Annotated in this window: 54 protein-coding genes, 5 tRNA genes, 1 other RNA gene and 5 pseudogenes (1 of these 65 cut by a window edge); 36 read left to right on the top strand and 29 right to left on the bottom strand. The window is 69.9% G+C overall.

The window, feature by feature from the left end:
- From purM to purS, 7 genes are all read right to left on the bottom strand, one after another.
- A protein-coding gene (gene purM / locus M2271_RS38040) for a phosphoribosylformylglycinamidine cyclo-ligase (RefSeq protein ID WP_280892028.1) crosses the window boundary here: on the bottom strand, positions 1 to 595 show its 5' portion. Its footprint begins 488 nt before the window's first position; only the first 595 of its 1,083 coding nucleotides appear in the window; the start codon lies at positions 593 to 595; its stop codon lies off the left edge, out of view.
- A 49-nt stretch (positions 596 to 644) separates the two neighbouring features.
- A complete protein-coding gene (gene purF / locus M2271_RS38035; RefSeq protein WP_280892027.1) occupies positions 645 to 2,174 on the bottom strand; it encodes an amidophosphoribosyltransferase in 1,530 nt (509 codons plus the stop codon).
- Between the two features lie 62 nt (positions 2,175 to 2,236).
- Entirely contained in the window at positions 2,237 to 2,779 is a 543-nt protein-coding gene (locus M2271_RS38030) for an META domain-containing protein (RefSeq protein ID WP_280892042.1), read from the bottom strand.
- A gap of 123 nt (positions 2,780 to 2,902) precedes the next feature.
- Positions 2,903 to 3,700, bottom strand: a complete 798-nt coding sequence (locus tag M2271_RS38025) for a maleylpyruvate isomerase family mycothiol-dependent enzyme (protein WP_280892041.1) — start codon at positions 3,698 to 3,700, stop codon at positions 2,903 to 2,905.
- Between the two features lie 311 nt (positions 3,701 to 4,011).
- Positions 4,012 to 6,270: a phosphoribosylformylglycinamidine synthase subunit PurL gene (purL, locus tag M2271_RS38020; protein ID WP_280892026.1), complete on the bottom strand. Its 2,259-nt coding sequence runs from the start codon at positions 6,268 to 6,270 to the stop codon at positions 4,012 to 4,014.
- A complete protein-coding gene (gene purQ, locus M2271_RS38015) occupies positions 6,267 to 7,031 on the bottom strand; it encodes a phosphoribosylformylglycinamidine synthase subunit PurQ (protein WP_280892025.1) in 765 nt (254 codons plus the stop codon). Before purQ ends, purL begins: the two co-directional genes overlap by 4 nt.
- Positions 7,028 to 7,291 carry a phosphoribosylformylglycinamidine synthase subunit PurS gene (gene purS, locus M2271_RS38010; RefSeq protein ID WP_015659417.1) on the bottom strand — a complete coding sequence of 88 codons (264 nt, stop codon included), beginning with the start codon at positions 7,289 to 7,291 and terminating at the stop codon, positions 7,028 to 7,030. The genes purQ and purS overlap by 4 nt, the downstream gene beginning before the upstream one ends.
- Before the next feature lie 351 nt (positions 7,292 to 7,642).
- On the opposite strand from purS, the gene M2271_RS38005 reads away from it, so the two are divergent.
- The 8 genes from M2271_RS38005 (at position 7,643) to M2271_RS37970 (ending at position 12,485) form a co-directional block, all read left to right on the top strand.
- Positions 7,643 to 7,960, top strand: a complete 318-nt coding sequence (locus M2271_RS38005) for an Lsr2 family protein (RefSeq protein WP_280892024.1) — start codon at positions 7,643 to 7,645, stop codon at positions 7,958 to 7,960.
- A gap of 127 nt (positions 7,961 to 8,087) precedes the next feature.
- Positions 8,088 to 8,159: transfer RNA gene (locus M2271_RS38000), tRNA-Gly, on the top strand.
- An 80-nt stretch (positions 8,160 to 8,239) separates the two neighbouring features.
- A tRNA-Gly gene (locus tag M2271_RS37995) sits at positions 8,240 to 8,312 on the top strand.
- A 210-nt stretch (positions 8,313 to 8,522) separates the two neighbouring features.
- Complete coding sequence (locus M2271_RS37990) at positions 8,523 to 9,524, top strand: ABC transporter ATP-binding protein (protein ID WP_280892023.1); 1,002 nt, start codon at positions 8,523 to 8,525, stop codon at positions 9,522 to 9,524.
- Positions 9,521 to 10,297, top strand: a complete 777-nt coding sequence (locus M2271_RS37985) for an ABC transporter permease (protein ID WP_280892022.1) — start codon at positions 9,521 to 9,523, stop codon at positions 10,295 to 10,297. The genes M2271_RS37990 and M2271_RS37985 overlap by 4 nt, the downstream gene beginning before the upstream one ends.
- Positions 10,297 to 11,778: a histidine kinase gene (locus tag M2271_RS37980; RefSeq protein WP_280892021.1), complete on the top strand. Its 1,482-nt coding sequence runs from the start codon at positions 10,297 to 10,299 to the stop codon at positions 11,776 to 11,778. The genes M2271_RS37985 and M2271_RS37980 overlap by 1 nt, the downstream gene beginning before the upstream one ends.
- Positions 11,775 to 12,389 (top strand): response regulator transcription factor, encoded by a 615-nt coding sequence (locus tag M2271_RS37975; protein WP_280892020.1) that lies wholly within the window; start codon positions 11,775 to 11,777, stop codon positions 12,387 to 12,389. The genes M2271_RS37980 and M2271_RS37975 overlap by 4 nt, the downstream gene beginning before the upstream one ends.
- 23 nt (positions 12,390 to 12,412) lie before the next feature.
- A tRNA-Gly gene (locus tag M2271_RS37970) sits at positions 12,413 to 12,485 on the top strand.
- A 332-nt stretch (positions 12,486 to 12,817) separates the two neighbouring features.
- Here the strand turns inward: M2271_RS37970 and M2271_RS37965 are convergent.
- The 6 genes from M2271_RS37965 to ffs all read right to left on the bottom strand — a co-directional run bounded on the left by M2271_RS37965 (position 12,818) and on the right by ffs (position 22,251).
- On the bottom strand, positions 12,818 to 13,717 hold the full coding sequence (locus tag M2271_RS37965; RefSeq protein ID WP_280892019.1) for a phosphoribosylaminoimidazolesuccinocarboxamide synthase: 900 nt from the start codon (positions 13,715 to 13,717) through the stop codon (positions 12,818 to 12,820).
- Between the two features lie 85 nt (positions 13,718 to 13,802).
- On the bottom strand, positions 13,803 to 15,320 hold the full coding sequence (locus M2271_RS37960) for a N,N-dimethylformamidase beta subunit family domain-containing protein (RefSeq protein WP_280892018.1): 1,518 nt from the start codon (positions 15,318 to 15,320) through the stop codon (positions 13,803 to 13,805).
- 282 nt (positions 15,321 to 15,602) lie between these two features.
- Positions 15,603 to 17,627, bottom strand: coding sequence for a hypothetical protein (locus M2271_RS37955; RefSeq protein WP_280892040.1), 2,025 nt, complete (start codon positions 17,625 to 17,627; stop codon positions 15,603 to 15,605).
- Positions 17,628 to 18,045: 418 nt separating this feature from the next.
- Entirely contained in the window at positions 18,046 to 19,323 is a 1,278-nt protein-coding gene (gene purD, locus M2271_RS37950; protein ID WP_280892017.1) for a phosphoribosylamine--glycine ligase, read from the bottom strand.
- 214 nt (positions 19,324 to 19,537) lie between these two features.
- Positions 19,538 to 22,084, bottom strand: coding sequence for a DNA polymerase III subunit gamma and tau (locus M2271_RS37945; RefSeq protein WP_280892016.1), 2,547 nt, complete (start codon positions 22,082 to 22,084; stop codon positions 19,538 to 19,540).
- Positions 22,085 to 22,154: 70 nt separating this feature from the next.
- An RNA gene (ffs, locus tag M2271_RS37940) (signal recognition particle sRNA small type) lies at positions 22,155 to 22,251 on the bottom strand.
- Positions 22,252 to 22,322: 71 nt separating this feature from the next.
- On the opposite strand from ffs, the gene M2271_RS37935 reads away from it, so the two are divergent.
- The 6 genes from M2271_RS37935 to M2271_RS37910 all read left to right on the top strand — a co-directional run bounded on the left by M2271_RS37935 (position 22,323) and on the right by M2271_RS37910 (position 26,283).
- Positions 22,323 to 22,410, top strand: a tRNA-Ser gene (locus M2271_RS37935).
- A gap of 210 nt (positions 22,411 to 22,620) precedes the next feature.
- Positions 22,621 to 23,094, top strand: coding sequence for a hypothetical protein (locus M2271_RS37930; RefSeq protein WP_280892015.1), 474 nt, complete (start codon positions 22,621 to 22,623; stop codon positions 23,092 to 23,094).
- Positions 23,091 to 23,753 carry a hypothetical protein gene (locus M2271_RS37925; RefSeq protein ID WP_280892014.1) on the top strand — a complete coding sequence of 221 codons (663 nt, stop codon included), beginning with the start codon at positions 23,091 to 23,093 and terminating at the stop codon, positions 23,751 to 23,753. Before M2271_RS37930 ends, M2271_RS37925 begins: the two co-directional genes overlap by 4 nt.
- A gap of 248 nt (positions 23,754 to 24,001) precedes the next feature.
- Complete coding sequence (locus M2271_RS37920; protein ID WP_280892013.1) at positions 24,002 to 25,555, top strand: helicase-associated domain-containing protein; 1,554 nt, start codon at positions 24,002 to 24,004, stop codon at positions 25,553 to 25,555.
- Positions 25,556 to 25,648: 93 nt separating this feature from the next.
- Entirely contained in the window at positions 25,649 to 25,864 is a 216-nt protein-coding gene (locus tag M2271_RS37915) for a type II toxin-antitoxin system VapB family antitoxin (RefSeq protein WP_280892012.1), read from the top strand.
- Entirely contained in the window at positions 25,861 to 26,283 is a 423-nt protein-coding gene (locus tag M2271_RS37910; RefSeq protein ID WP_053752750.1) for a PIN domain nuclease, read from the top strand. The genes M2271_RS37915 and M2271_RS37910 overlap by 4 nt, the downstream gene beginning before the upstream one ends.
- Positions 26,284 to 26,321: 38 nt before the next feature.
- Here M2271_RS37910 and M2271_RS37905 read toward each other — a convergent pair whose 3' ends face one another.
- From M2271_RS37905 to M2271_RS37890, 4 genes are all read right to left on the bottom strand, one after another.
- Positions 26,322 to 27,044, bottom strand: coding sequence for a hypothetical protein (locus tag M2271_RS37905; protein ID WP_280892043.1), 723 nt, complete (start codon positions 27,042 to 27,044; stop codon positions 26,322 to 26,324).
- Positions 27,045 to 27,241: 197 nt separating this feature from the next.
- Positions 27,242 to 27,655: a DNA-binding protein gene (locus M2271_RS37900; RefSeq protein ID WP_280892011.1), complete on the bottom strand. Its 414-nt coding sequence runs from the start codon at positions 27,653 to 27,655 to the stop codon at positions 27,242 to 27,244.
- Positions 27,637 to 27,921 carry a hypothetical protein gene (locus M2271_RS37895; RefSeq protein WP_280892010.1) on the bottom strand — a complete coding sequence of 95 codons (285 nt, stop codon included), beginning with the start codon at positions 27,919 to 27,921 and terminating at the stop codon, positions 27,637 to 27,639. Before M2271_RS37895 ends, M2271_RS37900 begins: the two co-directional genes overlap by 19 nt.
- 466 nt (positions 27,922 to 28,387) lie before the next feature.
- A complete protein-coding gene (locus M2271_RS37890; RefSeq protein WP_280892009.1) occupies positions 28,388 to 28,795 on the bottom strand; it encodes an arsenate reductase ArsC in 408 nt (135 codons plus the stop codon).
- A 91-nt stretch (positions 28,796 to 28,886) separates the two neighbouring features.
- Here M2271_RS37890 and M2271_RS37885 point away from each other — a divergent pair, with 91 nt between their 5' ends.
- Together M2271_RS37885 and M2271_RS37880 are read left to right on the top strand one after the other, a co-directional pair.
- Entirely contained in the window at positions 28,887 to 29,195 is a 309-nt protein-coding gene (locus M2271_RS37885; RefSeq protein WP_280892008.1) for a metalloregulator ArsR/SmtB family transcription factor, read from the top strand.
- Positions 29,192 to 29,971: an MIP/aquaporin family protein gene (locus M2271_RS37880; RefSeq protein ID WP_280892007.1), complete on the top strand. Its 780-nt coding sequence runs from the start codon at positions 29,192 to 29,194 to the stop codon at positions 29,969 to 29,971. Before M2271_RS37885 ends, M2271_RS37880 begins: the two co-directional genes overlap by 4 nt.
- Positions 29,972 to 30,074: 103 nt before the next feature.
- Here the strand turns inward: M2271_RS37880 and M2271_RS37875 are convergent, their stop codons facing one another.
- Positions 30,075 to 30,443, bottom strand: a complete 369-nt coding sequence (locus M2271_RS37875; RefSeq protein WP_280892006.1) for a metalloregulator ArsR/SmtB family transcription factor — start codon at positions 30,441 to 30,443, stop codon at positions 30,075 to 30,077.
- A 263-nt stretch (positions 30,444 to 30,706) separates the two neighbouring features.
- Between M2271_RS37875 and M2271_RS37870 the strand changes: the two are divergent.
- From M2271_RS37870 to M2271_RS37860, 3 genes and pseudogenes are all read left to right on the top strand, one after another.
- Positions 30,707 to 31,009, top strand: a pseudogene (locus tag M2271_RS37870) (flavoprotein); the annotation flags it as partial.
- A gap of 28 nt (positions 31,010 to 31,037) precedes the next feature.
- Positions 31,038 to 31,502 carry an ArsI/CadI family heavy metal resistance metalloenzyme gene (locus M2271_RS37865; protein WP_280892005.1) on the top strand — a complete coding sequence of 155 codons (465 nt, stop codon included), beginning with the start codon at positions 31,038 to 31,040 and terminating at the stop codon, positions 31,500 to 31,502.
- A 7-nt stretch (positions 31,503 to 31,509) separates the two neighbouring features.
- A pseudogene (locus M2271_RS37860) lies at positions 31,510 to 31,729 on the top strand (MFS transporter); the annotation flags it as partial.
- Between the two features lie 132 nt (positions 31,730 to 31,861).
- Here the strand turns inward: M2271_RS37860 and M2271_RS37855 are convergent.
- The 3 genes from M2271_RS37855 to M2271_RS37845 all read right to left on the bottom strand — a co-directional run bounded on the left by M2271_RS37855 (position 31,862) and on the right by M2271_RS37845 (position 34,551).
- On the bottom strand, positions 31,862 to 32,584 hold the full coding sequence (locus tag M2271_RS37855) for a hypothetical protein (RefSeq protein WP_280892004.1): 723 nt from the start codon (positions 32,582 to 32,584) through the stop codon (positions 31,862 to 31,864).
- 137 nt (positions 32,585 to 32,721) lie between these two features.
- Positions 32,722 to 32,853, bottom strand: coding sequence for a hypothetical protein (locus M2271_RS37850; RefSeq protein ID WP_280892003.1), 132 nt, complete (start codon positions 32,851 to 32,853; stop codon positions 32,722 to 32,724).
- 186 nt (positions 32,854 to 33,039) lie between these two features.
- Complete coding sequence (locus M2271_RS37845; protein WP_280892002.1) at positions 33,040 to 34,551, bottom strand: FAD-binding oxidoreductase; 1,512 nt, start codon at positions 34,549 to 34,551, stop codon at positions 33,040 to 33,042.
- A 574-nt stretch (positions 34,552 to 35,125) separates the two neighbouring features.
- Between M2271_RS37845 and M2271_RS37840 the strand changes: the two genes are divergently transcribed.
- Both M2271_RS37840 and M2271_RS37835 read left to right on the top strand, forming a co-directional pair.
- Entirely contained in the window at positions 35,126 to 35,428 is a 303-nt protein-coding gene (locus tag M2271_RS37840; protein WP_280892001.1) for a zinc-ribbon domain-containing protein, read from the top strand.
- A gap of 150 nt (positions 35,429 to 35,578) precedes the next feature.
- Positions 35,579 to 35,785, top strand: a pseudogene (locus M2271_RS37835) (DUF72 domain-containing protein); the annotation flags it as partial.
- A 24-nt stretch (positions 35,786 to 35,809) separates the two neighbouring features.
- On the opposite strand, the gene M2271_RS37830 reads toward M2271_RS37835, so the two are convergent.
- The 3 genes and pseudogenes from M2271_RS37830 to M2271_RS37820 form a co-directional block, all read right to left on the bottom strand.
- Positions 35,810 to 37,792 (bottom strand): copper resistance protein CopC, encoded by a 1,983-nt coding sequence (locus M2271_RS37830; RefSeq protein ID WP_280892039.1) that lies wholly within the window; start codon positions 37,790 to 37,792, stop codon positions 35,810 to 35,812.
- A 149-nt stretch (positions 37,793 to 37,941) separates the two neighbouring features.
- A complete protein-coding gene (locus tag M2271_RS37825; RefSeq protein ID WP_280892000.1) occupies positions 37,942 to 38,421 on the bottom strand; it encodes a cupin domain-containing protein in 480 nt (159 codons plus the stop codon).
- Positions 38,411 to 38,538: pseudogene (locus M2271_RS37820) on the bottom strand (siderophore biosynthesis protein); the annotation flags it as partial. The pseudogene M2271_RS37820 and the gene M2271_RS37825, both read right to left, overlap by 11 nt.
- Before the next feature lie 167 nt (positions 38,539 to 38,705).
- On the opposite strand from M2271_RS37820, the gene M2271_RS37815 reads away from it, so the two are divergent.
- The 4 genes and pseudogenes from M2271_RS37815 (at position 38,706) to M2271_RS37800 (ending at position 41,397) form a co-directional block, all read left to right on the top strand.
- Complete coding sequence (locus M2271_RS37815; protein ID WP_280891999.1) at positions 38,706 to 39,299, top strand: HhH-GPD-type base excision DNA repair protein; 594 nt, start codon at positions 38,706 to 38,708, stop codon at positions 39,297 to 39,299.
- Positions 39,300 to 39,430: 131 nt separating this feature from the next.
- Positions 39,431 to 39,550 (top strand): annotated as a pseudogene (locus M2271_RS37810) (HdeD family acid-resistance protein); the annotation flags it as partial.
- Positions 39,551 to 40,350: 800 nt separating this feature from the next.
- Positions 40,351 to 40,647 carry a type II toxin-antitoxin system VapB family antitoxin gene (locus M2271_RS37805; protein ID WP_003999914.1) on the top strand — a complete coding sequence of 99 codons (297 nt, stop codon included), beginning with the start codon at positions 40,351 to 40,353 and terminating at the stop codon, positions 40,645 to 40,647.
- 99 nt (positions 40,648 to 40,746) lie between these two features.
- Complete coding sequence (locus M2271_RS37800; RefSeq protein ID WP_280891998.1) at positions 40,747 to 41,397, top strand: LytR C-terminal domain-containing protein; 651 nt, start codon at positions 40,747 to 40,749, stop codon at positions 41,395 to 41,397.
- 67 nt (positions 41,398 to 41,464) lie between these two features.
- Here the strand turns inward: M2271_RS37800 and upp are convergent, their stop codons facing one another.
- The gene (gene upp / locus M2271_RS37795) at positions 41,465 to 42,100 is read right to left on the bottom strand and encodes a uracil phosphoribosyltransferase (RefSeq protein ID WP_280891997.1); all 636 of its coding nucleotides are present in this window, start codon (positions 42,098 to 42,100) and stop codon (positions 41,465 to 41,467) included.
- A gap of 1,122 nt (positions 42,101 to 43,222) precedes the next feature.
- Between upp and M2271_RS37790 the strand changes: the two genes are divergently transcribed.
- The 7 genes from M2271_RS37790 (at position 43,223) to M2271_RS37760 (ending at position 47,235) form a co-directional block, all read left to right on the top strand.
- Positions 43,223 to 43,744: a hypothetical protein gene (locus tag M2271_RS37790; protein ID WP_280892038.1), complete on the top strand. Its 522-nt coding sequence runs from the start codon at positions 43,223 to 43,225 to the stop codon at positions 43,742 to 43,744.
- Positions 43,745 to 43,800: 56 nt separating this feature from the next.
- Positions 43,801 to 44,283 (top strand): tRNA adenosine(34) deaminase TadA, encoded by a 483-nt coding sequence (gene tadA, locus M2271_RS37785; protein WP_280891996.1) that lies wholly within the window; start codon positions 43,801 to 43,803, stop codon positions 44,281 to 44,283.
- 63 nt (positions 44,284 to 44,346) lie between these two features.
- Positions 44,347 to 44,431 (top strand) — tRNA-Ser (locus tag M2271_RS37780).
- A 106-nt stretch (positions 44,432 to 44,537) separates the two neighbouring features.
- Positions 44,538 to 44,717: a hypothetical protein gene (locus tag M2271_RS37775; RefSeq protein ID WP_280891995.1), complete on the top strand. Its 180-nt coding sequence runs from the start codon at positions 44,538 to 44,540 to the stop codon at positions 44,715 to 44,717.
- Positions 44,714 to 45,007, top strand: a complete 294-nt coding sequence (locus M2271_RS37770) for a Dabb family protein (protein ID WP_280891994.1) — start codon at positions 44,714 to 44,716, stop codon at positions 45,005 to 45,007. The genes M2271_RS37775 and M2271_RS37770 overlap by 4 nt, the downstream gene beginning before the upstream one ends.
- A 205-nt stretch (positions 45,008 to 45,212) precedes the next feature.
- Entirely contained in the window at positions 45,213 to 46,082 is an 870-nt protein-coding gene (locus M2271_RS37765) for an RNA polymerase sigma factor SigF (RefSeq protein ID WP_280891993.1), read from the top strand.
- Positions 46,083 to 46,350: 268 nt separating this feature from the next.
- A complete protein-coding gene (locus tag M2271_RS37760) occupies positions 46,351 to 47,235 on the top strand; it encodes an RNA polymerase sigma factor SigF (RefSeq protein ID WP_280891992.1) in 885 nt (294 codons plus the stop codon).
- 607 nt (positions 47,236 to 47,842) lie between these two features.
- On the opposite strand, the gene M2271_RS37750 is transcribed toward M2271_RS37760, so the two are convergent.
- Positions 47,843 to 48,040 carry a hypothetical protein gene (locus tag M2271_RS37750; RefSeq protein ID WP_280891991.1) on the bottom strand — a complete coding sequence of 66 codons (198 nt, stop codon included), beginning with the start codon at positions 48,038 to 48,040 and terminating at the stop codon, positions 47,843 to 47,845.
- Between the two features lie 195 nt (positions 48,041 to 48,235).
- Here M2271_RS37750 and M2271_RS37745 point away from each other — a divergent pair, with 195 nt between their 5' ends.
- The 3 genes from M2271_RS37745 (at position 48,236) to M2271_RS37735 (ending at position 52,271) form a co-directional block, all read left to right on the top strand.
- Positions 48,236 to 48,754: a MarR family transcriptional regulator gene (locus M2271_RS37745; RefSeq protein WP_280891990.1), complete on the top strand. Its 519-nt coding sequence runs from the start codon at positions 48,236 to 48,238 to the stop codon at positions 48,752 to 48,754.
- Positions 48,755 to 48,767: 13 nt separating this feature from the next.
- Positions 48,768 to 51,347 carry an MFS transporter gene (locus tag M2271_RS37740; RefSeq protein WP_280891989.1) on the top strand — a complete coding sequence of 860 codons (2,580 nt, stop codon included), beginning with the start codon at positions 48,768 to 48,770 and terminating at the stop codon, positions 51,345 to 51,347.
- A 102-nt stretch (positions 51,348 to 51,449) separates the two neighbouring features.
- On the top strand, positions 51,450 to 52,271 hold the full coding sequence (locus tag M2271_RS37735; RefSeq protein WP_280891988.1) for a YceI family protein: 822 nt from the start codon (positions 51,450 to 51,452) through the stop codon (positions 52,269 to 52,271).
- Between the two features lie 91 nt (positions 52,272 to 52,362).
- On the opposite strand, the gene M2271_RS37730 is transcribed toward M2271_RS37735, so the two are convergent.
- From M2271_RS37730 to M2271_RS37720, 3 genes are all read right to left on the bottom strand, one after another.
- A complete protein-coding gene (locus M2271_RS37730) occupies positions 52,363 to 52,752 on the bottom strand; it encodes a hypothetical protein (RefSeq protein WP_280891987.1) in 390 nt (129 codons plus the stop codon).
- A 126-nt stretch (positions 52,753 to 52,878) separates the two neighbouring features.
- Positions 52,879 to 53,589 carry a GAF and ANTAR domain-containing protein gene (locus M2271_RS37725; protein ID WP_280891986.1) on the bottom strand — a complete coding sequence of 237 codons (711 nt, stop codon included), beginning with the start codon at positions 53,587 to 53,589 and terminating at the stop codon, positions 52,879 to 52,881.
- Positions 53,590 to 53,642: 53 nt separating this feature from the next.
- The gene (locus tag M2271_RS37720; RefSeq protein ID WP_280891985.1) at positions 53,643 to 54,386 is read right to left on the bottom strand and encodes an ANTAR domain-containing protein; all 744 of its coding nucleotides are present in this window, start codon (positions 54,384 to 54,386) and stop codon (positions 53,643 to 53,645) included.
- Between the two features lie 263 nt (positions 54,387 to 54,649).
- Between M2271_RS37720 and M2271_RS37715 the strand changes: the two genes are divergently transcribed.
- Complete coding sequence (locus tag M2271_RS37715) at positions 54,650 to 55,039, top strand: STAS domain-containing protein (RefSeq protein ID WP_280891984.1); 390 nt, start codon at positions 54,650 to 54,652, stop codon at positions 55,037 to 55,039.
- The last annotated feature ends 90 nt before the right edge of the window (positions 55,040 to 55,129 follow it).

Here is a 55,129-nt window from a genome sequence, read left to right as displayed (position 1 = left end):
TCGAGTGAAGACCGGAGGCCGCCATGGCGATCACCGCGTCACCCGTACGGATGCGATCCGGGCCGAGCAGCCGGTCGGCCTCCACCACGCCCGTACCGGCGCCGGCCACGTCGAAGTCGTCCGGGCCCAGCAGGCCGGGGTGTTCGGCCGTCTCGCCGCCGATCAGGGCGCAGCCGGCCAGGACACAGCCCTCGGCGATGCCCTTGACGATGGCGGCGACCCGCTCGGGGTGGACCTTGCCGACGCAGATGTAGTCGGTCATGAACAGCGGCTCGGCGCCGCACACCACGATGTCGTCCATGACCATCGCGACCAGGTCGTGGCCGATCGTGTCGTAGACGCCGAGCTGGCGGGCGATGTCGACCTTGGTGCCGACGCCGTCCGTGGCGGAGGCGAGCAGGGGACGCTCGTAGTTCTTGAGGGCGGAGGCGTCGAAGAGGCCGGCGAAACCGCCGAGGCCGCCGAGGACCTCGGGGCGCTGCGTCTTCTTCACCCACTCCTTCATGAGCTCGACGGCGCGGTCGCCCGCTTCGATGTCGACACCCGCTGTTTTGTAGGACGCCGCTGCGTAGCCGGCACCAGTTGTCTCAGACATGGCCAGGAGAACCTTCGTGTCGTACGGCAGGTGGGGCGGACCGGACCGGCTACGGACGGCGGATCGCGTCGGCGGCGGCCGTCGCGGCCGGGCCGGCGGCCAGCTCGGTCTCCAGGAGCTGCTTGCCGAGCAGCTCGGGGTCCGGGAGATCCATGGGGTACTCGCCGTCGAAGCAGGCGCGGCAGAGGTTCGGCTTGGCGATGGTGGTCGCCTCGATCATGCCGTCGATGGAGATGTACGACAGGGAGTCGGCGCCCAGCGAGGTGCCGATCTCGTCGATGCTCATGCCGTTGGCGATGAGCTCGGCGCGGGTGGCGAAATCTATGCCGAAGAAGCAGGGCCACTTCACGGGCGGCGACGAGATCCGGATGTGGACCTCGGCGGCACCCGCCTCGCGGAGCATCCGCACCAGGGCCCGCTGCGTGTTGCCGCGCACGATCGAGTCGTCGACGACGACCAGCCGCTTGCCCTTGATGACTTCCTTCAGCGGGTTCAGCTTCAGCCGGATGCCGAGCTGACGGATCGTCTGGGAGGGCTGGATGAACGTACGCCCGACGTAGGCGTTCTTCACCAGGCCCGCGCCGAAGGGGATGCCGGAGGCCTCCGCGTAGCCGATGGCGGCCGGGGTGCCGGACTCCGGGGTGGCTATGACCAGGTCGGCCTCGGCCGGGGCTTCCTTGGCGAGCTTGCGGCCCATCTCCACGCGGGAGAGGTACACGTTCCGACCGGCGATGTCGGTGTCCGGGCGGGCGAGGTAGACGTACTCGAAGATGCAGCCCTTGGGCTTCGCTTCCGCGAATCGGGAGGTGCGCAGGCCGTTCTCGTCGATGGCGACGAACTCGCCCGGCTCGATCTCGCGCACGTAGGCCGCGCCGCAGATGTCGAGGGCGGCGGACTCGGAGGCGACGACCCAGCCGCGCTCCAGGCGGCCGAGGACCAGCGGGCGGATGCCCTGCGGGTCACGGGCGGCGTAGAGGGTGTGCTCGTCCATGAAGACGAGCGAGAAGGCGCCCTTGACCTGGGAGAGGACCACGGGGGCAGCCTCTTCCACGGTCAGCGGCTTGCCGTCCTCGTCGACCTGGGCCGCGAGGAGCGCGGTGAGCAGGTCGGTGTCGTTGGTGGCCGCGACGCGGGTCGAGCGGCCGTTGGTGTCCTTCGGAAGGTCGGCGACCATCTCGGCGAGCTGCGCCGTGTTGACGAGGTTGCCGTTGTGGCCGAGCGCGATGGAGCCGTGCGCGGTGGCACGGAACGTCGGCTGGGCGTTCTCCCACACGGAGGCACCGGTGGTCGAGTAGCGGGCGTGTCCGACCGCGATATGACCCGTGAGCGAACCGAGCGAGGTCTCGTCGAAGACCTGGGAAACGAGCCCCATGTCCTTGAAGACGAGGATCTGGGAGCCGTTGCTGACCGCGATTCCCGCGGATTCCTGGCCTCGATGCTGGAGGGCGTAGAGCCCGAAGTAACTGAGCTTGGCGACCTCTTCGCCCGGAGCCCAGACACCGAAGACGCCGCATGCGTCCTGGGGGCCTTTCTCACCGGGGAGCAGATCATGACTGAGTCGACCGTCACCACGTGGCACGCAACCGAGTGTAGGCGAGATCGTGCACTGGTCCGAATTGGGGATTCGCCGGCGCTCATGGATCACTTTTCGGCGACGGCCCGCAGGGTGTTCCCGTTTTCGCTGGTCAGGGTGAGGGTGTCGGCGTCCACTCGATAGCTGAGCGTGCTGTTGAAGAGGCTCAGCAGGGTCTTTTCGGTGTCCATGAGTGAGGCGTCGCACATCATTCGGGTGGTGGACGGGGCGCCCAGAGTGATATGCCCGTCGCGGACGGTCGCCTTGGGATCGACGGTGGCCTGGGGGTCGACGGTGGCCTCGGGGTCGACGGTGGCCTTGGCGTTGACGTGGTTGCAGCCGAGCCTGCCGCCGGCCTTGCCGGTCTTCTTGTCGAAGGTGAGGTGGGTGTCCCCGTGGGCGCGGTGGGTCCTGCCGTCCACGGTGACGCTGTCGACGTTCCAGCGGACGCCGGTGACGGGCCGCTCGGTGCCGACCGAGCCGCTGCCGGCCTGTTCGCCGCCGCCCGCCTTCTCGTTTCCGCAGGCCGCCGCGAGCGGGAGGAGGGCCACGACGGCCGTCGTGACCAGGGGCGTGATCAGTCGCTGCTTCTGCCGGTACGTGCGCTGCATCTGCGGGTACGTGCGCTGCATCTGCGGGTACGTGCGCTGCCTCTGCCGGTTCGTGCGCTGCTTCTGCCGGTACATGTCGGTTCGACGGGACGTACGGGGTGATCGGTTCCACTCGGGTGCGGTTCAGCGCAGCAACGGCAGCAACCCGCCGAGGTCGGCGCGCTCCCCGCTCGCTCTGACGTTCGCCTCCTCGACCGCGTCCTTCCAGCTCACCCGCCCGCTCGCGAGCCGGATCCAGGTCAGCGGGTCGGTCTCGACGACGTTGGGCGGGGTGCCACGGGTGTGCCGGGGCCCTTCGACGCACTGCACCACGGCGTACGGCGGGATCCGCACCTCGGTGGAACCGCCGGGCGCCTTCGCGGCGAGGGCGTCGGCGAGGAGGCGGGTGGCCGCGGCGAGGGCCTGACGGTCGTACGGGACGTCGAGGCCGGGGACGGCGGCGTTCAGGTCGTCGGTGTGGACGACGAGTTCGACGGTCCGGGTGACCAGGTAGTCGTCGAGGGTCATGGCCCCGGTGCGGGCGGCGAGGAGTCGGGCGCCGGGGGCGGTGGCGAGGCTCTCGGTGAGACGCGCGGCGGTACCGGCGAACAGCGCGTCCAGGTCGGGATGGGCCGCGGCGAGCTGCCGGGTGCCGTCGGCGATGTCGTCGGCACGGACCGCGGTGGCGAACGGCCAGTCCAGGAGTGTGAGCTCCGGGCGCGGGGGCTCGTCGCGGTCGATGGTGCGGCTGACCGTCTCCACGCCCATGGCCACGTGCGCGGCCAGGTCCCGCACGGTCCAGCCCGGGAGCCGGGTGGGGAGCGCGAACTGCTCGGGGGTGAGAGTGCGGACCGCCTCCCTCACGTGCCCGAGCTGGGTGAGGATCGCGGTGCGGATCCTGCCGGGGTCGTAGGTGCGCGCGCGCTTCTTGGCCGGGGGCATGGAGAGCAGCCTAGGCCGACTGGGCGAGGTCGCGGGGGCGTCGAAGATCTCGCGGTTCCGCGGGACGCCGAGGCCGTGCCGACGGAAGGGGAGGCCGCAGGCGGTGTCCGGGTCGGGGCCCTCCATCAGCGGGAAGTGCGGGTGCGGTTCCGTGGAGTTGCCGGAGTTCCCGCAGCCGGCGAGCCGCCGGCCCGCGTGGACGCCCGGACCCGTGAAGCCCCGCACCGGAACCTCTCCGGGCGGGGCTTCACCGTCGTACGACGACTACGACTACAGCTTCGGACTACGACTACGACTACGACTACGACTGCTTACGCGAGCAGCGCCGGGATCGTCTCCTCGTGGGCCTTGCGCAGCTCCTCCAGGGACAGCTCGAACTCGCCCTGGAGCTCGACCGTGTCGCCGTCGACGACACCGATGCGGGTGACGGGGAGGCCCCGGGCGCCGCACATGTCGTTGAAGCGGAGCTCCTCCGAGCGCGGGACGGCGACGACCGCGCGGCCCGCCGACTCCGAGAAGAGGAAGGTGAACGCGTCCAGGCCGTCCGGGACGATCAGACGCGCGCCCTTGCCGCCGAGCAGCGCCGACTCGACGACCGCCTGGATCAGACCGCCGTCGGACAGGTCGTGCGCGGAGTCGATCATGCCGTCGCGGGAGGCGGAGATCAGGATCTCGGCGAGCAGGCGCTCGCGTTCCAGGTCCACCTTCGGGGGCAGGCCGCCGAGGTGGTCGTGGATCACCTGGGACCAGGCCGAGCCGCCGAACTCCTCACGGGTGTCGCCGAGGAGGTAGAGCAGCTGGCCCTCCTCCTGGAAGGCGACGGGCGTGCGCCGGGCCACGTCGTCGATGACGCCGAGGACCGCGACGACCGGGGTCGGGTGGATGGCCGCGTCGCCCGTCTGGTTGTAGAGGGAGACGTTGCCGCCGGTCACCGGGGTGCCGAGCTGCTGGCAGGCGTCCGCGAGACCGCGGATGGCCTCCGCGAACTGCCACATCACCGCCGGGTCCTCGGGCGAGCCGAAGTTCAGGCAGTCGGAGACGGCCAGCGGCGTGGCGCCGGTCGTGGCGACGTTGCGGTAGGCCTCGGCGAGCGCCAACTGGGCGCCGTGGTACGGGTCCAGCTTCGCGTACCGGCCGTTGCCGTCCGTCGCGATGGCGACCCCGAGGCCGGTCTCCTCGTCGATGCGGATCATGCCCGAGTCCTCGGGCTGCGCCAGCACCGTGTTGCCCTGCACGAAGTGGTCGTACTGCGAGGTGATCCACTTCTTGGAGGCCTGGTTCGGGGACGACACCAGCGCCAGCACCTGGGACTTGAGTTCCTCCGAAGTCCCGGGCCGGGCAAGCTTGTTGGCGTCGTCCGCCTGGAGTGCGTCCTGCCAGGACGGGCGGGCGTACGGGCGCTCGTAGACCGGGCCGTCGTGGGCCACGGTCCGCGGGTCCACGTCCACGATCTTGCCGCCGTGCCAGAAGATCTCCAGGCGGTCGCCGTCCGTCACCTCACCGATGACCGTGGCGATGACGTCCCACTTCTCGCAGATCTCCAGGAAGCGGTCGACCTTCGACGGCTCCACGACCGCGCACATCCGCTCCTGCGACTCGCTCATGAGGATTTCCTCGGGAGAGAGGGTCGAGTCGCGGAGGGGGACGTCGTCCAGGGTGACCGTCATGCCGCCGGAGCCGTTCGACGCCAACTCGCTTGTGGCGCAGGAGAGTCCGGCCGCGCCCAGGTCCTGGATGCCGACTACCAGCTTCTCGGCGAAGGCCTCCAGGGTGCACTCGATGAGGAGCTTCTCCTGGAAGGGGTCGCCCACCTGGACGGCGGGGCGCTTCGACGGCTTGGCGTCGTCGAAGGTCTCGCTCGCCAGGATCGACGCGCCGCCGATGCCGTCGCCGCCCGTGCGGGCGCCGTAGAGGATGACCTTGTTGCCCGCGCCGGAGGCCTTCGCGAGGTGGATGTCCTCGTGCCGCATGACACCGATGGCACCGGCGTTGACCAGCGGGTTGCCCTGGTAGCAGGCGTCGAAGACGACCTCACCGCCGATGTTGGGCAGGCCGAGGCAGTTGCCGTAGCCGCCGATGCCGGCGACGACACCGGGGAGGACGCGCTTGGTGTCGGGGTGGTCCGCCGCACCGAAACGGAGGGGGTCCACGACGGCCACCGGCCGCGCGCCCATCGCGATGATGTCGCGCACGATGCCGCCGACGCCCGTGGCCGCGCCCTGGTACGGCTCGACGTAGGAGGGGTGGTTGTGCGACTCGACCTTGAAGGTGACCGCGTAACCCTGGCCGACGTCCACCACGCCCGCGTTCTCGCCGATGCCGACGAGCAGCGCGTCGCTCTGGGGGGCCTTCTCGCCGAACTGGCGGAGGTGGACCTTGGAGGACTTGTAGCTGCAGTGCTCGGACCACATGACCGAGTACATGGCGAGCTCGGCGCCGGTCGGGCGGCGGCCGAGGATCTCCACGACCCGCTCGTACTCGTCCTTCTTCAGGCCGAGTTCGGCCCAGGGCAGCTCGACGTCGGGGGTCGCGGCCGCGTGCTCGACCGTGTCCAGAGGCGTCCGGCTCATACGTTGACCAGCTTCTTGAGGATCGAGGTGAAGAAGGGGAGGCCGTCGGTGCGGCCGGTGCCGATGAGCGGCTCCACGGCGTGCTCCGGGTGCGGCATCAGGCCCACCACGTTGCCGGCCTCGTTGGTGATGCCGGCGATGTCCCGGAGCGAGCCGTTGGGGTTGCCGTATCCGTCAGCGGATCGGTCAGCGGATCCATCGGCGGATCCATCGGCGGATCCATCGGCGGATCCGTCAGCGGCTTCGCCGCGGACCAGGTACCGGAACGCGACCCGACCCTCGGCCTCCAGCTTGTCCAGGGTGTACTCGTCGGCGACGTACCGGCCGTCCATGTTCTTCAGCGGAATGTTGATCTCCTGGCCGGCCGAGTAGTCGGTCGTCCAGGCGGTGTCCGCGTTCTCCACCCGCAGCTTCTGGTCGCGGCAGATGAAGTGGAGGTGGTCGTTGCCGAGCATTGCGCCCGGGAGGAGGTGGGCCTCGGTGAGGATCTGGAAGCCGTTGCAGATGCCGAGGACCGGGAGGCCGGCCTTCGCCTGCTCGATCAGGGGCTCCATCACCGGCGAGAAGCGCGCGATGGCCCCGGCCCGCAGATAGTCGCCATACGAGAAACCGCCGCACAGCACCACGGCGTCGACCTGATGGAGGTCCTTGTCCTTGTGCCACAGGGCGACCGGTTCGGCGCCCGCGAGGCGGATCGCGCGCTGCGTGTCCCGGTCGTCGAGGCTGCCCGGGAAAGTGACGACGCCAATACGAGCGGTCACTTCGCGGCCTCCGCGACTTCCTCCACCTTGACGGTGAAGTCCTCGATCACGGTGTTGGCGAGGAAGGATTCCGCGAGATCGTGGATGCGGGCGAGCGCGGCCTCGTCGACCGGGCCGTCAACTTCCAGTTCGAATCGCTTTCCCTGACGTACGTCGGAGATCCCTTCGAAACCCAGCCGCGGCAGTGCGCGCTGCACCGCCTGGCCCTGGGGGTCGAGGATCTCCGGCTTGAGCATGACGTCGACTACGACGCGTGCCACTGGCACTCCCGGTGTTGTGGTGCTGAGCAGGTTCCTGCAGGTGTCTTCAGACTACCCGGACAAAATTTCTACGCGGGTAGAGTTGTAGGAATCTACGTGACGGCCATCACGATCAGGGGCCGGAGGGGTGCCTTCACGAAAAGTTCAGGGAAAGATCCAGGATCGATGCACGACAGGTATTGCGCCGGAGACACGCGGGCAGATTTAGTCGGGCTTCACATTGCAATGCCGGGCACTGTACAAATGAATTAGCAATAGCCGATACTTTGCCCATTAACAAGCGAACAGTCGGCATCTCCCAGACGTCTTGGCACGTCATCGCAGAGGTGTCGCACGAAGGGACCGATATTCGTGGCGCAGAAGGTCGTGGTCACTCTCTTTGACGACATCGACGGCTCGGAAGCGGCGGAAACGATCGCCTTCGGACTCGACGGCAAGTCGTACGAGATCGACCTGAACCAGGTCAATGCCAAGAAACTGCGTAAGGCGCTCGAGCCGTACGTGGACGCCGGCCGCAAGCGGTCGAGGTCGGGCAAGACGTACCGGCAGACGGAGGTCGCACCCGACCCGGCGGCCGTCAGGGCCTGGGCCCAGGCCAACAAGATGGACGTCCCGGCCCGCGGACGCATCCCGAAGAAGGTGTACGAGGCGTTCACCGCCGCCCAGTGAGCCAGGGGCCGACGACCGGTCACCCGCCCCTCGGGACAACCGACTTGCGTTGCACCCCACCTGGTCAGCTAGAGTCTGGAGCACGCCGAGGGGCGAGGCCGAAAAAGCCCAGCCCAACGGAGTACATGCGGGTGTAGTTCAGTAGTAGAACATCCCCCTTCCAGGGGGAAGGCGCAGTGTGCAATTCCTGTCACCCGCTCTACACCGCCGACCCAGCCACAGTTGTGGATCAGGTAGGCTGGTGTTCGCGCCGGTCGGTGAGAGCCGATCGGAGGCAATGCGGACGTAGCTCAGTTGGTAGAGCGCAACCTTGCCAAGGTTGAGGTCGCCAGTTCGAACCTGGTCGTCCGCTCGGGAATGAGACCCCGGTCCACTGGACCGGGGTTTTTCCATGCCCACCTGGCTACGTCGTAGCCACGACGTAGCCACGACGTACGGGACTGCATGCCCGCGCGTCCGCTTCCTGCATGTCCGCGCCCCCGTTCCTCCGTCTGACATTTGTCATGCCGACTGATGACATCGCGCACTGATGCCGGACCCGTGGTGCCGGGACGCTGAAGGCATGGAAACCAACGAACACGAACACGTGATTGAGGTCACTGACCTCCGGCGTGTGTACAGGGGCGGGTTCGAGGCGGTGCGCGGCATCACCTTCTCCGTTCGCAGCGGCGAGGTATTCGCGCTGCTCGGCACCAACGGCGCCGGAAAGACGTCCACCGTCGAACTGCTGGAGGGGCTTGCCCGGCCGGCCGGGGGCCGGGTGCGGATCCTCGGGCAGGATCCCCACGCCGAACGGGACGTCGTACGCCCGCGGACCGGGGTGATGTTGCAGGAGGGTGGCTTTCCGTCCGAGCTGACCGTCGCGGAGACCACGCGCATGTGGGCGGGCTGTGTGAGCGGGGCACGTCCGCCGCGGGAGGCGCTGGCGCTGGTCGGTCTGGAGCGGCGGGTCGACGTACGCGTCAAGCAGTTGTCCGGGGGTGAGCGGCGGCGCCTGGATCTGGCACTCGCGCTGCTCGGCCGGCCCGAGGTGCTGTTCCTGGACGAGCCGACGACCGGACTGGACGCCGAAGGGCGCCGGGAGACCTGGGAGTTGGTACGGGCGCTGCGCGACGGTGGTACGACGGTGCTGCTGACCACGCACTACCTGGAGGAGGCCGAGGGCCTCGCCGACCGGCTGGCCATCCTGCACGAGGGGCGGATCGCGGCCGCCGGGACACCGGCCGAGGTGACCGCCGCGCAGCCCTCCCGGATCTCCTTCGAACTGCCCGCCGGCTACTTCGTGGGCGACCTGCCGCCGCTCGGTGAGCTGGGGGTGGTCGGACACGAGGTCGAGGGGAACGTCGTACGGCTGCGGACGCGGGAGCTCCAACGGGCGGCCACCGGGGTGTTGGGGTGGGCCGAGCGGGCCGGGGTCGAGCTGCGGCGGCTGGATGTGCGGTCGGCCTCGCTGGAGGAGGCGTTCCTGAGGATCGCCCACGAGGCCTCTTCGGAGACGGCTGAGAAGTTCGCAGAAGACACAAAGGACGCAGAAGACACAAAGGACGAGGAGTACGCGGCATGAGCGAGGCGGTCACCACCCCGGCGGGGCGCGTCGCGGCGCTCGCGCGGGCCGAGCTGACGCTGTTCGGACGGAGCAAGGGCATGATCGTCACGGCGGTGTTCGTGCCGCTGGTAATGCCGCTCACCGCCCGCTCGGTGCTCGACGGCATGGACTTCAAGGGCTCGGGGCTGAGCCTCGGCCAAGTGCTACTGCCCGGGGCCATTGGGTTCTCGCTGCTGTTCGCCGTGTACACGGCGCTCGTGGGCGTCTTCGTCGGGCGGCGCGAGGAACTCGTCCTCAAGCGGCTGCGTACGGGCGAGCCACGGGACCAGGAGATTTTGGCGGGGGCGGCGCTCCCGGCCGTCGTCACCGGGCTGGTGCAGTCCCTGATCCTGGCGGTGGGCTGTACGGCCCTGCTCGACGTTCCTGCGCCGAAGGCTCCCCAACTCGCGGTGATCGGGGTGGTGTCGGGGCTGGTGATGTGTGCGGCGCTGGCCGCCGTCACCGCGAGCTTCACCCGTACCGTGGAGAGTGCCCAGGTCACCTCGATGCCGCTGCTGATGGTCTCCATGGCGGGCTCCGGGGTCATGGTGCCGCTGGAGTTGATGCCGGATCGGGTGGCACCCATGCTCGAACTGCTGCCGCTGTCACCGGTGATCACGCTCGTGCGCGGTGGCTGGACGGGTGAGCTGTCGCTGTACGAGGCGGTGGGCCCGGTGGTGACGGCGCTGGCCTGGACCGCCTTCGGCGTGTTTGCTGTACGGCGGTGGTTCCGGTGGGAGCCGCGGCGCTGATGGACGGGGGGAACCAGGTGCGCGGGCCGGCGCGGTGGTGGCGGGACAAGAGCACTCCGGCGAAGGTGGAAACGTACACACGGTGGTGCTTCCACTTCTTCACGCTGACCGAGGTCGTCTCCGTCGGGCCGCTGGTCCTCGGACTTGTGGGGGCGGGGCCGGCGACCTGGCCGACGGGCTGGCTGGCACTGATGGTGTGCGTGCACGGCGTCGTCTGTGCCATGACCGTGTCAGCGGCGCTGGACTGGACGCGCGGCCGACGTGAGCAACCGGTCAGGATGCTGTGGACCCTCGGCTCCGTCACCGCGGTGATCGCCGTGGCGGCCATCGGGATCGCCGAGCGCGGCCCGGAGGGTGACGGCGTCGAAAGCGCGGCGGCCGGGGTCTTCGTGACCGTGCTCGTCTTCGGCGCCGGCATCATCGCCCTCGGCGTCCGCCGTCGGCGGCGGGTCTTCGCGGTCGTGGCGGGCTTCGCGGCCGGCTCGGGGCTCGTGGCGTTCCCCATCGGCCTGCCCGGCCCCGCCACGCTGGTCATCGCGCTGAGCGTGCTGGCCGGCGCCGGGTTCCTCGCCATCACCTCGGCCTTCTCCGTCTGGCTCCTCGACGCCGTCTACGAACTCGACGAGGCCCGCGAGACCCGCGCCCGGCTCGCCGTCGCCGAGGAACGGCTCCGCTTCGGGCGCGATCTGCATGACGTGATGGGGCGGAACCTGGCCGTGATCGCACTGAAGAGCGAGCTGGCCGCACAGCTGGCGCGGCGCGGCCGGCCCGAGGCCGTGGAGCAGATGATCGAGGTGCAGCGCATCGCGCGGGAGTCGCAGCGCGAGGTGCGGGATGTCGTACGGGGATATCGGGAAGCCGACCTCGAAGTCGAACTCGCCGGCGCGAAGGGGGTGTTGACGGCTGCGGGGATCCGGTGCGAGGTGACCGGCGGCGCGGTGTCCGGGCTGCCGGCCGAGGTGCAGTCGGCGCTCGGGTGGGTGGTGCGGGAGGCCACCACCAATGTCCTGCGGCACGGGGATGCGGAGCGGTGCACGGTGGCGGTGCGGGTGACCGAGGGGCAGGTCGGGAACGGGGGTGCGGTGACAGGGCAGACGGTGGCAGGGCAGGCGGCCGAAGAGCAGGTCGGGAACGGGGGTGCGGTGACAGGGCAGACGGTGGCAACGCGGGCGGCCGAAGAGCAGGTCGGGAACGGGGGTGCGGTGACAGGGCAGACGGTGGCAGGGCAGGCGGTGGCAAGGAAGGCAATGGCACGGGGGACGGTGGCAGCGCGGGCGGTGCTGACCGTGGAGAACGACGGGGTGCGGTCCTCCGGTGGGAGCGGAGGGTCGGGACTCGCGGGGTTGCGGGAGCGGCTGGCGGCGGTGGACGGGACGTTGGAGGCCGGGTTCGTCGACGGGGGCGTGTTCCGGGTGGTCGCGGAGGTGCCGTTGAGCACGGTCGAGGTCGACGCCGGGGTCGACGCGGAGGTCGTGTCGTGACGACTCCGGTACGGCTGCTGCTCGCCGACGACGAACATCTGATCCGGGGTGCGCTCACGGCGCTGCTGTCCCTGGAGGAGGATCTGCTGATCGTGGCCGAGGCGGCCACCGGGCCGGAAGCCCTGGCGATGGCGCTCGCGCACCAGGTCGACGTCGCCGTACTCGATCTGCAGATGCCCGGCGCGGACGGTGTGAGGGTCGCCACATCACTGCGGACCGAGCTGCCCGACTGCCGGGTTCTGATCGTGACCAGTCACGGGCGACCGGGGCATCTGAAGCGGGCCCTGGAGGCGGGGGTGCGGGGATTCGTGTCCAAGACGGTCAGCGCCCAGCGACTCGCGGAGATCATCCGCACGGTCCACGCGGGAAACCGGTATGTCGACCCCGAGTTGGCCGCCGACGCGATCTCCGCCGGGGACTCCCCGCTGACCGGGCGGGAGGCGGAGGTGCTGGAGCTCGCCGCCGACGGGGCGCCCGTCGCGGAGATCGCCGAGCGGGCCGCGCTGTCGCAGGGGACCGTGCGGAACTATCTGTCGTCGGCCGTCTCGAAACTCGGGGCGGAGAACCGGCACGCGGCGGTGCGGCTCGCACGGGAGCGAGGTTGGGTATAGTTGCTCTCGCGCCACGGCGCACTGCGGACGTAGCTCAGTTGGTAGAGCGCAACCTTGCCAAGGTTGAGGTCGCCAGTTCGAACCTGGTCGTCCGCTCTTGTGGAGAAGACCCCGGTCATCATGACCGGGGTCTTCTCGTGCCGCCTGGTCCAGCTCGTGAGGGACCCCGGCCGGCCGGGGTCCCTTGCGTGTGGCTAGTGCCGCGGCAGGCAATGTTTGCCCGAGAAGGAGCGGCGTCATGGGGGTCCCCCCGCTCGAGCGCAGCCGAGAGTGGGGGAGCGTGCTATCGGCGTGCCGGGCGGAAGCCCTCGTACTGGATGTACGTGGGCTTTCGCCCGGTGCGGCGAGTGGGGGCACCTCCCACGCCCTTAAGGCAGTGGGGGAGCGTGCCAGGCGTCGCGACGGGGCGAACATTGCCTGTCGCGGCACTAGCTCCAGCTCATGCCGGTCAGGCGCTCGTACGCCTCCACGTACCGGGCGCGGGTCGCCTCCACCACCTGCTCGGGCAGCGGCGGCGGGGGCTGCTCGCTCTTCCGGTCCCAGCCGGACTCCGGCGAGGTCAGCCAGTCACGGACGTACTGCTTGTCGTACGACGGCTGCGCGCGGCCCGGCTCCCACTGGTCGGCCGGCCAGAAGCGGGACGAGTCCGGGGTGAGGACCTCGTCCGCGAGGACGAGCGTTTCGCCCTGGAAGCCGAACTCGAACTTGGTGTCCGCGAGGATGATCCCCCGGTCACGGGCGATGTCCCGGCCCCGCCCGTACACGGCGAGGGTCGCCTGCCGCAGGTGGGCCGCGGTGTCGGCGCCGACCTGACGGGCGACCTCCTCGTAGGAGACGTTCTCGTCGTGCTCGCCGACCGCGGCCTTGGTGGCCGGGGTGAAGATCGGGGCGGGGAGTTCACTGCCGTCGGTCAGGCCCTCGGGCAGGGCGAGGCCGCAGACCGTGCCGGACTCCTTGTACTCGAGCAGGCCGGAGCCGGTGAGGTAGCCGCGGGCCACACACTCGACCGGGACCATCTGGAGCGACGTGCAGACGAGGGTGCGGCCCGCCCAGTCGGCGGGGGCGCCGACGGGCAGTTCGGTGCTCAGGACGTGGTTGGGGACCAGGTCGGCGAGCTGGTCGAACCACCACAGGGAGAGCTGGGTGAGGACACGGCCCTTGTCGGGGATCTCGCTGGGCAGCACCCAGTCGAAGGCGGAGAGGCGGTCGCTGGCGACCATCACGAGATCGCCCGCCTCGTTCTGGTACAGGTCGCGCACCTTGCCGGTGTGCAGATGCACCAGGCCCGGAACCTGCAGCGGTTCGGGCTTTTCGACGAATCCGGACACGGTTCCTCCCCGTGGTTCTGTGCAAGTGGGTCGATTCTCCCGTACGCGGAGGAACGGCCTTGGGGTGGGGGTGCGCTGACGGAGCTCAGTCGCGTTTGCAGATGCGGTCCAGGAGGTTTGCGGTGGCACGCTGGACCCGGGTGTCGACGTGGCCGGCGCGGTCCAGTGACGGGGACCATGCGAACGTCCCGGATGCGAAGACCAGGGCGCCGGAGGGGGTGCTGTAGAGGGAGGTCTCCTGGTGGCGGAGCACGCCGTCGCCGTCGGTGTACGGGGAGTGGGCGAGCAGGATGCGCTCGTCATGCTCGGGCAGCGGGGCGCGCGGGAAGTAGCGGTCCGCCTCGCCGGCGACCAGGCCCTCGATCTCGTCGCCCTCGTGCGCGCCGGTCGCCTCCCACAACCAGTGGTCGGCGTTGCGGACGATCAGAGGACTGGGCTCGGGTACGCGGCCCGCGTACTGGATGCCGACCAGTTGCTGCTCGGGGCGGTCGACCTCCCGCCACAGCGCGGGCTTGCCCGGCCCCCTGCGCTTGCGGCAGGTGAGCAGACGGTCGGGGACACCGGACGGCGAAGGGGCCAATTCCACCTGCCAGTACATGGTGTTGGCGGAGAGGAAGACGAGGGACGTGCCGTGGTCACGGGCCCGCTGAACGGTGCGGCGCATGTTCGCCGACCAGTACTCGTCGTGGCCGGGGAAGACCAGACCGCGGTAGCGGGTGGGGTCGATGTGACCGGCGTGCAGGTCGCGGGCGTCGGCGTAGGCGAGGTCGTAGCCGTAGCGCTCGGCGAAACGGATGAAGTCGTAGGCGTGGCCGACGTGGATGGGCAGCCCGGCACCCGCGTACGGGCGGTCGAAGGAGACCGTCGTCGCCGCGTCCGCCTCCCCGAGCAGCTTCCCCTCATCGTCCCAGGCGTGGTAGAAGCTGGCGCCGGTGCGGCCGTCCTCCGGGTAGAGGTTGTACGCCTGCCAGGTCACGTCGGGCAGCAGGAGGAGCAGGTCCGCCGGGTCGTCGTGGCGGACGGTGAAGGGGACGTGGGAACGGTGGCCGTCCACCGTGGTGAGGACGGCGACATACGCGCCGACGCTCCAGTAGCTCGGGATCTGCAGGCGCCAGGACAGCCACCAGTGGTGACAGGAGATCGTGCGGTCGGCGGTGAGCGGATGCGGCTGGACGATGCCGGACAGGCGGGGGCTGGTGGTGATCTTGGCGGCGCCGTCACCGCCGTAGTGACCGATGCGGTAGATGTCGACGGCGAATTCCTGCGGCGGGTCGACGGTGATGTGGAAGTCGACGGCCTCTCCCGGCGCGACCGCGCCGGTGGAGATGAAGCCCTTGATCTGGCGGTGCACGTCGTCGGCGGAGCGGGGGCCTCCGGCGGTTCGGGGGGCCGGGACTCCGGGGCGCGCGGTGGTGTTCTCGCCGGTGGGCCACTGCTGGGCCGGGTCCACGTACCAGGGGACGACCTGGCCGGTGTCGTCGAAGTACGTCACGTTGCCGCGGAGCCAGGGCACGGGGCCCTGGCCGAAGGGGTCCGCCACGGCGTGCGCGAGTGCTCCCGACTCCCAGCGGCGGATCTGCCGCGGTCCAGCTTCCGACCCCATGACGCTCCCCTCCCTGGTGCCCCCGTTGGCGCATGTTTGGTGTGCGGTGTGCGCGTGTGGCGTTTGGCGCGTGTTTGGCGCGTGTTTGGCGCGTGGCGTGTGTCGTGTTCCTGCGGCGCCCTGCCACGCCTTGCCGCATCCTGACGCGTTCCTGTCATATGTCGCGAGCCCTTACCGTGTGCGCGATCGGTCCCAGCACATCACATTAGGCACACACGCTGTCACTGTTCGTTGCGAACTGACCGCAAGTGGAATGAGGGGATCCGAGAGAGGCGCGGGCGTTCAGCCGAGGCGAACCGGTTTTTCCGGGCGTATGCCTGATTCGATCAGCCAGGCCCGCAGGGGCGTCGGATTGCCGTCTTCGACGAGGCTGAGGACGCGGGAGGCCAGGTCGTTCGTCCGTTCACCGTTGACCATGAGCGACGGGCCGTCCAGCCAGTCGAGGCCCGGGGTCGCGCCGGCGTTGTCGATCGCGGCGCAGCACACCATCGCGGTGACGTGGTCGGCGAGCAGTTCCCGTCCGGTACGGGGCGGCTGCTGGGGGAAGAGCGTCAGCATGCCGTCGTCCCAGAAGGCCGTGTCGGGGCTGCCCTGTCCGGGTGCGGGTTGGGCCGCGCCTCCCCGCGGGACGGCCGCCGCCTCTTCCCGGGCGAGCTCGGCACTGAGCCGAGCGGCGAGTACGGCACCGCGATCGCTGCCGGGGGGGAGGTCCCGGGGGGCGTCCTGATCGTGGGGGTCGTGGGGGTCGTGGGGGTCGTGGGGGTCGTGGGGGTCGTCGTGGTGGTCGGCGTCGGCGTGGGCGCGCGGAGTTTCGTCGGATACGGCGGTGTAGCCGCCCGGGGCGTCCTCGCGTGCAGCGGTGTGGTTGCCCGGAACCTCGTCGCGTACGACGCCGTAGTCGTCGTCCGGGTTGGCGTGGCCCTCCGCTTCCGCCCCGGCCTGGGTGACGGCAGCCGCTGCCGCTGCCGCGTCGGTGTCGGCGTCGAGGCGGCAGGCCCCGTCCGACACGGTTGGTGTGCCGTCGGGGTGGGGGTTCGGGTCGGTCAGGTGGTCGATGATCCGGGCCAGCGTGGGGGCGACGAGGGCCGGGGACACAGACTCGGGGGAACGGCGGACGCCCAGGGTGTCGAGGGTGCGGTGCAGGCGGGCGGCGTCCGTGCGCCACTTGCGGTCGACGACCTCGTCCGGGTACTCCTGCCAGTCCACCGGCGACCAGTCCGGACCTGACTCCGCCGGTCCTCCATGGAAGAGGCGTGCGGCGAGGAGCGAGGCCGCCTCGTCCACCGCGCCGGGCTCTTCCAGCAGGTCACAGGCGGGGCGCTCGCCCAGCCGGGAGGCGAAGCCCTCGGCCAGCCGGTCCCGGCGGGACAACTCGGTCAGCGCCGCGACGACGCCCGCGTCCAGGCGGGAGGGCCAGCGGCCCATGCGCCAGGCGGGCAGCGCGACCTTCGTCAGCAGCCGGTCCCAGCCCGCGTACGCGAGGCCCACCTGCTCCTGGGCGACGATCCGCAGGCCGTAATCCACAGCCTGTGCACGCTCGGCCGCCACGGCGGCTACCCCGCGCTCCATCTCGGCGGCATGTCCGCGGCAGTTGCGCAGCAGAAGCCGGGCGACCCAGCCGACGCCCGCGAGCACCGTGCGGCTCACGGGGTCGCGGCCGGGGGTGGAGGCCACGGCCACGGCCGCGTCCAGGCCTCGTACGAAACGGCGGGCCGCCGCTATGTCGGGGTGCGCCGAGGGTCCCGTACCGGCGACGACCGGGGCGAGGACCGCGCGGAGTTCGCCGACGCGCATCCACCACAGGAACGGGGAGCCGATGACCAGCACGGGAGCGGCGGTGGGCCGGCGGTGGGCGCTGTGCACACCCGCTATCTCGTCCTGGCCCTCCCGCACGGGCGGCCCGTGGGCCGGGTGGGTGCGGTCCTCGAGCCAGCTGTCACAGTCCGGGGTGAGCGCTATGGCCGAAGGGGCGGGCACGTCGAGCCGGTCGGCGAGGTCGCGCACCAAGCGGTACAGGTCGGGCGCCGACTCCTCGGCGATCCGGACCGTCGGGCTGACGGCGGGACGGGCGCGGGAGACCACCAGGGCGATGGCGCCCGCAGCGAGCAGGACGAGGACGGCGGCCACCGCCGTCACCCACCGGGCCGCGTCCCAGCCGGGGCCCACCAGGTGCTCCGTGACACCGCCGGCCAGCAGCACCACGGCGATGGCCGCGGGCAGCAGCGCGACGGCCGACGCCCGGCCGCGGATGCGCAGGACAGCGAGTGCCCGGTGCCTCGCGGCCTGCGCGCCTGCCTCCACACCCATACCGGTCACGACCGGACCACACCCCCTCCCTGCTGTCCTGGCTGTCTGGCTCTCCTGGCGTTGCTCACTCCCCCACTGTGGCACCCACCACTGACATCGCAATGCCGGTGGGCCAAGTGCCGGAAAGCCTGCGCCGCACCCTAGTTGGGGTCCCGGCCCCCGTCAGCCGGATGGGGCATCGGTCACTCGATGGAATGGCTTTGGGGAAAGGTGGATGACGGAGAGCAAGGATCAGGCCCCGAATCCTGAGACGGATTCGGGGCCTGTCGGGTTTATCGGCGGCGGGGAGTTCGTCCGGATTTTCCACCGCCGGGGCGTGAGGACCTCGGGCAGTCAGGATCCCTGGCGGCGAGTTTCGCGGACGGGAGTATCCCGTGCGGTGAGGATCCCGGACGGTGAGGATCCCGAGCGGCGAGGATTACGCCTGTGCCGTCCCCGTCCCCGTCCCCAACCCCGCCGCCGTCGCCGCGATGTCCGTGCGGTGCTGGGAACCGTCGAGACGGACGCGGTCGACGGCCCGGTACGCGCGGTCGCGGGCCTCGGAGAGGTCCTTGCCGCTCGCCGTCACGGTCAACACGCGGCCGCCCGCGCTGACGACGGTGTCACCTTCCTGCCGGGTGCCCGCGTGCAGGACGTACGCGTGCGGGGCGTCCTCGGCGACCACCTCGTCCAGGCCCGTGATCGGGTCGCCGGTGCGCGGGGTGCCGGGGTAGTTGTGCGAGGCGATGACCACGGTGACCGCGGCCTCGTCGCTCCAGCGCAGGGGCGGCAGGTCAGCGAGGTTGCTCGTGGCGGCGGCCATCAGGACGCCGGCCAGCGGGGTCTTCAGACGGGCCAGGACGACCTGGGTCTCCGGATCGCCGAAGCGGGCGTTGAACTCGATGACCCGTACGCCGCGGGACGTGATCGCGAGACCGGCATAGAGCAGGCCGGAGAAGGGGGTGCCGCGGCGGTGCATCTCGTCGACGGTCGGCTGCAGGACTGTCTGCATGACCTCGTCCACCAGCTTCGGGTCCGCCCACGGCAGCGGGGAGTACGCGCCCATGCCGCCGGTGTTCGGGCCCTCGTCGCCGTCGAGTGCGCGCTTGAAGTCCTGGGCGGGCTGGAGGGGAATGACCGTCTCGCCGTCGGTGATGGCGAAGAGGGAGACCTCGGGGCCGTCCAGGAACTCCTCGATGACCACACGCTCGCAGGCGTTGGCATGTGTCTTCGCCGCCTCGAGATCACCGGTCACCACGACGCCCTTGCCGGCGGCGAGGCCGTCGTCCTTCACGACGTACGGCGCTCCGAAGGCGTCGAGAGCTCTCTCGACCTCCGCTGGGGTCGTACAGACGTACGAGCGAGCGGTGGGAACGTCCGCCGCCGCCATGACGTCCTTGGCGAATGCCTTCGAACCCTCCAGCTCCGCGGCCTCCTTGGAGGGGCCGAAGACGGGGATGCCGACCGCACGGACGGCGTCGGCGACCCCGGCGACAAGCGGCGCCTCCGGGCCTACGACCACCAGGTCGGCGCCGAGTTCCGCGGCCAGCGCGGAGACGGCCGCGCCGTCCAGGGCGTCGACCTGGTGCAGCTCGGCGACCTCGGCGATACCGGCGTTGCCGGGGGCGCAGTGCAGCGCGGTGACGTCGGGGTCGAGGGACAGGGAACGGCACAGGGCGTGTTCGCGGGCACCGCCGCCGATGACAAGGACCTTCACGGGGTCAGCCTAACGGGGTTTTTGTGCGGGGTTCCGAAGGGGTGGGGGGCGGTCGGTTGTGGGTTCCTCCAAGGAGGGGCCGACAAGGACAAGGGCTGCGGGCTGTCTGTCGGCTGCGGGCAACGGGCTGCGGGCTGCGGGCTGCGGGCTGCGGGCTGCGGGCTGCGGGCTGCGGGCTGCGGGCTGCGGGCAACGAGTCCGGCTCGAGGGCCCGCTACTCGTTCGTGAACTCCTCCACCACCGTCGCTCCCAGCTCCCGGACGATGAGTTCGTGGCCGGAGAGGGCCGACTCGTCGAGATCGGGATCGTCGTCCTCGGCAGTGTCGTCCTCGGGAGAGACCGGGGGCGGGCGTTCAGGGGAGGACCGCTGGGCGGCGGGGGCAGGAGCGGCCGCGGAAGCGGAGGATGCCGGGGACGGGGCGAGGACCGCGGAGGAGGCGCCCTGGGGAGGGGGCGTGCGCTCGGAGGCCGTACCTCCACCGCCGCCGTAACCACCACCGCCTCCACCGCCTCCACCGTAGCCACCAGCGCCTCCACCGCCCGCGCCGTAGCCGGTGCCGCCGCCTCCGCCGTTGTTGAAGCCGGGGGGGCCGCCGGTCGTCGGCGGTGCCGAGCCGCCACCCGACGGGTCGATGATCGCCTCGATCTTCCACTGCACGTTGAACTGCTCGGCCAGCGCCTGCCGCAGTACGTCCTCGCTTCCGCTGCTCGCGAAGTTGTCGCGGGCACCGGCGTTGATGAAGCCGAGCTGGAGGGTGGTTCCGTCGAAGCCGGTCACCTGGGCGTTCTGGCTGAGCAGGATCCAGGTGAAACGGCGACGGTTCTTGACCGCCTCGAGAATGTTCGGCCAGAGCATGCGGGGGTCCATGCCGCCGGCCGGGGGCACGTACGCGGCGGAGGCCGCGGATGTGGGTGCGGCGGTCGGAGCGGGGGCCGGGGAGGCGTGCGCGGGGGCGGGTGCGGACACGGGTTGGTTCGGTGCGGCCGCGGGGCGGCCACCGCCCGCGGGAGCGGCCGTGGGCCAGCCACCGGGCCGTCGAGCGCCGCCCGCGGGGGCCGCCGCCGTGGGCCAGGCGCCGGGCGCCTGGGCTGCGGCGACCGGAGGGGTGGCGGAGGTGGGCGTCGCTTGGGAGGGCTGGGGCTGCTCCGGCGACCGGGGCTGCCGGGGCTGTCCGTCGCCGGGGTGAGAGGGAGACGGGCCGACGGGTGACCCCGTAGAGCCAGCCGGACCGGCAGCCGCGCCCTGACCAGGACTGGCACCGACGCCCGCCCCGGCAGGCGTGACCTGGGCCTGGTGCTGGTCCTGGTCCTGATCCGGGGCCGGGGCCTGATCGGCGGCGCCCTGCCCCGAGGCTCCGCCGTACCCCGGAGCCATGCCCTGGCCACCCGCAGGCGCGCCCTGCCCGACCGGCGCGCCACTTCCGAGCCCGCCACCCCCCGGCGCACCCGAAGCCCGCACCGCGGCCCGGGCCGCAGCCGCCCCGCTACCGGACGGGGGCAGCGGTACGGGCGGAACCGGTGTGCCCATCCCCCCCGTTCCCCCGTGCGCCTCCGGCCCGGGCACGTACCCCATGGCGGGGGCGCCGCCACCCGCGGAGAAGTTCACGCCCCGTTCGACACGGTCGAGGCGAGCCATGACCGAGCGTTCGTCGCCGTAGGCGGCGGGCAGCAGCACGCGCGCGCAGATGAGTTCCAGCTGGAGGCGGGGCGAGGAGGCGCCGCGCATCTCGGTCAGGCCCTGGTTGAGCAGGTCGGCGGCGCGGCTGAGCTCGGCGGCGCCGAACGTGCCGGCCTGGGCCTGCATCCGCTCCACGACGTCGACGGGGGCGTCGATGAGCCCCTTCTCGGCGGCGTCCGGCACGGCGGCGAGGATCACCAGGTCCCGCAGCCGCTCCAGCAGGTCGGCGACGAACCGCCGGGGGTCGTTGCCGCCCTCGATGATCCGGTCGACGACCTCGAAGGCGGCAGCGCCGTCACCGGTGGCGAAGGCCTCGACGACGGAGTCGAGGAGCGAGCGGTCGGTGTACCCGAGCAGCGAAGTCGCCATGGCGTACGTCACACCGTCGGCCCCCGCGCCGGCCAGCAACTGGTCCATGACGGACATGGAGTCACGTACGGAGCCCCCGCCCGCGCGCACCACCAGCGGCAGTACGCCGTCCTCGACAGGGCTGTTCTCTCGCCCGCACACCTCGGCGAGGTAGTCCCGAAGCGTCCCCGGCGGCACCAGCCGGAACGGGTAGTGGTGGGTCCGCGACCGGATGGTCCCGATGACCTTCTCGGGCTCGGTGGTGGCGAAGATGAACTTGAGGTGCTCCGGGGGCTCCTCGACGACCTTGAGGAGCGCGTTGAAGCCCGCCGGCGTGACCATGTGGGCTTCGTCGATGATGTAGATCTTGTACCGGCTGCCGGCCGGTCCGAAGAAGGCCTTCTCCCTGAGGTCGCGCGCGTCGTCCACACCGCCGTGCGAAGCGGCGTCGATCTCGATGACGTCGATGGACCCCGGGCCGTTGCGCGCCAGGTCGCGGCACGACTGGCACTCGCCGCACGGCGTGGGCGTCGGCCCCTGCTCGCAGTTCAGACAGCGCGCCAGGATGCGTGCGCTGGTCGTCTTTCCGCAGCCACGCGGACCACTGAACAGGTACGCGTGGTTGACCCGGTTGTTCCGCAGCGCCTGCTGCAGCGGGTCGGTGACATGCTCCTGCCCGATGACCTCGGCGAACGACTCCGGGCGATAGCGGCGGTACAACGCGAGAGACGACACGCTTACGAGGTTATAGGCGCCCACTGACATCGGGCTCCGCCCGTCGGCCACTGCCCTCCGGCACCGGCAACGCAGACGCCCCCCACGCACCCGCCAGAGCCAACCTACCCTTGCTGCCTTCCGGCCCTGGGGGAGTTCAGTCAGATAGCGCCGCGTGAGGGGCTGCGCCAAGGCTACAGGATCTGAGCGGGGGGAACGAGTTCGCGAGCACTCCTCAACGTCTTGTATTGTTTGCCGCGGAGGATTCGCCTAGTGGCCTAGGGCGCACGCTTGGAAAGCGTGTTGGGGGCAACCCCTCACGAGTTCGAATCTCGTATCCTCCGCCATTGCTCTCACCGGGCAATACGTCGAAGGCCCCCGCAGCTTGCTGCGGGGGCCTTCGACGTTGGTGGTTGCAGTTGCCGGGAAGCGATACCGGCGGCGGTCGAGGTATCCGAGGTCCAGCCAAGCGGGGCTCCGCGTCTGCTCCGCAGGCCGACACGACTGTCACTCGACATGAGTAGAGTCCCGGCAACTGCAGCAGGAGTGGGGGACGCGTGGCCGTCGACTACGACCGGTACGAAGCGATCATGGCGCGACTGAGAGAAGAGTTGCCGAAGCTGGCTGAAGAGTTGGACCAGGAGGTTCGGCACGGGCGCGCAGTCTCGGAGAAGGACCTTCGGCAGGAGGGGAGGTACAACGAGCGGGCATCCCGATTGGCGGAGACTGAGCTGCCACCACTCGGGAGGAACGATGTCTCCGTGATCCCGTACACGGGCGACGAGCGCATCGAGCTGATCCGCGAGGCCCTCCTCACACTGGCAGAGACCATGTACGCGACGCGCAACTCAGCACTGAAGCTGACCATGGAGCGCCGGATGGAACCTGAGATCCGCTTCGGTGACCCCGAACTGGACGTTCCCTCTCGTGTTGATCTCCAGGAAGAGACAGAGAGCGCGCACATCGCGCTGCGAGCGGTGCAAGGACTGCTCGCTGATGACAGCGACTCCTGGCGGGGGGTCTCCCAGTGAGCAGAAGAGACGACCTGGTACAGGCCATCGAGTTGGCCATCGGCGCCCTGCAGCCGGTGTACCGAAACAAAGCGGACGAGTCTGACCTGTACGAGGCATCGCTGCTCACGCTTTGCCTCGAAGCGTCTACCGACGCCGGAGGAAGAGCTGTCCTCACACAGGACGGTGCCACCCCAACTGGTGTGCTCCACTTCCGCAGGTCCCCAGGAAACCTTTGGTCAGGCAGCTTCACCCACGCGCTGGTCAGTTTCCCTGACACTCCGAAGCAGCTAGAGATTCACCTGGGCGTGTACGTAGCCGGCCGGTCGAAAGTGGCACACGAGTGCGATGTGGCGATCATCGAGCACCAGGAGGCCGAACGCAGCCGCCAGGCTGCGGTACATCCGAGGAGCACTAAGGTCGTCGCCGCGATCGAGGCAAAGCACTACAGCGCTTCGCCTGGCCTACATATCGGTCGCAGCTTCCTCGGCCTGACCCAAGAGCTCGGCGACCGAGAGAGGTCGCTGGTATATCCGTCACGGAGTTCCGCAAACCTCGCAGGGCTCATCGCCAAGCGGCATAGCCAGGCGTACGGCGAACTTCTGCCAGGCTCTCCGGCAGCTGCGCGGCTCCGTTCGAGCCTCGACCAGGCGATTCGGAACTGGAAAGCCCACATCTGAGAAGAACATCCGTATTGCACCTGCCGCGTCCGTAGCCGGTCGCGGACGCGGCACGGCCGGGGGGAAGCTACTTGGCCAACGCCATGACGTTCTCCAGCAGGGCATGCAGGAGGCCCGCGGCGGGGAGGTGCCCCCGGACTCTGTCTTCGTACGGCATCCGCAGATCATGGGACTGCGCCATCCTTGGCCTTGGCGCCGAAGCGGCTTCGGCGCGCCTGTGACGTTCCCTGTCTGTCGAGGTGCACCTCATGAAGTCCCGATCGACGCTTGCGACTTGGCTGAGCGAACTCGACGGTTCCCGCCTGGCACGCGTACTCGCCATGCGGAAGGACGCAGCCTCCTCTCCGGAACCGCGCTCGGTGGGGGAGCTGGCGGACCGTCTCCAACGTCCGGGGTCCGTGGCACTCGTCCTGCCGCAACTCACGCTGCCGTGCTTGCAGGCCGCCGAGGCGCTGGCTGCCCTGGGGGCCCGAGTGCCGCTCACCCCCACCCGGGCGCGCGACGAAGACAACAAGGCGCTTCCCGCGCTCGCCGGTGCGCCTGACTGCGACGGCTGTCTGCAGGCCCGCCACGGGCTGCTCACCGCGGCAGCGGGGCTCCCGGCAGGACAGGGTGTGAAGGTCGCTTCGGAGCTGGGGCCGCTCGTGGCCTGGCACCGTCCGCTCGCCGACGACGCCTCGCCCCAGGACACGGCACCGTTCAGCACCGGGATCCGCGAAGGCGAACTGCTGGGCGTGCTGGCACGGGGTGCGCTGTCCCCGCTCGGTGCCCACCTGGCGGCCCACGCCGACGAAGATCTCGACATCACGGCCCGGCGGCTGCTGCCCCCCGCGACCACGACCGCCCGGATCGGCGCCGACCTCACCGCCGTCGTCACCGGCACCCCGTCCGCGCGACTCGCGGCGCTGCTGGATTCGATGGCCGACCGGGAGACCAGTGGCACGGCATCGGTATGGCGCTTCAGTGCCGGCAGTATCCGCCGGGCCCTGGACGCCGGCCGCACCCCGGACGACATCACAGCCGACCTGGTCGCCGGCTCCGCCACGGCCCTGCCACAGCCGCTGACTTATCTCATCGCCGACACCGCACGAGGTCACGGACGGGTGCGCATCGCCCCCGCGGCCTGTGTGATCCACGGCGACGAACCCGCGCTCCTGGCCGAACTCGCCGCCCACCGCGCACTGTCCAAGCTCGCCCTGCGGCAGCTCGCCCCGACCGTCCTGGTCAGCGGCAGCCCACCCGCGACGACTCTCGCCGCGCTCCGTGCTGCGGGCTACGCCCCGGTCGCCGAGACCGCCAGGGGAACGGTACGCATCGAAAAGCGCCTGTCACAGAGGGCCGCCGCTGCCGTCCCGCCCCCGCGAAGGAACGTCGGGCGGCGCGGGCCCCGGACCACCGCAACCCGGACCTCGGACATGCCCACCGACGCTGGGATCGACGTCCTGGCCGACCGGCTGCTCAAGGCCCCGCCGACCTCCCCCACTCTCGGCTTCGCTCGAGCGGGGGGACCCCCATCGGAACCCGACCCGTTCGGCAGCGGGGTGCCTTTCGCGACGGACACCGAGGAGATCGTCGCCGGCTACGCGAAGCACCTGTCGTACAGCGACGTCCGCCAGGTCGCCCATGCCATCGACACCGGTGCGGCCATCACGGTCGAGTACCTCGCCACCTCGGGCAACCGGACCGTACGCACCCTCAGCGACCTGGCATTCGCCCCGCCCTACCTCGACGCCTGGTGCCAGCTGCGCGAAGCGGAACGCGTCTTCACTCTCTCCCGCATCCATGGCGTGATGCCCGCGTAGGACTCGGCGGCCAAGGCCGGGTGCCCGGGTATACCACCCCGCGGGCACCTCACGAGATACACTTGACCCCACATTTGATATCAGGGAGGAAACATGAGTCGGACGGTTATCGACCTGGACGACGAACTGGTCGCGGACGTGGCGAAAGCCCTCGGGACGAACACCAAAAAGGAGACCGTCAACACCGCTCTTCGCGAAGTGCTGGAGAGCCGGCGTCGCGCCCTGGCACTCGCCCGGCTGCGGGCCGCGGCCGGGGACGGCGCGTTCGATCTGGAGCTGTTCGAGAACAAGGCGAACTACCGCCGGTGAACGCGGCCCAGTTCCTGATCGACACCAGCGCGCTTGCACGGTTCATGCGCGAGGACGCGGAGCAGTACGGCTGGGACCAGGCGGCAGCCGCCGGGCTCATCGCCACCTGCCCGATCACCGAGCTTGAGTTCTTCTACAGCGCCCGGTCGGCCGCCGACAGGGCGCGCGGCATCGAGGACATGCGGCTGATCTTCGGTTGGGTTCCCGTCGACGACCGCGCCTATGACCGCGCCTGGCAGGTCCAGGAAGCTCTCACCAAACAGGGAAAGCATCGCAGTGCGGGTGCGGTGGATCTCGTCGTCGCCGCGACGGCTGAGCTGCAAGGGCTCACCCTCCTGCACCGCGACCACGACTTCGCCTGCATCGCGGCAGTGACCGGCCAGGCTCTCCAGTGGTACGGCCCGGAGAGCGGCAAATAGGGGGCGATGGTTGCAGTTCTGGTTGCATTCACCTCCGTTCAGCACCATCCGGAACCTCCACCGCCACCCGTTCCACCGCAGGTCAGGACCCGAGCGTCTCCGAACCCCCGGACGAACATGTGGAAAGCGTGTTGGGGGCAACCCCTCACGAGGTCGAATCTCGCATCCTCCGCCAGTGCCTCACCGGGCACGATGTCGAAGGGCCCCACCGTTCGCGGTGGGGCCCTTCGACAGTTGTTGCGGACGTAGCGGGCCTGGACGGTGTGGACCTTGCCGGAGGCGCGGGTGATCGGGCTGGTGCCGGCGTAGTTCTTCCGGGCCTTCGCCGATGCGTAGCCTGCCAGGGAGCGAGCCCCCCACCGCCGCGCCATCGACCGCTCCAGCAGCACGGCCAGCGTCTCACCAGACAGCGACCGGGCACGCTCGCTGTCTGCCTCGGAGGCCGCGAGTGGTGTGTAACCGCCCGGTGACGACAGTTGTCGCCACGGCGGCGAGGCGCGGACCCGATCGCCGTACGTAACGCCTTCGGGCTCCGACTCACGACGGTCCCTTTTCGACACCTGCCGTGTGTCGAGCCAGCGGACGACGTCGGAGAGCCGGTAGTAATCCTGCTCTCCGGCTCGGCGCGCGATGGGGAAGTCGGCGTGGCGCCGTTCCCAGTTGGTGATCGCCGATCGCCTGACGCCGGCCAGGGCAGCGATCTCAGCCCGTGAAACGAGTCGCCCCTCTGTGTTCTGCTCACTGTTGTCCTCACTCGTCATGTCCCCGCCTTCACTGCGCCTGATGGATGCGATGAAGCGACCGTATGGAGGCCAGGTGAGCTCAGACAATTGCGCACTGCAGTGCGCAATTGCCTGAGCTGGCATTACTACCACCCCGCAGAACCCGCAGAACCCTCTCATGTGGCCCTGGAACAGCGCGCCGACGTTGCGCGTTCGAGGCGCATGAGCAACGCCCGTCACACAGCCACGAGGCGTACCTTGTCACCGCAGAGCTTCGTCATGTCGTCGAGGTCGGAAGTGAGCAGAACGACCGGCCGCCGTTGCCGCAGTGCCATCTCGGCCACGGCCGCATCGATGGCGTACTTGTGGCCGTGCAGCCCGGCATTGATGAGCAGGGCGGAAGCGGCCTTGGCTTCCTCGTCCCCGATGTGTGCGATCCGCACGCCCGACAGGATCCAGGCGAGACGAGCTCTGTCCGTCCGACGGTGCACGGCTTCGATGATGGTCAGTGCGCTGATCACCGTCTCCATGCCGCGCTTACGCGCTTCTGCGACCAAAGCGACGACAGGTGCGTGATCGCTGACGAGCTTCGACAAGCCCTCGCAGTCGAGAACCAGAGTGCCCTCGTGGCTCAGCTTACGGCGGGCCACTGGCCCTCCTCGGTGAATACCTCGTCGAAGATCTGGCGTGCCCGCTCCTGGTCCTGCTCAGAAACCGGACCCTTGCGGCGTTCGTAGTCCGCCAGGTACTCGTCCAGGATCTGGCCACGCAGCTCCCGCTCTACAGCTGCGGTGATGAATGCGGAGAACTCGCGCTTGCCCACCCGCTGACGGATCGCCTCGGCTGTGCCCTCCGGGAGAGAGAGGCTCACTCGGGTCGCCGGCCCCTCGCCAACGCTGTACGGCGTTTCAGTCATAGCCCGAGATTATCAAACAAGTAGGAATCCTGCGGCCGCTCTGCTCGCCCGGCCGTCGCAGGCAGGGTTCCAGCCACGCCTTGGTCTCAGTTTCGGTCTCGTTCAGCTCTGTTCGGCGGAGTCCTGAATCCCTCCACGGACCGCTCCACCGCAGGCCAGGACGCCCCCGGACGCCCCCCATCAGTCGGGCGAACAATGGGAAAGCGTGTTGGGGGCAACCCCTCACGAGGTCGAATCTCGCATCCTCCGCCAGTGCCTCACCGGGCACGATGTCGAAGGGCCCCACCGTTCGCGGTGGGGCCCTTCTCGTGCGTGGTCTCAGTTTTTGGTCTCAGTTGGCGTGATGGGACCGACTGGGTCGACGACTTCGGTGAACAGCGATCTGGTTCACCGTGCCGTGCTGGGAACCTGAGCAAGCGACAGCAATCTGCCCCCCCCCTCCGCGAGGCGTCGGACGCGGTCAGTGTTACGCCGGGACGCCGAGGTCGTCGAGGAGGCCGCGGACGCGGTGCTCGATGTCGTCGCGGATGGGGCGGACGTTGTCGACAGTCTGGCCTGCGGGGTCGTCCAGGGTCCAGTCGAGGTAGCGCTTGCCGGGGAAGACCGGGCAGGCGTCGCCGCAGCCCATGGTGATGCAGACGTCCGACTCCTTCACCGCATCCACGGTGAGCATCTTCGGAACCTCGGCGGAGATGTCGATCCCGACCTCGGCCATGGCCTCGACGGCGGCCGGGTTGACGCCGGCGCCCGGGTTGGAGCCGGCGGAACGGACCTCGACACGGTCCCCGGCCAGGTGGGTCAGCCACGCGGCGGCCATCTGGGAACGGCCGGCGTTGTGGACACAGACGAACAGCACGGAGGGCTTGTCGGACATCAGAGGTCTCTCTTGTCTCACGACGGCATCAGGTGCGATTGATATCAGCACCCAGTGATGTCAGCCACCACTGGTGTGAAAGTATCAGCCCATGATGACGTCAGTCGACACTGATCTGATCCGGGTTCTGGCGGACCCGCTCCGGCTCCGGATAGTGACCCTGCTCGCCAAAGAGACGCTGTGCACCACCCACCTGGTGGAGGAGACCGGCGCCCGGCAGACCAACCTCTCCAACCACCTGAAGGTGCTGCGCGAGGCCGGGGTCGTCGAGACGGAGCCGTGCGGCCGGTACATCTACTACCGGCTCAAGCCCGACGTCATCGCCTCACTCGCGGGCCAGTTCGCCGACCTGGCCGAGTCCGCTCGCACCGCAGCGGAGAACAAGAGGGCCTGCCCATGACCGCCGCCGAAGCAGCCCCGACCGCGGAATCCGCGACAACCGCTCCAGCACCCGCCTCCGTCGGGTCCGCGCCGGGTGCCACCCCGCCGCGTACCCCCCTGGTCGCCCGGGCCGCCGCCGAACTCATAGGCACCGCCCTGCTGGTGACGGTCGTGGTCGGCTCCGGCATCCAGGCCACCGAACTGACCAAGGACGTCGGCCTGCAACTGCTGGCCAACTCCACGGCCACCGTCTTCGGCCTCGGCATCCTGATCCTGCTGCTCGGCCCGGTCTCCGGCGCGCACTTCAACCCGGTCGTCACGCTGGCGGAGTGGTGGACGGCGCGACGTGGCGGTCCCGGGGTCACCCCGCGTGAGGTGGCTGTGTACGTGCCCGCGCAGATCGTCGGCGCGATCGCGGGCGCGATCCTGGCGGACGCGATGTTCGCCGAGCCCCTCGTGAAGTGGTCCATCCACGACCGCTCGGCGGGTCACCTCCTGCTGGGTGAGGTGGTCGCGACAGCCGGTTTGATCCTGCTGATCTTCGGGCTGGCCCGGGCGAACCAGCTGCGCTTCGCACCCATCGCGGTCGCCTCCTACATCGGCGCCGCGTACTGGTTCACCTCGTCGACGTCCTTCGCCAACCCGGCAGTGACGATCGGCCGCGCCTTCACCGACACCTTCGCGGGCATCGCGCCCGGCTCGGTCCTGGGCTTCGTCGGCATGCAAATCGTTGGCGGCGTGGTCGGACTGGCCCTGGTCGCACTCATCTTCATGCCCGGACGATCGGCCGAATGAGCCACAGCACGAGGAAGGTCTGGAACTCGACGCAGGCGCGCTCCGGTTGGACGCGGGCGACCCGCCGGTCAGTCTGCCGTCCCGGGCTCTGCGGCCTGGGGGATCAGTCGGCCCATGCCAGGAACTGGCTCATCGCGGCCACCACGGACGGTTCCACGCGGTAGTAGACCCAGGTGCCGCGCCGCTCGGAGGTGAGCAGCCCGGCCTCCTTGAGCTTCTTCAGATGGTGGGAGACGGTCGGCTGGGAGACGCCGACGTCGGAGATGTCGCACACGCACGCCTCGCCGCCCTCGTGCGAGGCGACCAGGGAGAACAGCCGCAGCCGCACCGGGTCGCCGAGCGCCTTGAACATCCGGGCGGTCTTCTCGGCCTCCTCGACGGTCAGCGGCCGTTCGGTGAGCGGAGGGCAGCACGGCGCCACGGCCTCGGAGACCTCGGGCTCAAGCAGCGGCAGCACCCTCGTATTCGACATGCGTCTATGTTGACACATGTCGAACCAGGGTGCGAGGCCGAGGGTGGACCGCATTGGCCGCTATACGCCGACCCGAGCCGGGCGAGCTGGGTGCGCACCGGAGCCCCAGTCCAGATTCGACATGTGTCTATGTTGACGAATGTCAATACAGGTGCCAGGCTACCCCTGAAGGACATCGACGAATATCGAAGCAAAGGGGAATCTCGTGGCCGTGTCCATCAACAACGTGCCCGCCACCGACCAACTGCCCGTCGTGGTTGTCGGAGCTCGCCCACCCGGAGAAGGATGTCTACCTGGTCGGCATGAAGTCCTATGGCCGCGCGCCCACGTTCCTCGCGATGACCGGCTACGAGCAGGTCCGCTCCATCGCCGCCGCACTCGCGGGCGACCAGGAGGCCGCCGAGCGCGTCGAACTCACCCTCCCGGAGACCGGCGTCTGCGGCGGCGCGGGCCTCTTCGACGACCCCGACGCCGCCCAGAGCAGCGAGGGCGGCGGCGGCTGCGCCGCCCCGGCCATCCTGCAGATCGGCATCGGCACCCCCGCAACCGCGTCCGGCGGCTGCTGAACTCCCCACCCACCACAGGAGGTTCGCCATGTCCCGCATACAGCTCGCCCTCCGCGTCCCCGACCTCGCCGCATCCGTGGCCTTCTACCGCAAGCTCTTCGGCACCGAGCCCGCCAAACTCCGCGACGGATACGCCGACTTCGCCATCGCCGAGCCCCCGCTCAAGCTCGTCCTCATCGAAGGCACCGCAGACGAGGCGACCCGCATGGACCACCTCGGCGTCGAGGTCGAGACGACCGAGGACGTCCACGCCGCCACCGCCCGCCTGGGCGAGGCCGGCCTGGTCACCGACGTCGAGGACGACACCACCTGCTGCTACGCCCTCCAGGACAAAGTCTGGGTCCACGGACCCGGCCAGGAACCCTGGGAGGTCTACGTCGTCAAGGCCGACGCCGGCTCTCTGGCCAAGCAGCAGGGCAGCACCTGCTGCGCCGGCCCGGTCGAGGCCGACACCGGCTCGAAGGAACCGGTCGCTGCGGGCGGCTGCTGCTGATCCGCCGATGACCGACCTCCACACCAGCGGGGCCGTGACCGGGACGGGGGACCGGTCATGGCCTCGCGCCCGCCCTGCCCGCCCTGCCCGCCCTGTGCGCCACCCAGATCACCAGCTGGGGAATCGTCTACCACGCCTTCCCCGGGCTGAACCCCCAGATCACCGCGGCCACGGGCTGTTCGGCCACCGCCACCACGGCCACCTTCTCGGGCGCGCTCCTGGTCTCCGTTCGGCCGATGATGGGTCGGGGCTTTCGGCTTCGCCCGTCTCAGTCACCCGTTCACGGCAAAGGAGTCTCGTATCCTCAGCCAGCGCCTCACCGGGCACGTTTCCCGCATCGTGCCGCTCGCGTCCCGTTCCTACAGGTGGGCAACGTAGTCGTAGTTGTCCGGACCGCAGGTGCGCTCGAGGTTCTGAACCACCTTGCGGGGGTTGTCGTAAGGGCCGGAGAGGTAGCACGGCCTGCCGTCCCGGCCGAAGCCGATGACGGGCCGGTCGCCGGGCGGGGCACCCAGGTGCACTGCGGCGTCGGCGAAGCCGTCCGCGGGCTCGAAGCCGAGACTGCGGGAGTAGGCGACCGCATCGTGCACGATGGTCTGCGCCTGCTCCACGGCGATCGCCAGCGGCCGACACTCGAAGGCCGAGTAGTACATCGGTACGTAACTGGTCAGGGATCCGGACCCCATCACCTCGGGGTCGGTGACGTTCTTGACTCCCAGGCAGTACACGTCCACCAGGAACCCGGTGACGGTCACTCTGCTGGCACGTTCCTGGCGGGCCAGGAGGATCTGGGCGAAGCCGCCCGTGCCCGGGTCCGGCTCCTGGCCGAGGGGGTCGGCCGCCGCCCACTCCGGGGCTTTGGCCATGTCCAGTCCCACACTCCAGCCCGCGTTGACCCAGCAGCCCACCACCGGCCGCTCATCCGGCCCGACGTTCGCCAGCGCCGCCTCGGCAACCCGTCTGACCAGCGCGGTGGCCTGGGCCGGGCGCAGCCCCAGCGCCTTCGCGATCTGCTTCGGCGCGCTGCCGCGCTCCCTCATCTCCCGTACCCGGGCCAGCAGTTCCTCGTCACGTGTTCGCACCGTCACAGTCTGCCACTTCGGTGTCGCCTCCATGCGAAGCACCGGGTGCGCGGGCTGCGCAGCTGCCCGCGCCGGCAGGACCGCTCCGGGCCGGAAGCCGGTGGTGTCAGCTCTTGTCCGGCCCTTGTCAGCTCTTGTCAGCCCTTGTCGCCGCGCTCACCCGTGGCGGCCTTGGAGAAGCCGTTCTGCCAGGCGGCCTTCGCTCCGGAGTCGCCGATGCGGTACACGTCGGCAACGGCGCCCGCGGCCACACCGACGGACAGCACCACTGCCGCGACACGGACGACCAGCGCGGAGCGGGACGACGCCGCCGTGGTCCGCTGCCCGGGGGTGGCCTCCGTCGCGGCCGGCCTGCGGGTCGTCCGTCCCCCGGGGGCCGCGGCGGGAGCGGATCCGCGGGATGCCGCGGACGCGGAGTTCGAGGGCGTTGCTGTCGTGGGCGGCCTGCCCCGGTGTCACGACGCGGGCGGGATGCTCTGCTCGTACTGGAAGACGTTGTGGGGGTCGTACTTCGCCTTGATCTCGCGCAGCCGGTCGAAGTTGGCTCCCCAGTACGCGGTTTCCCAGTCCTGCATTCCGATGTTCGGCACGTTGACGTAGGCGCCGTTCACGTAGGGCCGCAGGGCCTGGCTGAACTCGGCGATCCAGGCCTGGGCCTGCGGGGTGAGCGGGTCGCAGACGCCTGGCTGTCCGCTACGAGTTCCCCAGCCGGCGCCGGGTTCGGAGTAGAAGAGGGCGTCGCGATGCGGGAACGCGGTGCCGCCGCGGGGGCTTTTCCTGACCGCACCGCCGAAGGCCTGAGTGAAGAAGTTGCTGTCATCGGTCGGGGCGTCCTGCATGAACGAGGCGATCACGCTGATCGCTTCCTCCGGGAACGGCTTTCTGGTGAACTGCGAGAAGAACTTCCAGTTCGCGGGTTCGTCCTCGGTCGGAATCTGGAATCCCGCATACACGTCGCCCCAGCCGCCGACCTGTGTGGTGACCGCGGGATTGCCCACCGACAGGATCGGGGCCAGCAATTCCTTCGCCTCTTCTGGCGATCCTTCGGCGAGCACCCCGAACAGCAGGATCTGGTTTTTGTGGATCTCCAGCTGGGTTCCGAGGCGGTCCTCGGTGATCGGTGCCGTACGCTGCCAGGCGTCGAAGACCCCGTGCAGGTCGCCGATTCCCTTCCACGTCGCCTGAACATAAGCGACGCTCTTCAGCGGGGCCACTTTGTAGGTAAGTGACGTGACGATCCCGAAGTTGCCGTTTCCCGCCCCGCGGAGCGCCCAGAGCAGGTCCGGGTTGTCGTGCAGATCGGCCTGGACCACCTTGGCGCACTGAGCGCCCGACGCGACGACGATCTCAGCGCCCACCAGGCTGTCGCAGGCCATGCCGAGCCAGCGGGTGAGAAACCCGAATCCACCGCCGAGCGTCGCACCGGACAGGCCGACGGTGCCCTCTGTTCCGGTCGTCACCGCGAGGTTCTGCTGCGCGAGCGTGGTCACCGCTTCCAACTGGTTGAGCCCGGCGCCGACTGTCGCGGTACGCGAGTCCGTGTCGATGCGGACCGACTTCAACTCGCTGATGTCGATCACGATGCCGTTGTCCACGTTCGACCAGCCCTCAAGGCTGTGGCGGCCGCTCCGTACCCGTAGCGCGACGTTGTTCTGCCGCGCCCAGGTGAGGGCGTTGACCACGTCCTGGGTGTTCTGGGCGAAGACGATGACCAGCGGATAGTGAGCGAAGAGCTCGTCCCAGCCGAGGCTCGCACTCGCGTACCCGGGGTCGTTGGGACGGACGATCCGGCCGGTCAGCGCCGCGGGTTCGCATGTCGCGCTTCCGGGTCCATTGCTCGCGGCACTCGCGGCACCCGCGGCACCCGCATTCGGGGCTTCTGCCGACGTAATGCCCGGGATAACGACCGTGCCGGCACCGGCGGCCGCCGTCGCCTTGAGGAGGCCGCGACGAGAAAAATCCTGCATGGTCCGTATCCTCTCGACCCGCTGCGCCAGTATTCGAGTGAGGCACATTTCGCCCGGCTGGCGCATTCCATCCCTTATGGATGATTCTTGGGTCCGCAGAGTAACAGGGGTGATCCGTGACGCTGTTGCCCGACGCGCTTACTGCGGACGAGCCCAGTCGGGTGGAACAGGCGGGGCTTGATATTCAGTTTGTCGGTCTGCGGTCGGCCATTCTGTCGCTCATGCGGTGCCCGCGGTGCGTACGCTGGAATCTGCAACACAGCCAGGGCGAGTACAGGTCGCAAAACTACACGCGGCTAGCGCTCCCGACCGTGAAGTTCGCCCGTGCGGGCATTTCCCTTGCCTGCTCCACTTATGGAAAAGCTAACGAAATGTTTCCATCCAGAAGAACGCGGCCCTGTCGCTGAGGACGAGCGTGCGACTGGTTCGGCGGGCCCCTCGCCACCCCACGTCGGCCTGGACCCGGGCTCCCGCGAGGTCGCGGCGGGGCGCTGTCCGTGAGGAGGCGGGGTCGAAGTACCGTCGGCCGACCGGCATCTCGTCGGGGACCGGCGACACAGGAAGGATCAGTGGCGTGATCATCTTCGGTACCAAGGGATATCTGTACCAGCTCGCGATACTGACGTTGGTGTGTGGACAGTGCGGAAATCCGTCTGCTCACACGCTCAGGAAGCGGGTCACGAAGTTCACCTTGTTCTTCGTGCCGCTGTTTCCGATCTCCACGAAGTACGGGACGCAGTGCACCTTCTGCGGGGCGGAGCAGAAGGTGACCAAGGAGCAGGCGGAGCAGCTTCAGGCGCAAGGCGGCCAGGGCGGTCAGGACGGACAGAGCGGTCAGGGGTACGGGCAGCCGCAGCAGCGGCCGTACCAGGGCTGAAGGGGCCGTATCAGGGCTGAAGGTGGCGTCCCTTCCTGAGCGCCGGGTAACCGCTCCTCCATGGCCAACATCCTTGTCGACAGTTGCTCGTGGACGGACCGTGCCCTGGTCGGCAGCGGCTGGTACCCGGCCGGGCGGGGGACGCCGAGGCACGGACGCAGTGCCGCCTGGGGAACCAGCAGCAAGGAGGACCGCTTCCGCTACGACCACTCCGCCGCCGAACTCGCCGAATGGGTTCCTCGCTTACGTGCCCAGGCCGGCCAAGTGGACGAGCTGCACGTCCTGTTCAACAACTGCTGCGCGGACTCCGCCGTACGCGCCGCCGAGACCATGTCACGCCTCCTCGCCGAGGGCTGACGTCCATAGGAGCGTCCTCCCTGGCTAACCCCCGAGCCGCGCCGTCTTCGTCTCGCTCACCTGGTCGATCTCCGAGATCCGGACCGTGACCTTCATCGTCCAGTCGCCCTTGATGGGCAGGCTGAGCGAGTCCGTGGCCCAGTAGCCGCCCTTGTCGGTGAGGTTGGCGTTGAGCGGGCCGATGTCCTGGGAGGGGAGTGTGAAGGAGAGACGGAGTTCCGGGACGCTGGACAGGCCGCCGTCGGGGCCGTAGACCACGGCCTCGACCGAGTAGTCGCCGGCGCTGGTGCCCGGGAGGAGGGTGATCTGGGCCTTGCCGTAGCCACCGGGGGTGCCGGTGTCGAAGGGGATGACGGTGACGGACGCGGTCTGCAGCCCGCCCGACTGCGTGGCCTGCGCCGACTTCTCCGCCTCAGCGGCGGCCCGCCCCGGCAGGGTCCCGGACAACACCGTCGAGAGCAGCAGCACAACGATACCGACGGCTACTTCGACCAGCACCGAGCGGCGCAGACGCCGACGGCCGGGGCCCTCGGAGGCGGTGGCGGAGGGGGCGGAGGGGCTGGAGGGGCTGGGGGGGCTGGAGGGGCTGGAGGGGCTGGGGGTGGGGGTGGAGGCGGGTTCGGCGCCGGGGCCCGACGGGCGCACGGGGCCTTCCCCGGCCCCTTTTCCGGTCCCTTGCGTGGCCCCTTCCCTGGTCCCTTGCGTGGCCCCTTCTGCGGCCGATCCGGACGGTCCTCCCACCGGCTCCGGAACCCGCTCCCGTACGACCGCCTCGGACTCGACCTCCGCCGCCACATCCGCCCCGTTCCCCGTAGCCGCCCCGTTCCCCGTAGCCGCAGCTTCCGCCGCGTTCGCCGTGGCCAGCCGGGCCGTCCACTCGCGGGACAGTGCCGCCGCCGTCAACAGGAGGACCACCGCGGCCAGTTTGGCGGTCAGCAGGCTGCCGTAGGAGGTGTCGGTGAGCGCGTCGAGGGAGCCGAGGCCGCGCCAGGACTGGTAGACGCCGGTGACGACGAGGACGGTCACGGAGGCGAAGGCGAGCCGGGAGAAGCGGGCGACCATGGCGGGCGGAGCCACCGACGAGCGGTACAGGGTGAGGAGGAGGGCCGCGAGGCCGCCCAGCCACACCGCCATCGCCAGCACGTGCAGGACGGCCGCCGTCATCGCCACCGGCACCTGGATCCCGGCGGACGCGTGCTCGGCGCCTGCCCAGGTCAGTGCCAGGCCGACGGAGAGCGCGGCGCCCGCCGCGAGCCAGGCGCGGGACCACTCCGTGCGCCGAAGCAGTCGTACGAGGAAGAAGGCGGCCAGGGGCAGCAGGGCCAGGCGGAGCAGCAGCATCGCGCCGGGGCGGGTGGTCACCGTGCGTGCGAGGGACGAGGCGTCGAAGGCGGATGCCGGGCCCACCCCCGACTCGTAGGGTGCGCGCAGGAGCAGCAGGGCGACCGTGGCCCCGAGCAGGATCCACAGGCCCGCCCACAGGGGCCTGCGCAGCGGGCCGAGGTCCGGCGGACGGCACACCGTCACGAAGACGGCGGTGCCGAGCAGCAGGGCGGCGGCGAGGTAGGCGAGATAGCGGGCGATGTTGTAGAGACTGGCGGTCGCCGGGTCCTCCACCGAGCTGGTGTCGATGGCCGGCGGAATGGGGGAGGGTTTGCCGACGGAGAAGGTGAAGGCACCCGAGATGGGGTGGCTGTCGGCGGACACGACCCGATAGGCCACCACATAGGTGCCCTGCGCGAGCTTGGCGGGCAGGGTGGCCCGGACGGTCTCGGAGCGGTCCGGAGCGTGCTGGACCTCGGTGAGCTTCAGCCGCTGGTTGGCGGGGTCGAGGACGCGGAAGGAGTCGTCGAGCAGACCGACGGACTCGGTGAAGGTCAGGGAGATATGGCGGGGGGCCGACTTGAGGACGCTTCCGTCCTTGGGGTCGGCGCCGCGGAGGGCGGCGTGCGCCGACGCGGTTCCGCCGCCGAGGACGAGCAGGACCAGCACGGTGCCGAGCAGCACCAGCCCTTGAAGTCGCCGGTGTCGTCGTCCTGTCCTGAACTCACCGTCACGCTCCACGTCATTTCTCCGTCTGTGGACTTGCCGCCTTCCGGCCCGCCTTCCGGATACGTACGGACGGGAGGGTCCCCCCGCTCACCACGTGGGAGGTTTCACGGGCGGCACAGGCCCGCGATCCGGTCCGCCTCGGCCGGATAGCGGGCCGTCAGCTCCGCCGCGTCCCCGTGCTCGTAGCCCTCGTAGGTGAACCCGGGCGCCATGGTGCAGCCGAACAGGGTCCAGGCGCCGCCCGCCGCGACCCGGCCGCCCATCCAGGTGCCGGCCGGGATGGTGAGCTGGACCTGCTGGCCGGAGAGGACGTCCGGGCCCAGTACGGCGGTCCCGGAGGTGCCGTCGGGGGCGAGGAGCAGGAGGTTCAGCGGGTCGCCGAGGTAGAAGTGCCAGATCTCGTCGGTGGGCAGCCGGTGCAGGGCCGAGAAGTCACCGGGGCCGGCGGTCAGCAGGGCGACGATCGCGGTGCCCTCGGGCCGCCCGTCCGGCCGCTCGGGCCCCGCCCACGTCTGCCGGAACAGCCCGCCCTCACGCGGGATGGGCTCGAGACCGTAGTGGGCGATCAGTGCGTCAGGGGTCACCCGGGAAGGCTACCGCCGCTGCTGGAAGGCGAGTTGGGTGTGGTTCTCCGGCAGGTACACGTCCGGAACGGCTGTCTCCGGCAGGACGACAACGACCGGCCCCGCGTCCAACCCCTGGGGGCCGCCGTACGTCCGCACCCCCTGCGACACGGCGACGCCCCGGACACTGACGTCGTACGTCCGCGAGGAGCCGGCGCTTCCCACGCAACGGCGGCACACGCCGGGGCACCGGCAGCCGTGAACCTGAGGAGCGTCCCGAGGCCTCAGGGGGCATGATCGGGGTCATGGACGTCACCCTTCACCTCGCCCAGGACCCCGAGGCCGACGAGCTGCTCGGGCGCTCCCCGCTCGCCGCGCTGGTCGGGATGCTGCTGGACCAGCAGGTCCCGATGGAATGGGCGTTCAAGGGCCCCCGCACCATCGCGGACCGGCTCGGCGCCGACGACCTGGACGCGCACGAGATCACCGCGCAGGACCCGGAGACCTTCGCCGCGCTCCTGTCCGAGAAGCCCGCCGTGCACCGCTACCCGGGCTCGATGGCCAAGCGCATCCACCAGCTGTGCCAGTACCTCGTGGAGCACTACGACGGTCGGGCCGAGCTCGTCTGGAAGGGCGTCGACGACGGGCGCGAGCTGCTCAGGCGTCTGCAGGAGCTGCCCGGCTTCGGCAAGCAGAAGGCGCAGATCTTCCTGGCCCTGCTCGGCAAGCAGCTCGGCGTACGACCCGAGGGCTGGCGCGAGGCCGCGGGCGCCTACGGCGAACCGGAGTCCTTCCGGTCCGTCGCCGACATCACCGGCCCCGAGTCGCTGACCAAAGTACGGGCCCACAAGCAGGAGATGAAGGCGGCGGCGAAGGCGGCGAAGGCCACCAGGAAGTAAGCCGGGGCAAGCCGAGGTAAGCAGAGCGACCCGTCCCGAACGGCGACCCGTCCCGAACGGCCGCTCCCTCGTACGCGGTCCGAGCAGGGATCATGGCCGAGACCCCGACCGGCTCCCCCAGGGAGACGGTCGAGTCGGTCGCGGTCCTCACCCAGGTCGGTGGTATCCGGCTGGTCGCGGTCGGCGTCGTCGAGATCGTCACCGCGCCGACCATCCGGGGCCGAGCCCGTCAGGTTCCGCGCGCGCTGTGAACCGGTGGCGTCCGCCGGACGGGTGGTTTGCGCCCCGACGTGCTCACCGACCGGCGTGTCACGGGGAGATGACCCCGCATGAGCGCCGTACGAAGTGTGCCGCGCGGCCGGACCTGGCTGCGGGTGCTCGTGCTGCTGCTCGCCGTCCTCGTGCCGGGGGGGCGCCCATGCCGCGGTGCACTCGGCGCCCGTCGCGTCCCCGGAGACCGTCGAGTACGACGTCCTGGACGCGACCGTACGGCCACCGGCCGGCGCCGTCCGCCGAGCCGTCGTACCCCTGCACCCCGCGTTTGTCCCGTCCCCGGCGCCCGTTGCACCGGAGGGCGGTCACCCCCTTCCCGCGTCGCCCTTTCCGCCGTACGCCGTGCGTGCCTTGCGCTCCGTGGTCCTGCGCTGCTGACAGGCCGTCTCCTTCCGTCGGCCAGCAGCTACGAGGCAAGGAACAAGGAACTCAGGCATGCCCACAGACCCGTACGCAGTCCTGCGCGCCTGCTGCGCGCCGAGGTCGTACGCAACACACCGAAGCCGGAAACCACGAAGAAACCGGCGCCGCAGCCGACGACTCCGACGACCCGGATGCCCCGGATGACCCCGGCGAAGGAGCCGGGACACGGCTGACCAGGATCCGGGCGCCGCGGTGTCCGGATCACCGGTTCACGTTCTCCGGGTGCGCCGCTGTCCCTCAGCCGCCGGCATCCCTCACCTTTTGACCGGTATGGGCAATGATCTTCACGTACTTGGCCCACGCGGCCCGAGCCGGGAGGCTGCGCCCGGAACGTCTCGACCGGTAGGCTTTCCGTGTGATCTTCAAGCGCATCGGAAACGGCCGGCCGTACCCCGATCACGGCCGGGAAAGCACCCGGCAGTGGGCGGACGTCGCGCCGCGCCCGGTCCGCCTCGATCAGTTGGTGACGACCAAGGGCCAGCTCGACCTGGAAACCCTGCTCGCCGAGGACTCCACGTTCTACGGCGACCTCTTCGCGCATGTCGTGAAGTGGCAGGGCGACCTCTATCTGGAGGACGGACTGCACCGCGCGGTCCGGGCGGCACTCCAGCAGCGCCAGGTGCTGCACGCACGCGTGCTGGAACTCGACTGAACCACCGTTCGGTGACTGGTTGGCCCTTTTGGGTTGGACTGTGCGGCGTCTAATGATCATCTAGTAGGAATCGCCGCCCTGGCGCACTACGCTGCGCCCATGAGCATGCTGACTCCCCCCGGCATGGGCGGTAAGTACCGGATCACGGGAGACAAGTACCCCCGGATGCGCCGACCCCGGCGGCACGTAAGGCTCGCGTTCGGACTGGTGGCCTCCGTCGCCGCACTCGGCCTGGCCGGCTGGGGCACCCTGCAGCTCATCGACGTCTTCACCGGCGGCGGCAAGAAGGCCGTGGCGGCCGGTCCCAAGGCGGACTGCGGCACCCGGGCAACCCCCTTCGCCTCTGCCTCCGCCGGTATCAGCACTCGGGTCGAGCCGGGGCGGATCACGGTCAACGTGTTCAACGCGACGCCCCGCGGCGGACTCGCCAAGCAGACCGCGGACGAGCTGAAGAAGCGCGGCTTCAAGATCGGCGACGTGGGCAACGCGACCAAGCAGTTCGACAAGAAGGTCAAGGGCGCCGGGGTACTGCTCGGCCCCACGTCCTCCCTGAACACCTCACTGCCGGTCCTCGCCGCCCAGCTCAGCGCCGCCGAGCAGCGCACCGACGCGACCCGCAAGGGCACGGACCTCGACCTGATCATCGGCACCGGCTTCAAGACCCTCACGCCGAAGACGGACGCCGCCAAGGCCCTGGCCAGGATGGCCGCGCCGCAGCCGACATCCACCTCGTCGAAAAAGACCTGCTGAACAGTCGTACCGGGAGAACCGGGCCGGAGCCCGGTGATGCGGATCCCGGTGATGCGGAGTCCGCTGCCTACTCGGCCGCGCCGTACAGCCGGTCCCCCGCGTCGCCCAGGCCCGGGACGATGTAGCCGTGCTCGTTGAGGTGGTCGTCGACCGCGGCCGTGACCACCGTGACCGGAGTGCCCGCGAGTTCGCGCTCCATGATCTCCACGCCCTCCGGGGCGGCCAGCAGCACCACAGCGGTGACATCGTCGGCGCCGCGCCTGATCAACTCGCGGATCGCCGCGACCAGCGTGCCGCCGGTGGCGAGCATCGGGTCGAGGACGTACACCTGGCGGCCGGAGAGGTCCTCCGGCATGCGCGTGGCGTACGTGGAGGCCTGCAGCGTCTCCTCGTTGCGGATCATGCCCATGAAGCCCACCTCGGCGGACGGCAGCAGCCGCATCATGCCGTCCAGCATGCCGAGGCCGGCCCGCAGGATCGGCACCACCAGCGGGCGCGGGTAGGACAGCTTGACCCCGGTGGTCGCGGTGACCGGCGTCGTGATGTCGACCTGTTCGGTGCGTACGTCGCGCGTGGCCTCGTAGGCGAGCAGGGTGACCAGCTCGTCGGCGAGGCGGCGGAAGGTCGCGGAGTCGGTGCGCTGGTCGCGCAGCGCGGTGAGCTTGTGGGCGACCAGGGGGTGGTCGACGACGTGGAGACGCATGGCGACAACAGTAACCGGGCGGGGTGGGCCCGGTGCCCCTGGACGGACCGGGCACGGCTCACGTCCGCCCGTCATCGGTTCATTGGCGTCAAAACGCCCGTTCGGGGGAAAGCGGGAGGGACGGATTGGGGTGATGAACCTATGCCTGGCCGGGAAACCCGCAAGGATCCGTCGCCGCGCACACCGCCGGGGACACGCCGACAGCCGAACACGTCCTCCACCTCGAACACGTCCTCCACCTCGAACGCACCGGAGTCGCCGGGCGGTACGGGGAGGCCGGGCGCACTGGGCCGGTCGGGCGGTCCCAGGAGTCCGGGGAATCCAGGGAACCCGGGGAATCCAGGGAACCCGGGAAAACTGACTGGCTCGGAGAGCCCGGAGAACCCGCGGAATCAGAAGAGCCCGGGGAACCCGGGGAACCCGGGTTCTCACGGAAGGCCGGAGATTCCCGGTCTGCTGCATCGGCCGGACGGTCCGGAGACCGACGCCGAGCGCCGACGACGCCGGGCCCAGTTCCTGCGCGACCTGGCCGCGGCCCGCGAACTGCGTGACCGCGTCCAGCCCCGCCGGGCGAAGACCGCCCGCCTCAGGCACGCGATGCGCATGCGCACCTTCCGCTGGTGATCGGCCGGGATCCCGCCGGCGATCGCCGGTATGACGCCGGGGATCGGCCGGTATCGGTTTGGCGATCGGCCGGTATCGGTTTGGCGATCGGCCGGTATTTCGCTGGTGATCCGCTGGTGATCCCCCGCTGAGGGCCGGCGATCCCCCTCTTGGGCCGCTGCGGGACCGCTGAGGACCGGGACACGCCCGGCAGGCGGCCACCAGGGGAAGATCACGGGACGCGTGGGCGTTGTGTGCGTGGTCGCGCGCGGACGCCTGGAAAAGCCGCGTACGATCCGCTGTTGGCGGCAACGAGTGCGCTGGTGAGACCTCGACGGGCCCTCGGCTGCCAGGAGATCGGCGGCAGCCGGAGACACAGGGAGCCGAAGACCTCCCCTGAGCGTCTTGTTTCTGCCACGATTCCGAGTGGGTGGGCTCGGAGCACCAGCTCTCCCCGCCCCGCAACCTCCGCCGGGGGGACCCCCAACCGGCACGCCTATGACCAGTGGGAGAGTCACGGTGTACTTCGCCGCACTGCTCGCGCGCACCGAAGACGGGTGGGAAGCGAGCGACACAGAGCTCGACGATGTGGAGACCCTGTCGGATCTCGCCGACCTGGCCCGTGAAGCCTCGCCGGAGGACGACACGGTGCTGGTGCTCATCGAGCAGGAGGACGCCTGGTTCGGCGTCGTCCGGATCGACGGTGAGGACGACCCTCGTATCTACGTCTCGGACGCCGCCGCCGCCGCTCGTAGTTCGTACGGGGAGATCCTGCTCACCGACGAACTGCTCGGCCGGAATCCGGACGACGACGTCGCCGATCTGGACTCCCTCGACCTCGACGGGACCGAGGACGGTGAGGACGACGACACCGAGGGCGGCGCCTCGGCCGACGCGGTACCGCACGGCCCCGTCGGCGACCCCGGGATCCTCGACGACCTCGGCGTCGGCGTGAAGGTGCTCAAGGCGCTGTCCACGGATGCGCTCACCGAGATCGCCGAGTCCCTCGGCGCCTCGGAGACCCTGGAGACCGTCCGCTGACCGACCAGGGCTTCCAAGAACCGCCGGACCCGGTACGCGACCGCTGGCGGGCCGCGATGCGGCTCGCCCTGGCCGAGGCCGAGCAGGCCGGCCGTGGCGGGGACGTCCCTGTCGGTGCCGTCCTGCTGTCCCCGGACGGTACGACCGTGCTCGCGGCCGGACACAACGAACGCGAGGCCACCGGCGACCCCACGGCCCACGCGGAGATCCTCGCCGTCCGGCGGGGCGCCGCCGCACTGAACGCCGCGGCGCGAAGCGCCTCCGGCGAGGGGGGCGGTGGGATACGGGCGGGCCAGTGGCGACTGTCCGGCTGCACGCTGGTCGTGACGTTGGAGCCTTGCACGATGTGCGCGGGCGCCCTCGTGCAGTCCCGGGTGGACCGGGTGGTCTACGGCGCCCGGGACGAGAAGGCGGGCGCGGCCGGCTCCCTCTGGGACGTCGTCCGCGACCGGCGGCTCAACCACCGGCCCGAGGTGATCGAGGGCGTGCTCGCCGAGGAGTGCGCCGCGATCCTCACCGACTTCTTCCGCGCCCGCTGACCGTCGCCGCGGCCCGCGAAACGGATTTCAAACCACGCCCATCGGTGCTGTAAGGTCTCCCTCGGTAGCGTGTCCGAGCGGCCGAAGGAGCTCGCCTCGAAAGCGAGTGTGGCGCAAGTCACCGAGGGTTCAAATCCCTCCGCTACCGCGCGAGAAGGGCCCCGTCGTCAGACGGGGCCCTTCGTGCGATCATGTGCGCTCGTCGGGGCGTATCAGCGCCCGCTTCAGTGACAGGGGAGACAGGGGAGGCCGCAATGGCGGTGAACTCGAAGAAGATCGCCGTCTATGTAGTCGTGGTCTTCGCGCTGTACGTGATCATCACGGACCCCGCCAAGGCCGCGGACTACGTCCAGATAGCCTTCGAGGGCGTATCGGACGCCGCGAAGTCCATCGGCGACTTCATGTCCTGGGTCGCTCAGGGAGGAAATTCATGATCCGCCACCTGGTCCTCTTCAAGCTCGACGAGGGCGTCGAGCGCGACGATCCGCGCGTGGTGAAGGGCGAGGAGGCCTTCCGGTCCCTCGACGGCAAGATCCCCGAGGTCCGTTTCTGGGAGCTCGGCTGGAACCTCAGCGACCGCCCCATCGCGTACGACTTCGCCATCAACTCCGGCTTCGAGGACGCGGCCGCGCTGCGCCGGTACGTGGAGCATCCGGAGCACCAGGCGGGCGCGGCCCTGTGGAAAGAGTTCGCCACCTGGGTGATCGCGGACTACGAGTACTAGGGCACCAGCAGGTCCCCACCAGGCAGTACCAGGACACCACCATTGGCAGCGCCAGGGCAGCACTCAGGTGCCGCGCTGCACAGCCCCCCGCCGGAACGGCGGGGGGCTTTTCCGCGTCGTGTGCCCAACTCTTCCCTCAACACGGGGTGATGCGGTGCTTGCACACAGTGCACATGTCTTGTGATGCTATGACCGCTTTTGATGGATGAGTCGACCGATGAAGACCGATGAAGAGGTGGCGTTGACCGTGTCGGCCAGTACCGCGCCGCCCCAGGAAGTCGCCGATGTCGTGGAAGCCGCACCCCAGCGGAGCCGCGGTGCCGACACCCGGGCCCTCACCCAGGTGCTCTTCGCCCAGCTCAAGGAGTTGCGACCGGGCACACCGGAGCACAGCCGGGTGCGCGGCACGCTCATCGAGGCCAACCTCCCGCTCGTGCGCTACGCGGCCGCCCGCTTCCGTTCCCGCAACGAGCCGATGGAGGACGTCATCCAGGTCGGCACCATCGGCCTCATCAACGCCATCGACCGCTTCGACCCGGAGCGGGGCGTGCAGTTCCCGACCTTCGCCATGCCGACGGTGGTCGGCGAGATCAAGCGGTACTTCCGGGACAACGTCCGCACGGTCCACGTACCGCGCCGGCTGCACGAGCTGTGGGTGCAGGTCAACAGCGCGACCGAGGACCTGACGACCGCCTTCGGGCGCACCCCGACGACCTCCGAGATCGCCGAGCGGCTGCGCATCAACGAGGACGACGTGCTGTCCTGCATCGAGGCCGGGCGCTCGTACCACGCCACCTCACTGGAGGCCGCGCAGGAGGGCGACGGGTTGCCGGGACTGCTGGACCGGCTCGGCTACGAGGACCCGGCCCTGGACGGCGTCGAGCACCGCGACCTGGTCCGGCATCTGCTCGTCCAGCTTCCGGAACGCGAACAGCGAATCCTGCTGCTGCGCTATTACAGCAATCTCACCCAGTCGCAGATCAGCGCGGAACTCGGCGTGTCCCAGATGCACGTCTCGCGGCTTCTCGCCCGCAGCTTCCAGCGGCTGCGCTCCGCGAACCGGATCGAGGCATAACCGCATACATGTTCGACTGGTCACCGTCAAGAGCGAATCGCTCACCCGTGCGGATCACGCAGCCTCGGTGTCGAATAACCGTCAGACCCCCTTCATCCAGGGCGTATTCACATCTCACATGTCGACATGTCACTACAGCGTGTTGCCGACATGTGACATTCTGCCGGAAGAGCGTTTGCCGAGGCTTCGGCTCCGGTATTCAGGTGAAGGCTGCGTTCCCCCGACGGGAGCGTCCGCCGCGACCGTCCCGCGACCCAAAGGGGGTGGCATGTCCGCAGATCAGGGCAGCTCGAAGGTGCTCACGCTCACAAAGAGCGAGGCTGCGCCCGCGCTCGACGAAGTAACGGCGGTCGTCGAGGCCGCGCCGGCACCGGCCCTCCCCGCTCCGGAGGCCATCAACACCCGCACCCTGTCCCGCTCCCTTTTCCTGCGGCTCGCCGCACTCGACGAGAACAGCCCGGAGCGTGGGTACGTCCGGGACACCCTCATCGAGCTGAACCTCCCGCTGGTGCGGTACGCCGCAGCCCGCTTCCGCTCGCGCAACGAGCCGATGGAGGACATCGTCCAGGTCGGCACCATCGGCCTGATCAAGGCGATCGACCGTTTCGACTGCGAACGGGGCGTGGAGTTCCCGACCTTCGCGATGCCGACGGTGGTCGGCGAGATCAAGCGGTTCTTCCGTGACACCTCCTGGTCGGTCCGCGTCCCGCGCCGCCTCCAGGAGCTGCGGCTCGCCCTCACCAAGGCCAGCGACGAGCTCTCCCAGAAGCTGGACCGGTCGCCCACGGTGGCCGAACTCGCCACGGTGCTCGGGGTGTCGGAGGAGGACGTCGTCGACGGCCTCGCGGTCGGCAACGCGTACACCGCCTCCTCGCTGGACTCCCCGGCCCCGGAGGACGACGGCGGCGAGGGCTCCCTCGCGGACCGCCTCGGCTACGAGGACACCGCCCTGGAGGGCGTCGAGTACCGCGAGTCCCTCAAGCCTCTGCTGGCCAAGCTCCCGCCTCGCGAGCGGCAGATCATCATGCTGCGTTTCTTCGCGAACATGACCCAGTCGCAGATCGGCGAGGAGGTCGGCATCTCCCAGATGCACGTCTCCCGGCTGCTGACGCGGACGCTGTCGCAGCTGCGGGAAGGCCTCATCTCGGACTGAGGTCCGTCCGGGGAGCCGCGAGAGTCCTCTCCGCCGGAGCGTCTGCCACCATGGCGCGATGCTTCGAGTGACTTCGAGTGACTTCGAGTGGCATGGACACATGGCCGTCGGGGCGCCTTCATCGGCGCGTCGGCGGCCGTCGTCCGTCCGGGCGGTGTCCTGCCCGCGTGCGGAGGGGCGGAGGCGACGAGGACGTGGGCGGAGAGGGCGAGGACGTGCCCCCCGGCCTGCACAACACCGGGGGATCCGCGGTGTGTTCGGGCAGCGTGACCTTTGGCCCGGACGTCATCGGCACGCACGTCATCGGCGCACTCGGCGTCGACTGGGCGACGCTCGAGTCCGCCGCGGCGCTCCCCGCCCCGACCGAAGTCGGGGCACGGAAGATGAGGACCTGGACGGTGTGCGTCGACGGCCGGCGCCGTGCCGATCGGGATGCACGTGGAGACGCGGGACGTGTCCGTCCAGTGGGAGTAGTCGCGTAGGCGTTGCTTCGGGCGGTTGCTTCAGGCGGGTGTTTCATCTGTTGCTTCCGGCGGGTGCGTCAGCTCCCGGCGGCTGCTTCAGCCTCCGGCGGTCGCGTCAGCTCCCGGCGGCTGCTTCCGCCTGGTTACTTCAGCGCGAGCCAGGCCACGGCCGCGACGATCACCACCGCGGCGATCACGCCAATGATCAGGCCGAGGCGGGGGCCGCCGGCGGAAGTCGTCTGCTGCTGGCGGCCCTGAGGGGCCTCGTCGACGAACGCGCGGAACATCTGGGTGTTGCCGGCGGGGTCATGGTTGCCCTGGGGGCCCTGGGTGTTAGCCATGTCCCGAGACCCTAGCGAATCCCCGGAGGGGACCCAAGTGTGGGCCGAGGGACCGGATCACCGCATACCACCTGCGTGATTACTTTAGTGATACTTGCCTTTGCCAAGTTTTTGTCTCGGAACCCTCCGCTTTTATTTGCCTGTAACAACCAACCGGTTCTATGGTTGCCCTAAGCAACGAACACGGGAGACGAGATGGCCGAGCAGGCGCGGTACGAGGAGCTGATCCGTCAGTTCAGCGCCTTCGGCGCCGTACGCAGGGAGTTGGGGCGGATCCTGCCGTCCGACTGCCCCAGCGGCTCCGCCGCCGTGCTGACGCTCCTCGGGCGCCACGGAGACATGCGCATGAGCAAGCTCGCGGAGCTGCTCGCCGTGGACATGTCGGTCACCAGCCGGCATGTGGCCCATGTGGCCGGACGCGGCTGGATCGAGCGCTCCCCCGACCCGGCGGACAAACGCTCACGCATCCTGCGCCTCACGCCCGCGGGACGCGACCGGATCGACGAGCTGACCCGGCGGACCTGCCAGATGCTCGCCGAACGGCTGAGCGACTGGACCGATGACGAGGTCGGACAGCTCACCCAGCTCATGGCGCGGCTCAGAGCGAGTTTCGACGACTCCCGTACCGCGCACCCGGAATCCCGGACGCCCACCGCGCCCGTGCTCGAACGGTCTCCGGACCGGTCCACCCGTACACCCGCGATCACCACGTAAGAGAAGGAATTTCATGGCAACGACCACACCAGCCGGTGTGCGGGCCCACGCCAGGCACGAAGGAGGGGCCCCCGACGACGCGCCGATGACCCACCGACAGATCATGGAGGCGCTCTCCGGGCTGCTGCTCGGGATGTTCGTGGCGATCCTTTCGTCCACGATCGTCTCGAACGCCCTCCCGGAGATCATCGGTGACCTCGGCGGCGGCCAGTCCGCCTACACCTGGGTCGTCACCTCCACGCTGCTGGCGATGACGGCGACGACTCCCCTGTGGGGCAAGCTCGCCGACCTGTACAACAAGAAGGCGCTCGTCCAGATAGCGCTGGTCATCTACGTCCTGGGCTCGGTGGTCGCGGGTCTGTCGCAGAACCCCGCCATGCTGATCGCCTGCCGAGTCGTGCAGGGCGTCGGTGTCGGCGGTCTGTCCGCACTCGCCCAGATCGTGATGGCCGCGATGATCTCCCCGCGTGAGCGCGGGCGTTACTCCGGTTACCTCGGTGCGACCTTCGCCGTCGCCACCGTCGGCGGCCCGCTCCTCGGCGGTGTCGTCACCGACACCTCGTGGCTGGGCTGGCGCTGGTGCTTCTACGTCGGCGTCCCCTTCGCCGTCATCGCGCTGATCGTGCTGCAGAAGACCCTGCACCTGCCCGTCGTGAAGCGGGACGTGAAGGTCGACTGGGCCGGCGCGTTCTTCATCTCGGCCGCGGTCTCGGTGCTGCTGCTGTGGGTCACCTTCGCCGGCGACAAGTACGACTGGCTGTCCTGGCAGAGCTACGCGATGGTCGCGGGCTCGATCCTGCTCGGCCTGATCTTCGTGTTCGTCGAGTCCAGGGCCAAGGAACCGATCATCCCGCTGCGGCTGTTCCGCAACCGCACCATCACCCTGTCGTCGATCGCCTCGATGTTCGTGGGCGTCGCGATGTTCTCCGGCACGGTGTTCTTCGCCCAGTACTTCCAGCTGGCCCGGGACAAGTCGCCGACCATGTCGGGTGTCATGACGATCCCGATGATCGGCGGTCTGTTCGTCTCCTCCACGGTCTCCGGGCAGTTCATCACCCGCACCGGCAAGTGGAAGGCCTGGCTGGTCAGCGGCGGTGTCCTCATCACTGCGGGCTTGGGCCTGCTGGGCACCATCCGCTACGACACGGACTACTGGAAGGCCGCCGTCTTCATGGCCCTCCTCGGTCTCGGCGTCGGCATGATGATGCAGAACCTGGTGCTGTCCACGCAGAACCAGGTCGACCCGAAGGACCTCGGCTCGGCCAGCTCCACGGTGACCTTCTTCCGGTCCCTCGGCGGTGCGATGGGCGTCTCGGCGCTCGGTGCCGTCATGGCCACCCGCATCGGCGACTACGCCCAGGACGGCATCGCCGGTCTCGGCCCCAAGTACGCGTCCCTCGCGTCCGGTTCGTCCAGCGACTCCATCCCGGACATGGACAAGCTGCCCGCGCCGCTGCGCACGGTCATGGAGAGCGCGTACGGCCACGGCATCGCCGATGTCTTCCTGATCGCGGCGGGCACGGCGCTGCTCGCCTTCCTCATCACGCTGTTCATCAAGGAGGTCCCCCTGAGGACGAAGGGCGCGCTGGCGCAGACCACCTCGCCGGAGGCGGAGACCCCGGCGGAGGCCGCTCCGGCCGCCGCGGCACAGGCTCCGGCCGACGCGCAGGCTCCGGCACAGGCTCCCGCCGAGGAGCGCGTCCCGAGCTGGGCGGTCGCCGACTCCACGACCGAGACGACCGAGGCGGGTCCCGACGGCACGCAGCGGCTCGCGGCGGTCGCCACGATCGCACGGCCCGAGGGATCCGCGGGTGCCTCCGGTGGCTCCTCCGGTGGTGTCCCGGTGCGTGGTTTCGTACGAGGTGCGGAGTCCGCTCCGGTACCGCGGGCCGCGGTCACCCTGATCTCCCTGGCGGGACGGCAGCTGGGCCGGGCGGTCGCCCACAGCGACGGCTCCTACACCCTGGACGCGCCCGGCACCGGCTCCTACGTACTGATCGCCTCCGCCGACGGCTTCCAGCCCCAGGCCTCCACCGTCGTCGTGGGTGACCAGCCGGTGGCGTACGACATCCTCCTGTCCGGCACCAGCGGCCTGACCGGCACCGTCCGCGCCGCCCAGACCGGCAGCGCGGTCAAGGACGCCATGGTCATCGTCACCGACGTGCGCGGGGACCTGCTGGCCACCGGTACCACCGGCGAACACGGCGAGTTCGCGTTCACGGACCTCGTCCCCGGCGCGGTCACCATCGCCGTCAACGCCGCCGGATACCGGCCGCGCGCCCTCCCGGTCGAGGTCGGCGCCACCGGCGTGACCCGGCTCGAAGTCGACCTGGACGCCGGAGCCCAGCTCCAGGGCACCGTCCACGCGCCCCACGGCCCGCTGGCCGACGCCCGTGTCACCCTCGTCGACGCCGCCGGCAACGTCATCGGTACCGCCACCACCGGCACCGACGGTGCCTACGCCTTCACCGACCTCGACGGCGGCGAGTACACCGTCATCGCCACCGGCTACGCCCCGGTCGCCACCGCACTGACCCTCACCGGACAGGGCACCGACGACCACGACATCGAACTCAGCCACCCCAGCGAGTAGATGGACTCCGGCCCGTGACGGGCACGCTCCGAGCAAGGGCGTGCCCGACACGGGCCGATTTCGTTATGACCATTTTGTAAGGCTTTTTCAGGGAGAATCGGGATGGGACTGACCGCGAAGATCCGTACGCGGGACGGATGGGCCGTGTCGCACGCGGTCGTCACGGTGACCGACATGACCGGCTCGCAGGTGCTGCGCGCCGAGGCCGACGCCGAGGGTGCCGTACGGGACACGACTGAGCTCGCACCGGGGGCGTACACCGTCATCGTCACGGCCGTCGGCTACGCGCCCGCCGCCGCGAGCGCGCTCGTCACGGCGAGCGGCCGGGCCGCGGTCGGCACGGTGACGTTGGCCCGGCAGGGGGGCACGGAGCTGCCGCCGCCGGGCCCGTGGACCATCGACCCGGCGCACTCCAGTGTGGCCGCGGTCGCCCAGCACCTGGGGATCTCCAGCGTGCACGGCCGGTTCACGGAGTTCGCGGCCTCGATCGAGGTCGCCCCGGACGAGGTGGCCAAGTCCCGGGTGGAGGCGGTCATCAAGGCCGCGTCCATCGACACCGGCAACGGTATGCGCGACACCCACCTGAGGTCGGCGGACTTCCTGGACGTCGAGCGGTTCCCGGAGATCACGTACCACTCGACCGGGCTGACGGTGGCCGGTTCGGACCGCTGGACCGTGCACGGCGACCTGACCCTGCACGGCGTCGCCCGCCCGGTCGACCTGGACCTGGCCTATCTCGGCACCGGTTCCGACCCCTGGGGCGGCACCCGGGCGGCCTTCCGGGCGACGACAGAACTGCACCGGGAGGACTTCGCCATGAACTACAACCAGGTCGTCCAGGCGGGGATCGCGGCCATCGGGACGACGCTGAAGGTGGAGCTGGACGTGCAGGCGGTCCAGGGGGACGCGCTACCGCAGGCTTGATGGTCTGCCAGATGAGCCCTCTGATCGGCCACATGAGCCCGTCGATCGGTCACATACGGCTGACAATCGGTCACATGAGACGTGCGATCGGTCACATGAGGCCCACGATGCGTGGCGGGGCGAACAGATGGCGGGCGCGATGCTCCTCGGCCGCCATCTCGGCTCCCTGCAGCAGGCCGGGTGTCCGCTCCCGGGGCTTGGCCAGGGAGTCGCGGTGGCCGACGCAGGTCGCGCAGGCGGGGTCCCAGTCGGGCAGCGCCTCGCGGTGCGCGTCGGCCAGATGACGGCCCAGGCTGATCTGCGTGCCGGCGACGCTGTCGGTGACGTCCCAGTCGACGCCCGGGTCCTCGGCGGTCAGTCCGGCGATGACGGCCTGGACGTGCTTCATCGCCTCGTAGCGGCGGACGCACTCGGCGCAGTCCCACATCCAGGCGGGCGGCAGCGGCCACTGGTCCTCGGGGCTGAGGTCTTCCGCGCTCATACGGGCCACGGTAGGCGCTGCGGGCACGGCCCCGCAGGCATCCGTACGAACTGGACAACTGGACGCCTCCCGGCCGCAATGCGGGAGCAGCCTGACAGGGCGCCTCCGATTCCCGTGAGACGAGCCTCAGTTCCGGTCGCCCGAGGACCGCCCGGCGCCGCGGGTCGCCCGGGCGACCAGGTCGGTGCACAGGTCCCGGAGTTTGACGTTGTGGTTCTGTGAGACCCGGCGCAGGCGTTCCAGGGCGATCCGGGCGTCGATCCGCTCCTGGGCCATGAGGATGCCGATCGCCTGGTCGATGACGCTGCGGGAGAGCAGCGCGGTGCGCACGTCGGTGACGGACTCCCGGCGGCGCTCGATGCCCAGGGCGACGTCGACCGTGTCACCCACCCGGGCAGCGAACGCGCGGGCAGCGTCCCGGCCCGGGCCGAGCGAGCCGGGTTCGACACCGTAGAGGTTGAGGGCGGTACCTCTTTCGCCCTCGACGGCGATGGGGATCGCCAGCACACAGCGCACGCCGACGGAGAGCGCGTACTCCGTGTACGTGGGCCAGCGGGCCTCCGCCTGCAGGTCGGGGGCGTACTGCTCGACGCTGGTCTCGGCGGCCTCCACACACGGCCCCGAGCCGTTCTCGTACTGGCGCTGGTCGAGGCCGCTGGGCAGGCCGTGGCTGCCGGCCAGGGTGAGCAGCCGGTCGCCGCGGCGCACCGTGATGCTGCACGCGGCCGCGCCCGGCACCGCCTGCACCGCGCGATCGGTCAGGTCGCGCAGCAGCGTGTCGAGTCCGCTGCTGCGCACGATGGCCATTTCCAGCGTGTCGGGCATCTCGGGGCTCATGACTGTACGGATATCCCGTCGACGCCCGTTAACTCCCCGCGCCACCGGGTCCGTTATGCGGCGCCGTGCGCGTCCAGGATGCGGCGGGCGAGGTCGCGCAGCTTGATGTTCTCCCGTTGCGAGGCCTTGACCAGGGACTCGAACGCCTCCGCCGCGTCCATGTCCATCCGCTCCATGAGGATCCCGGTGGCCTGCCCGATCAGGTCCCGGGTGCGCATGGCCTCCGTCAACTGCTCCCGTACGGTGGCCGAGTCGAGGGCGAGACTGACATGGGCGGTGAACAGCCGGCCGACGCGGGTGGCGGCCTCGTCGAAGGCGCGCGGCTTGCGGGAGTAGGCCGTGAGCACGGTCAGCCGGCGGCGGTCGGCGCGCAGCCGCAGCGACAGTGCCGAGCGCAGGCCCAGGTGGTAGAGGACGGCCCCGCCGTCGTCGGCCTCGCTGTCCTCCAGCCGTACGACGGGCGTGGTCCACAGATGTTCCCAGTACGGCGCCTGCTCCTGTCCGGTGGATCCGGTGGATCCGGTGGATCCGGTGAGTCTTGTGGGTCTTGTGGGTCCGGTGGGTCTTGTGTGCCCGGCCTCGGCGGAGCGCACGACCTCGTCGGTCCAGGCGACCGTGCGGCGGTGGTGGGTACCCTCGATCACGGAGATGCCGGCGTGGTCGGCGCCGGGCAGGAGACGCACGGCGAGATGGACCGCCGTGTGCATGGTGCTGTGCGAGGTCACAGTGTCGTGCAGTTGCTGAGCTGCCGCCGTCAGGGCTTCCGCCAATTCATAACCGGCGGGAAAACGGGGCAAATCAGGAAAGTCGGACGCAGACACCACGAACCTCTTCGGCGTGCACGACCGAACGGCCGTGCGCAGGAGAGCTCCGCAGCACATTCCTGACTGCGAGCACAGGACGGACAGCACTTTAGCTGCTCGGTTGCGTCGAGGTGACGTCTGGCCGACGCCTGGACGCAAGCCCTTTCGAGCATGGTCGTCGGCATGGTGAAATGGGGGCGACAGGTCAGGAAGTGGCCGCCCCGGAATCCGGACGAGCGTTCTGCCAGGTGAGCACCATGACCTTCCTCCCGAATCCGTGCGACCTGCGTGATCTACGCGATCTGCCCGGCTGCACCACTGTCGTCGCCCTTCCCTCCGAGATCGACCTCTCCAACGTCGCAGGCCTCTTGGACCGGGTCATGTCCGCCGTGGACACCCGTAGCGACCGGCTACGGGTCCTGGTCCTGGACTTCACCGCGACCGACTTCATGGACTCCCAGGGCGTCCGCCTCGTCGACGAGGTCCGCCACCGGCTCCAGCCCGAGGTGCGGGTACGGGTGGTGGCCCGGCCCGACGGCGTCGCCACCCGCGTCCTGGAGCTGACAGGGGTGCGGCGCGACGTGCCGGTCTACGGCGACCTGAGCGAGGCGCTGGAGGACCAGGGCCTGGGCCCTGGCCTGGACTAGTGCCGCATCAGGCAACGTTCGCCCTGTCGTGACGCGCCGTCCGGGTGCTGTACCGGGCAGCGTGTGGCTGTCAGGGTGTGTCGGTGGCAG

It is taken from the genome of Streptomyces sp. LBL (assembly GCF_029893585.1).
Taxonomy (GTDB): Bacteria; Actinomycetota; Actinomycetes; order Streptomycetales; family Streptomycetaceae; genus Streptomyces.
Note: the sequence above shows the minus strand (reverse complement) of the source record. Positions and strands in the feature narration are given on the sequence as shown.

Coding starts and splice junctions, on each gene's coding strand:
- M2271_RS37885 (WP_280892008.1), top strand. CDS start 28,887: ATGATGACGTCAGTCGACACTGATCTGATCCGGGTTCTGGCGGACCCG.
- M2271_RS37985 (WP_280892022.1), top strand. CDS start 9,521: ATGAGCGAGGCGGTCACCACCCCGGCGGGGCGCGTCGCGGCGCTCGCG.
- purL (WP_280892026.1), bottom strand. CDS start 6,270: ATGAGCCGGACGCCTCTGGACACGGTCGAGCACGCGGCCGCGACCCCC.
- M2271_RS37990 (WP_280892023.1), top strand. CDS start 8,523: ATGGAAACCAACGAACACGAACACGTGATTGAGGTCACTGACCTCCGG.
- M2271_RS37715 (WP_280891984.1), top strand. CDS start 54,650: ATGACCTTCCTCCCGAATCCGTGCGACCTGCGTGATCTACGCGATCTG.
- M2271_RS37890 (WP_280892009.1), bottom strand. CDS start 28,795: ATGTCCGACAAGCCCTCCGTGCTGTTCGTCTGTGTCCACAACGCCGGC.
- M2271_RS38025 (WP_280892041.1), bottom strand. CDS start 3,700: ATGCCCCCGGCCAAGAAGCGCGCGCGCACCTACGACCCCGGCAGGATC.
- M2271_RS37725 (WP_280891986.1), bottom strand. CDS start 53,589: ATGAGCCCCGAGATGCCCGACACGCTGGAAATGGCCATCGTGCGCAGC.
- M2271_RS37915 (WP_280892012.1), top strand. CDS start 25,649: ATGAGTCGGACGGTTATCGACCTGGACGACGAACTGGTCGCGGACGTG.
- M2271_RS37960 (WP_280892018.1), bottom strand. CDS start 15,320: ATGGGGTCGGAAGCTGGACCGCGGCAGATCCGCCGCTGGGAGTCGGGA.
- M2271_RS37815 (WP_280891999.1), top strand. CDS start 38,706: ATGGACGTCACCCTTCACCTCGCCCAGGACCCCGAGGCCGACGAGCTG.
- M2271_RS37905 (WP_280892043.1), bottom strand. CDS start 27,044: ATGACGAGTGAGGACAACAGTGAGCAGAACACAGAGGGGCGACTCGTT.
- M2271_RS37760 (WP_280891992.1), top strand. CDS start 46,351: ATGTCCGCAGATCAGGGCAGCTCGAAGGTGCTCACGCTCACAAAGAGC.
- tadA (WP_280891996.1), top strand. CDS start 43,801: ATGCGGCTCGCCCTGGCCGAGGCCGAGCAGGCCGGCCGTGGCGGGGAC.
- M2271_RS37745 (WP_280891990.1), top strand. CDS start 48,236: ATGGCCGAGCAGGCGCGGTACGAGGAGCTGATCCGTCAGTTCAGCGCC.
- M2271_RS37980 (WP_280892021.1), top strand. CDS start 10,297: ATGGACGGGGGGAACCAGGTGCGCGGGCCGGCGCGGTGGTGGCGGGAC.
- M2271_RS37800 (WP_280891998.1), top strand. CDS start 40,747: ATGAGCATGCTGACTCCCCCCGGCATGGGCGGTAAGTACCGGATCACG.
- upp (WP_280891997.1), bottom strand. CDS start 42,100: ATGCGTCTCCACGTCGTCGACCACCCCCTGGTCGCCCACAAGCTCACC.
- M2271_RS37865 (WP_280892005.1), top strand. CDS start 31,038: ATGTCCCGCATACAGCTCGCCCTCCGCGTCCCCGACCTCGCCGCATCC.
- M2271_RS37730 (WP_280891987.1), bottom strand. CDS start 52,752: ATGAGCGCGGAAGACCTCAGCCCCGAGGACCAGTGGCCGCTGCCGCCC.
- M2271_RS37955 (WP_280892040.1), bottom strand. CDS start 17,627: ATGGGTGTGGAGGCAGGCGCGCAGGCCGCGAGGCACCGGGCACTCGCT.
- M2271_RS37895 (WP_280892010.1), bottom strand. CDS start 27,921: ATGACTGAAACGCCGTACAGCGTTGGCGAGGGGCCGGCGACCCGAGTG.
- M2271_RS37770 (WP_280891994.1), top strand. CDS start 44,714: ATGATCCGCCACCTGGTCCTCTTCAAGCTCGACGAGGGCGTCGAGCGC.
- M2271_RS37875 (WP_280892006.1), bottom strand. CDS start 30,443: ATGTCGAATACGAGGGTGCTGCCGCTGCTTGAGCCCGAGGTCTCCGAG.
- M2271_RS38030 (WP_280892042.1), bottom strand. CDS start 2,779: ATGCAGCGCACGTACCGGCAGAAGCAGCGACTGATCACGCCCCTGGTC.
- M2271_RS37920 (WP_280892013.1), top strand. CDS start 24,002: ATGAAGTCCCGATCGACGCTTGCGACTTGGCTGAGCGAACTCGACGGT.
- M2271_RS37735 (WP_280891988.1), top strand. CDS start 51,450: ATGGGACTGACCGCGAAGATCCGTACGCGGGACGGATGGGCCGTGTCG.
- M2271_RS37750 (WP_280891991.1), bottom strand. CDS start 48,040: ATGGCTAACACCCAGGGCCCCCAGGGCAACCATGACCCCGCCGGCAAC.
- M2271_RS37740 (WP_280891989.1), top strand. CDS start 48,768: ATGGCAACGACCACACCAGCCGGTGTGCGGGCCCACGCCAGGCACGAA.
- M2271_RS37845 (WP_280892002.1), bottom strand. CDS start 34,551: ATGCAGGATTTTTCTCGTCGCGGCCTCCTCAAGGCGACGGCGGCCGCC.
- M2271_RS37775 (WP_280891995.1), top strand. CDS start 44,538: ATGGCGGTGAACTCGAAGAAGATCGCCGTCTATGTAGTCGTGGTCTTC.
- M2271_RS37880 (WP_280892007.1), top strand. CDS start 29,192: ATGACCGCCGCCGAAGCAGCCCCGACCGCGGAATCCGCGACAACCGCT.
- M2271_RS37765 (WP_280891993.1), top strand. CDS start 45,213: ATGAGTCGACCGATGAAGACCGATGAAGAGGTGGCGTTGACCGTGTCG.